This is a genomic window from Tenacibaculum sp. AWR4_210 (genome assembly GCF_056160945.1).
This window is the reverse complement of the sequence record NZ_JBSWYF010000009.1, coordinates 1-57671: the sequence shown is the minus strand read 5'-3', so window position 1 is coordinate 57671 and position 57671 is coordinate 1. Positions and strand designations below refer to the sequence as shown.

The window sequence follows — 57671 nt, the reverse complement described above, 5'->3', positions numbered from 1 at the left end:
AAGTTATGACAAGATGACAGAAATTAATTCGTAAATTCAGCTCGTTTTGGATTAAATAAATGTAAAATTTTAGAAGACGAGGTCTAATAAAAAAAAAGTGGCTACTTTTGCAAACTATAAAAGTTTACATATAATAAGGTGTAGCTTAGATTAAGAGTAAGAATTATGGCAAAGAATTTAGTAATAGTTGAGTCACCAGCAAAGGCGAAGACTATTGAAAAGTTTTTAGGAAAAGACTATCAGGTAGAATCGAGTTTCGGACATATAGCGGATTTACCGTCGAAAGAATTAGGAGTAAATGTCGAAGGAGATTTTAAACCCAAATACATCGTATCTACAGACAAGAAGTCGGTTGTTAAAAAACTTAAGGATTTAGCCAAGAAAGCAGAAACGGTTTGGTTAGCATCCGATGAAGACCGCGAGGGAGAGGCCATTGCTTGGCACTTAGCGGAACAATTGAAGTTGAAAGAGGAAGGAACGAAACGTATCGTTTTTCACGAGATCACCAAAAAGGCCATATTGCACGCCGTTGAAAACCCTAGAACCATTAATTACAACTTGGTAAACGCCCAACAAGCACGACGCGTATTGGACCGTTTGGTAGGGTACGAATTGTCACCAGTACTTTGGAGAAAAGTAAAAGGAGGACTGTCTGCAGGACGTGTACAATCGGTAGCGGTTCGTTTGATTGTAGAACGCGAACGCCAGATTGAAGACTTTGTTCCCGTAGCGTCATACCGCGTTGATGCGGAGTTTGTTAATGCGCAAGGAAAACGTTTTAAAGCCAAATTAGGAAAGAATTTTGAAACTAAAGAAGAGGCAGAAGCCTTTTTGAATAGCTGTTTAAATGCGGAATTTAGCATTGCTGATTTACAGAAAAAGCCTGCTAAGAAATCGCCAGCACCACCGTTTACCACATCGACCTTACAGCAGGAAGCCTCGAGGAAATTAGGATTTCCGGTTGCGAAGACCATGATGATGGCACAGCGTTTATACGAAGCCGGTTTGATTACCTATATGAGAACGGATAGTGTAAACTTATCGGACGATGCAAAAAGCGCAGCTAAGGAAGAAATATCTAATTATTACGGACCGGAATACAGCAAGCCGAGAAATTACTCGACCAAGGCCAAAGGAGCACAAGAGGCACACGAGGCCATCCGTCCTACAGATATGACCAAGCACGAAGTACATGTGGATTACGATCAGGACAGATTGTACAGCCTAATATGGAAAAGAACGCTTGCCTCTCAAATGAGTGATGCGCAATTGGAGCGTACCGCTGTGAAAATTCAAAATAATGCCAACGATAAGTTATTGGTAGCGAATGGAGAGGTGATAAAATTTGAAGGATTCCTAAAAGTATATTTAGAAGGAACCGATAATGAAGATGAAGAGCAAGCTGGAATGCTCCCTGCCTTACAGGTAGATGAGCGCGTAGAGAATACGTTTATCTCTGCAACCGAACGCTATACAAGACCTTCTGCAAGATATACGGAAGCCGCTTTGGTTAAGCGTCTGGAAGAACTCGGTATCGGACGTCCATCTACGTATGCGCCGACGATTTCAACTATTCAGCGACGTCAATATATCGAAAAAGGAACCGTAGAAGGTAAGGAGCGTGGATACGTGCAGTTAATGTTAAAAGACAACGCTGTTAAAGAGATGAACCTGACGGAAAAAGTTGGTTCTGACAAAGGTAAATTAGTACCTACGGACATTGGTAAAATTGTAAATGACTTCTTAGTTGAAAATTTTGAGTCTATCTTAGATTACGGATTTACGGCGAAAGTAGAGAACGAATTTGATGAAATAGCTTCAGGTAAAGAAGATTGGACGGAAATGATCCGTGATTTCTACAAAGGCTTTCACGTACGAGTAGAGGATGTTGCCGCAAATGCTGAGCGAGCGAGCGGACAACGTTTGTTAGGAATAGATCCAGACAGTGGAAAAAATGTGTACGTGCGTTTGGGACGCTTTGGAGCCATGGTCCAAATTGGAGAGGCGACCGATGAAGAGAAGCCGAGATTTGCCAGTTTACAAGGCGATCAAAATATGAGTACCATTACTTATGAAGAAGCGATGGATCTCTTTAAATTACCTAAGGTTTTAGGACTGTATGAAGAAAAAGAAGTCGAAGTAGCAAACGGGCGTTTTGGACCGTATGTGAAATTTGATTCAAAATACGTATCTTTAGAAAAAGATGACAACCCAATGTCGGTTACTTTAGAACGTGCTATAGAGCTTATTGAGCTCAAGCGTAAAGCAGATGCGCCCATAGCAGAATACGAAGGTATGCCAGTACAAAAGGGTGTGGGTAGATTTGGCCCGTATTTAAAATGGAATTCGATTTTTATCAACGTCAATAAAAAATACGACTTCGACAATTTGTCACAAGAAGACATCGAAACGTTGATTGAAGATAAAAAGAGAAAGGAAAGAGAAAAATTAATTCACAACTTCGAAGAAGTTGGAATTCGTGTGGAAAAAGCTCGATGGGGTAGATTCAATGTTATCAAAGGGAAAATTAAGGTAGAACTTCCTAAGACAACAGAGATAGAGAAACTTACTCAAGACGAGGCTGTTAAGATGATTGAGGCAAAAACACCTAAGAGGAAATCTGTGAAAAAAAAGAAATAAACTATTACTAGCAGAAGATAGTTTTTTTAGTATATTGCGATTCCTTTTAATCCCCTTAAATAGATGAATGTCGATTTTTTATCGCCGGTCAATAATACAGTAGTTGCCAATATTTTGGCACAATCCAACACCAGTCTTGGTGCTACTGTCCGTGTGTTTACGGAAAATGATGGCTTCCCTGATTTATCAGGGGTGCGTTTGGCTATTGTAGGGGTAGCTGAAGGTCGTGGGTCCGAACAGACTCACTGTGAAGAAGGACTTTACAGAATACGAAAGGCACTGTACGCTTTGTATCCAGGGAAATGGCATGCGCCAATCGCGGACATAGGTACAGTGAAACAAGGGAATACGGTAGAAGATACTTACTTTGCCGTACGTTCCATACTTACAGCATTGTTGAAAAGGAATATTATTCCAATCCTCATTGGCGGTAGCCAAGATTTAACCTATGCCAACTATCGCGCTTATGATAGTTTGGAGCAGACGGTAAATTTGGTGGCTGTAGATAGTCGTTTTGATTTAGGAAAGGGAGAGCAAGTGCGCTTATCACAATCTTTTCTCAGTAGGATTATCATGGAAGAACCGAACAATTTGTTTAACTATAGCAATATCGGTTACCAAACCTATTTTAACTCACAAGAAGAAATTAATTTATTAGACAAACTGTACTTTGATGCATACCGCCTAGGACAAGTGAAAGACATTACTTTGGTTGAGCCTATCATGCGTGATGCAGATATCGTCAGTTTTGATATTGGGAGCATTCGTCAAAGCGACGCTCCTGGAAATGCACAAGGGGCTCCCAATGGTTTTCACGGGGAAGAAGCTTGTGCTATAGCACGTTATGCAGGAATAAGTGACAAAGTTACTTCATTTGGTGTCTATGAATATAGTAGCGCTTTGGATCGCAATGACCAAACGGCGCAGTTGATAGCTCAAATGATATGGTACTTTATAGAAGGAGTGAATTACCGTGCCAATGATTACCCGTATGCTACCAAAGAAAGTTATGAGAAGTATACTGTGGTATTAGAAGACGATGACCCGATGAACTTTTATAAAAGTGATAAGAGCGGTCGTTGGTGGATGGAAATAAATTTAATATCGAATAATAAACACAAAAGACACGCGTTAATACCATGTAGCTATCGAGATTATGAGCAAGCGCTGAGTCATAAAATACCAGAAAGATGGTTTAAGGCGTTGCAAAAGCTTGCTTAAAAGTAAGTTAGCTGTAAAAGGTCTAAAATTTATAACTCGAAATTGTTTTTTAATAAAAAAAATAATAGGTTTACGCCTCTTTTTATAAGAAAGAATAAAGTATGAAGAAATTAGCAGTATTTGCATTATTAGTGTCTATCGTTTACGCCTGTGGTTCTAGTGGCGATAGAGGAGAGTTGGTAGGAGTTAAATCCAAGAGGAAGTGGTTTGCTGAAAAACCTTACGGAATGGCAAAAATTCCAGGAGGTTCTTTTACTATGGGTAAACAAGATGAAGATCCCCTAGGAGCCATGAACGCACCGACAAAAACAGTTACTGTTCAGCCTTTTTATATGGATGAAACTGAAGTAACCAATACCGAATACAAACAGTTTGTGTTTTGGGTACGTGACTCGATTACCAGAACTAAGTTAGCCATGCAAGCTGAGTTCGCAACTACCGGTGATGAGGAACAAGGTAAAGCTGAAGGAATTCAAAAATACGCCTTTGCTTCGAAAGATACGGTAAACGAATCTGCTTATGACAAGTACATGCGTGAAAACTATTACGAACTAGGTGAAGGATTGGATTCTTTGAAGCCGTTGAACTGGCAAGAAGAAATTATCTGGGAGCAACAAGAGTATCCAGATGCCGATTACGTTGAAGTAATGGATTCTTTATACATCAAGAAAGACGAAGCGTTAAATGGTATCCGTACCTTTAATACAAAGTTGTTGAACTATAGATACTACTGGTTTGATAACGAAAAAGCTGCCCGTTCTGGAAAAGATAGAAAAGATTTTATGAAAGACGAGGTAATTAACATCTATCCAGATACCACAGTTTGGATTAAAGACTTTAACTACTCTTACAACGACCCTATGCACCAAGAGTACTTTGCGCACAAAGCATACGAAAACTATCCGGTAGTAGGGGTGAACTGGAGACAAGCAAAAGCGTTTTGTCACTGGAGAACACAAAATAAAAACAGTTACCAACGTTCTAAAAAGAAGTTAGGATTAGTACCAGCGTTCCGTTTACCTACGGAAGCAGAATGGGAATACGCTGCGCGTGGTGGATTGAACTATGCGAAGTATCCTTGGGGTGGTCCTACAACAACAAGTGACCGCGGATGTTTCTTGGCAAACTTTAAGCCTGTTCGTGGTGACTATGCAGCCGACGGTGCCTTGTATACTGTAGAAGCACAGTCGTACAACCCGAATGAGTACGGATTGTACAATATGGCAGGAAACGTGGCAGAATGGACTGATACGGCATACAACCAAATGTCATACTACATGGGGTCAACAATGAACCCAAATGTTGAAAACCCTGAGAACAGAAGAAAAATTATCCGTGGAGGATCGTGGAAAGATGTCGCTTATTTCTTAGAAGTAAGTTCAAGAGACTGGGAGTACGCTGATACTGCAAGAAGTTATATCGGATTTAGAACTGTTCAAGATTACCTTGGAACAAACAAGAGTAAATAAAAGCAAGAACCCAAATAAATAATAAATAATAATCAAAATTAATTTCCCTTAAAAAGTAAAATTATGGCACAATCAAAAACAACTAAGAAATTATTTAACATGGCCTATGGTCTAGGTGCAGCTATCGTTATTGTAGGAGCTTTATTTAAAATTATGCACTTTAAATTCGGTTTTTTAACTGGAGGGTTGATGTTAACAATTGGTATGGCGGTTGAAGCATTAGTATTCGCACTTTCTGCTTTTGAACCAGTTGAAGAAGATTTAGATTGGACAAAAGTATATCCAGAATTGGCTGGAGGAACTTCATTAGGAGGTAGCAAGAAAAAAGAAGCTAGCCCAGACGAAGCACAATCTATGTTATCTCAAAAATTAGACAACATTTTAAAAGAAGCGAAATTAGATGCTACGTTAATCTCTAGCTTAGGAGATAGCATTAAGAATTTCCAAGGAGCTGCAGAAGGATTGACTTCTACTTCAGCAACTATTTCTTCTACTAACCAATACAACGAGCAAATGTCTATGGCAGCTGCTAAATTAGAATCGTTAAACAGCTTATACACTACGCAAGTAGAGAATGCTAGCAAGCAAGCTGATTTAAACTCTTCTTTAGTTGAAAATTCACAACGTTTACAAGAGCAAATGGATTCATTGGCATCTAACTTATCTTCGTTAAACGGAGTGTATGGTGGTATGTTATCTGCAATGTCTAACAAATAATTAGACCCTGATCTAATTATTAATTTTTAAAGAATAGAATCATATGGCAGGAGGAAAACTATCACCAAGGCAGAAGATGATTAACCTGATGTACCTAGTGTTCTTAGCGATGCTAGCAATGCAGATGGACAAAAAGGTATTATCATCTTTTGGATTTATGAAAGAAAAAATCGAGGATGCGAATATCATCGCAACTAGGAACAATACAAATGCGTTAAAAAGCCTTGAAACGAAAGCTTCAGAACAACGTGAAAAGTTTGGTCCAATTTATGACCAGGCCAAACGAGTAAATGAAGCTTCGAACGAGTTTTTTAGTTATTTAGCAGGATTGAAAGGGAAGATGTCTGAAGACATCGCTCCAGAAGACGAGAAAAATTACGAGTCTCAAAAAGGATCAAACAAAGTTGATGAATTGTTATTCGCTGGAGATAAATTTACACCAGAAGGTGATAAGTTTGTAGCGGAGATTAATAAGTACAACAAAGCATTAAAAGAAGTTTTAGGAGATAGTATTAGTACTACTTTATTGACAAACATCGATAAGCGTTTTAATACAAACCCCGACAAATCTGCGGAAGGTCAAGATATTCCTTGGTTAAAAAGTAGATATGAAGGAATGCCTTTGATTACATCAATCGCAAACGTAAGTCAAATTCAAGGAGACGTTCGTACTACGGAATCTGAAATTATCAACAGTTTAGTTGGAGGGCAATTAGAGGCAGAGGTTTCTATGAGCAAGTACAACGGTATCGTAGCCTTAGATAAGAATGCATTTTACCCAGGTGAAAAAGTTACTGGATCGGTAGTATTAGGTAGATACGATGCTACGTTAAAACCAACACGTGTTGAGTTTAATGAGAATAAAGATTACAAGAACTTTAAGGATGGTCACGTTGTAGTAGACATGCCAGCAGGTTCTGTAGGAGATAAGAAAATCAAAGGAACCATCTTCTTTACGGAAAAAGGAGAAGAAATTCCAGTTCCATTCGAAACTACTTACTCTGTAATCCCAAAACCTAACAGTGCAGTTATTTCAGCAGATAAAATGAATGTAGTATACCGTGGGTTAGCTAACCCAATGACTATTTCGATTCCAGGAATACCTGGTAACAAAGTATCTGCTATTGCCCCAGGACTTAAGCGTACAAGTGGAGACAACTACGTAATGCGTCCAAAGGGAGGTAACGAGGTAGCGATTCGCGTAAGCGGTAAATTGCCTGACGGTTCACCGGTGAGCTCTGTAAAGAAATTTAGAATTAAAGACATTCCACCAGCAGCAGGAACAATCCGTAACCAATACGGTACGGTAAAAATGCCTAAAGCGAGTGTGGCGAAGATTGTAGTAGGAGCTGGACTACCAGATTTCTTATTTGATTTACGTTTAAAAGTATCGAGCTTTAAAATTAAAATTCCAGGGCAGGTTACAATACCTGTGTCAGGAACGCGTTTAAATGCTAGAGCCAAGAAAGCTTTACAAAGAGCTAGAAGAGGTGATATCATTACTATCTTCGGTATTAACGCATCGGTTGTTGGATCGGGAGTTAAAATCAAGAAGGTATTCAACGTAAATATTGAAATTACAAATTAATAAGTAAAATTATAGAAGTATGAATTGGAAGCGTTTTTATTTGGTTGCATTAACACTTGTCGCTACAAGTTATGCAAGTGCCCAAGCAAACCTTTTAAATGCTAAAAAGGTAAGCCAAATTGGATTTAAGTCTGAAGCTCAAATAGCTTCTGAGGATGATAAACCGTTGCCCTATGGTCACATTAGTGACAGAGATGTGCTTTGGTCTAAAGTAGTATGGGAGTATATAGATTTGAACCAAAAAATTAACTTACCTTACTATTATCCAATTGATACCGTGAGTGCTGGTAACAACCGTAAGTCATTATACGATACCTTGTTAAAAGGTATTAAAGACGGTGAAATTACTGAAGTATACGACGATTCGTATTTTACGACTAAGATAGGAACTCAGGAAATTTCTGAAAAAACTATCGACAAGCGTGATGATGGATATGGAAATATCGATGAGTACGAAATTAAGTCAGAATTAGTAAAAGGATATACGATTAAAGGAATCTGGTATTTCGATAAGCGTCAAGGAGAATTGAAATACCGTTTATTAGGTATCGCTCCAATGGCACCGGATGTACAGGTTATTGGTCGTGATGAAATCGATGATAAAGACAATGTATACGCGTTGTTCTGGGTATTCTATCCAGATGCTCGTGAAACATTGCACAAGTCAAAGGTATTTAATCCATTGAATTCTGCGCGTCCTATATCGTATGATAACCTATTGAATGCGAGAAGATTTACTTCGACAATCGAAAAAGAGGAAAACCTTTACGGAGATAGAACTATTAAAGACTATGTACGTGGAAATTCACTATTCCAATTGTTAGAAGCAAACCGTATCAAAGAAGGTATTCGTGACCGTGAAATGGATATGTGGAACTACTAGTATTTCTATAAAACAATATTGAAAAGAGCTTGCAACTGCAAGCTCTTTTTGTTTTTGTATATTTGAGTTCACTGCATTAAAATGTTATGATAGAATTATTAAATCAATTATTTGAAATCGAAGCCAAAACGGCGCGCTTAGAGGGTGTTAGTTTAAGTAGAAATATCCGTAGAATGTATCACGAGTTGGATGCCTGTGGCTATGTCGCCAAGAATCCTATGGGTGAAAAGTTTACGGAACAACGTACCGATGTGGAGGCAAGTTTAACCTGTGATTACCACGATAAGATGAAAATTACGAGGGTATTGAAACCAATTGTGTACAAACGAGAAGGAGGAACGCTGGTACTCGTGCAGAAAGGAATTGTTATGGTCGCTTAATTAAGATATATGAAAACAGTAAATTTTGGAATAGACCTGGGTACAACCAATAGTATGATTGCCTGTTATCAAAATGGGAACTTAGAAGTGTTTAAAAATCCATTAGGCTTAAAGGCTACGTTAGCTTCGGCTGTAGCCTACAGAAAGAATAGAACGTTGATCGGTGATAAGGCACGGGAATTTTCGGAACGAGATCCCTTAAATGTGTTTACTTGTTTTAAGAGAAAAATGGGAACTTCTGACCGTTATTGGGTACCCAACAGAGAAGCGGAAGTTAGTCCTATTGATCTGTCTTCTCAAATCTTGATGGAACTCAAAAATTTTATTCACACAGGAGAGAAACCGTCAGAGGTGGTGGTGACCATACCTGCTTCTTTTGATACCATCCAGTCCAACGCAACTAAGTTAGCGGGAGAAAAGGCTGGATTTAAAGAAGTTCACCTGTTGCAAGAACCTATCGCTGCGAGTTTGGCCTTTGCAAACAGGCAGCAATTAGATTTGTCAGCGGAAAAGCGTTGGTTGGTTTATGATTTTGGAGGAGGAACTTTTGATGTGGCGCTCTTAAAAATAGACGACCGAGAAATAGACGTATTGGACAATGCTGGTGATAATTTTTTAGGAGGATTGGACATTGATAATACTCTGGTAGAACAGGTGTTGATTCCTGTATTAGAAAAGGCCTTAGGCGTTCCTAATTTATGGGAAGAATGTCGTAAAAAAGAAGGGAAGTATAAAACCTTGTACTACGAGCTGTTGTACAAAGCAGAAGAGGCTAAAAAGGAACTCAGTGTTTTCGATAAAGTGGAAATAGAGTTGGAATACGATGACGAAGATGTTTATGAAACGGTCGAGATTTCGAGAGATCAGTTCAACCAATTGATTCGACCATTAGTGCAGCGTACGCTTGAGTTTACCAAATCTTTGCTAATGACTAATGGCCTGACCGCAGATAGTATTGATCGCATTTTGTTGGTAGGAGGAACCACGATGATTCCCTATGTGAAAACCTGCTTAGAAAATGAGTTTGGCATTGCGTTAGGGACGGAAGTAGACCCAACCGAAGCCGTAGGTATAGGTGCCGCGTATTTTGCAGGAACCAAACCCAAAAAGCACACAGAAGACACAGAAGAGTCCCAACATGCAGCACTTGCAAAGGCGCAGGAGTTTGAGTTGGTATACGAACGAAGTTCTCGCGATGAGGAAGAACTGATTCACCTCACGGCTCAGGGTGATTTTAATGGGTTTTACCGCATTAAAAGAAGAGATGGAGGTTTCGATACCGGAAGTGTAGCATTTTCTAAAGAAGCCTTTGTATATGTCGATTTGCTACAAGGAGAGTTGAATACTTTTGAACTCCTCATTACCGATGCAGATCAACAAGAGGTATTTAAACACGGGGCCATCATCATTAATCAAGGGAAATATCAAGTAAAAGGTCAGGTATTGCCAATAGATATTTGCTTAGAAATTGACGATTTAACTCATGGAGTTACCCGTTTAGAACCCATATTTGCCAAGAATAGTCTGTTACCATTGAAACGAATGGTGTACAAAACACTTTCCAAATCAATTTTAAAAGACAGTGATGACAGTTTGCGAATTAACATAGTGGAAGGATCGAGTGTTGGACTTCCTAGTTCGGGGTTAACCATAGGTTTTGTTGAGATTTCAGGTAAGGCTTTAAAGGCGGATCTTATCAAAGGAACCGATATAGAACTTGAAATTACCTTGTCAGAATCGAGAGACTTAAAGGTCGATGTGTATCTCAATTTTACGGAGCAGGAGTTCAAAAATAACTTTACACCTTCGGAACGCTATCTCGAAAAATCAGAACTCGACAGAGATCTTGGGGCTTGTATCTACAAGTTAGAACAAGAGTTAAATGTGCATGAGGATGACTATGAGTTCCTGGCTAAAATTAAGCATATTAAAGACGAATTAATAGAGTTGCAAATTGCGTTAACACTTGCACCTGACGATGATGTTAGTGATACGAAATACAGTATTGATAATCAGAAGAGAAAATTGATGAACGATTTTGATCTACTGACAAGACAACGCGCACTTAACGATGATCTCACTGAATACAGATGGGTGAAGGCTTCCGTACAAGCAGAACTCAATGAGGAAGCCAATGAATCGTATCGTCATCAGTTCGAAAAAATTATCGCAGATGAAAAGACAGTTTTAAATTCGGGAAACAAGTATCTAATCAAGGCCAAAGTAAAAGAAATGGAATCGCTGTTAGGAACGCTGTTCAACGCAGATGACCGCAATTTTATCGATGTTTTTATCAATTATAAAATGAACAGTGAGCAATTTACCGATAGCATAAAGGCCGATCGTATGTTCGAAGAAGGTGATCGAGCATTGGAACAACAGGATTACCGCCGATTAAAATCGGTAGTATATCAGTTGTTTAGTTTGCTACCTCGTGAGGACAAAGATAAATCGACCTTGCGAAAAAGCGATCAGACAGGATTGCAATAAACTTATTTTATGATGGTAATTTTATCTTTGTAGAACCTGAAAAACATATAAGGTTTAAAAATTTTTTTCATAGGGTATGGCTTTTTAGCCAATACCCTATTTTTATCGGTAAGGTACACCAGGGTGTCTCCTTTTTTACTCCTCCAGAGCTGGGGAGTACTGTAAAAGTACAAGGTATCTTTTTGCGGCTTTACTTTTATGCGAACCTGCTTTCCTGGAACCACATAGGTAGCGTAGTTACGCTCTTCAGGAGTATTGCGGTTAAAAACAAGTAGGCCTTTTTGTTCATCGTTGTTTTTGACGATGATTTCTTGTCCTTCCAAGGTTTTGTGATCTTTGCCTTTGAATTGATTAGGATAGGGGTTGGCGCCGTTGCGCAATCGCAGTTTTCGCATGGTTCTTGGGCGAACAGACGACATTCGTAAAAGGCGTTTAAAAAAGGCGGTCTTAGGAGCGTTGATCACACTGAGATTTTCAGGCACGCGATACTTGGATAAATAGGTGTTTTTATAGCGGTCAAAAGAGATGTTATCGAACTGAACTCCTTTGTCGGTGATGCGTATTTTTGAAGAGTCATTGGCAATAAAAACTTTGTACTTATACTGAAGTGTAGCTAAGTCTTCTTTCGACATGCGTTTGTACGTACTTTCTGAGGCATCGGCATAAGAGAGCTGAGTATATTCATAACCTGTGTAAAAATAGTAATCCGTTTCTGTGCGGTGATGTATCTGGAGAGAATCACCAGGGGCGATGTACGAATTGAAAAATACCGGTTGTTTTTTGTGCGTGCTAAACACAAAAGCTTGGTGATCACTGTCGTTGCGTATCCAAATAGGGTGCCCGTTTTTAATTTTAGTTAGCGAATTGAAATAATTTTGTATCGATTGCCCTGTTTTAAAATTTGTAGAGATACTGTCGTAATAAACTTCATTGAGTATATAGGTCCGTCCAAATAGTTTTTTCATGTACCGCGTTTGGAAGTCTGAAAAGACATTTGACACTTGTTGATTGTAAACACTCGTTTCTTTGTATTGTACATCTCTACTCGGCACATACGAATTTTGGGCTCGGTTCATTTTTGCCACAAATACGATAACGCCGATAATGATAGCAAATATTTGTCCGGCGTAGCTCTTACTTTCTTTGTTCTGAGCTGTAGTTTGATACCCGGGTTCTTCGTAGCCCAATCGCGCTAAAACACTCAGGTGATCTTGTAGGTTGGGATCGTCAATTTCAATTGCGCTAAACAAGCGATAGGCATACTTCATATGCTCGTATTCACGGTTGGCTGTTTTGGTTTTATTATAGTATTCTACCAGGGCGTTGATATAATCGATTTTGACGCTTTTCACCTGTCCTATTGGAATTGCGTTGAGCAGTTTGATATGACTTTTATAAGTGACCTCAGGATGCGTTAGATACATCCTTCTAGCGGTAACCTCATGCATGGACTTTGCCAGTAACTCTGTTTGCTGAATTATATAATCGTATATAAATTGTAAGGTACTTACGGTAAACAGATAATCAGCACTGAGTGCTTGATTGATGATGTCGAAATTTTTGTTTCGATACGAGTTTTTTAATATCGGAATAAACAAGGCCTCCATATACGGGGCTAGAAACGAGGCTAGGGAAGCAGGAATTTCCTCAGAGACACTATCAAAGTTAAATACCTTGGGAGCTGTGCACTCTCCGTTTTTTAAAAAGGTCTTGAAATGAGGGTGGCGTTCTACGAATAAAATACAGGCTCTGGTATCTTCTTGCTTCAGTTGATCTAGGAGTTCGAATTGCAGATCTTTATTATAGGCGGTATTGTTTTGTTGTCGGTGAATAAGACGCAAACGTTTTTCGAGCCTGATAATGGCTTTAGCATCTAAATTTTCGAGTTCAGAGATACTAATTTGTAGTAGATCAACAGGTGATTGATACATGGCAATTTTTATTGAGATAGCACGGCCTAAAATAGGAAAAAAAGAACAAGTTTCACGGAACGATCGTGATTTTTTCGAGCGAATGTTCGTATTTTTGACCTATGAAAATCGATTATATTATAGTAGGTTTAGGCTTGGCAGGAATGGCCTTTGCAGAGGAAGCTTTGAGTAATGGTAAAACCGTTATGGTATTTGAAAATGCATCGCAAACCTCTTCGTTAATTGCAGGAGGGGTGTACAATCCGGTTATTTTAAAGCGATTTACTCCAGCTTGGAACGCGCATGAGCAGTTGCAGTACGCACTGCCGTTTTACCATGCCTTGGCCACTAAATTAGCGGTAGATGTCGATACGAAATTTGCTACGAAAAAGATGTTTACTTCAGTAGCAGATGAAAATAATTGGTTCGTTGCTTTGGACAAACCGAATTTAGGGGAGTATATGAATACGACCATAGAGCGATCGGAAATTCCAGGAGTGTTAGGAACTATGGGCTTCGGAACCTTGAGCGGAACCGGGCGGTTGAAAACAAAAGAGCTCGTGGCTGCCTACCAGCAGTTTCTCGAAAGTAAGCAGAGTATTCGAAGAGAAAATTTCGACTACAATCAACTAGAAATAGGTGAAGAGCAAGTGTCATACAAGGATTTAGAAGCTGGACATATCGTTTTTTGCGAAGGCTATGGAATCAAAGAAAACCCCTTTTTTAATCACTTGCCATTGATGGGAACCAAAGGAGAAATCATGGATATCCACGCTCCGGACCTAAAAATTGATTTTTTATTAAAAGCAGCAGTTTTTGTCATGCCATTAGGGAATGATCATTACAAAGTAGGGGCGACCTTTAACTGGACGGATAAAACTTCTGAACCAACGGAGGAGGGACGTTCCGAGTTGGTTGAAAAGCTCGATAAAGTAATTTCTGTTCCCTATACGATTGTAAAACAATCCGCAGGGATTCGTCCTACAGTAAAAGACAGAAGGCCTTTGGTAGGAACACATCCTGACCACCAGCGACTCGCAGTGCTCAATGGGTTGGGTACACGGGGGGTATTGATAGCACCAACGGTTGCCAAAGAACTTTTTTCACACATAGAACACAAAACGGCACTCGACAGTGAAATAGCCATCTCGCGTTTTGCCTAACTACTTTTCAGTTTGTAGCTCTTTAGCTTTTTTATCGTAAGCGACAAAAATATTAATCCAGATGATGCGCGATAGGCGTAAACTCACCGGGGTTAGCAATGTTGATACGACAACAACGGCAATAAAGCTGTGCAGGATGCTCATGCCTAAAAATACTTTAGAAATGATGAAAATTGCGACAAACAAGGCAACTGCAATTGCGTAATTTACATACATGGCACCAAAGAAAAAAGAAGGTTCCATCATGTATTTTAAATTACAACTCGGACAGTTATCGTGGAGTTTCGTAATTTTTTTTGGGTTAATTGTCAAGGGGTATTTAAAAAACTCTCCTTCGTGACAACGCGGGCATTTATTTCTAAAGATACTGTATAATTTGTAACCTTTTCCAAACATATCTCAGGGTATAAGTGTAATAACTATTTCGTTTTTGTAAGTTTGTGCAAATTTCTGGAAAAACCAAATTATTTGTTGTAACACGAGTTACAAAATCACGTTAATTGATCAAAATATATGCTAAACGTTCATAACTTAACTGTTTCGTTTATGGGAACTGATTTGTTCTCAGGAATCACGTTTAAATTAAATAAAGGAGATAGAATTGGACTTATTGGAAAAAATGGAGCGGGAAAATCTACCTTGTTAAAGGTGCTTTCTAAAGATATTGAAAGTAGTGGAGGAACCATGGCATTTGACAAAGACGTGTCGATTGGTTTTTTGCGTCAAGATATCGATTTTGTGCAAGGACGCACCATTTTGGAAGAAGCGTATCAGGCATTTACTGAAATCAAAGCTATTGAGCTCGATTTGGAAGAAATCAACGCCCAACTAGCAGAACGCACCGACTATGAAAGTGAAGGCTACAACCAACTGATGATCGATTTAAACGAAAAGTCAGAACGCTATGAATTGTTAGGAGGGTATAATTACCAAGGAGAAACAGAGCGTATACTTCAGGGATTAGGGTTCCAACGAGAAGACTTTGACAAGTTGACTGATACCTTTTCAGGAGGGTGGCGCATGCGTATAGAGCTGGCAAAACTCCTGTTGCAGAACAACGATATTTTATTGCTGGATGAGCCTACCAACCACTTGGATATAGAGTCGATTATATGGTTGGAGAATTTTTTGAAAAATTATTCGGGAGCCATCGTGCTAGTATCGCATGATAAAATGTTTTTGGACAACGTGACAAATCGCACCATTGAAATTTCTCTGGGGCAAATTTACGACTATAAAAAGCCGTATTCTGAATTTTTGAAATTGCGCAATGAAATCAAAGAAAAACAGTTACAGGCGCAAAAAAATCAAGAAAAGGAAATAGAACATACACAAAAATTAATCGAAAAGTTTAGAGCCAAAGCCAATAAGGCTGCAATGGCCCAATCGCTGATTAAGAAATTGGATAAGGTAGAACGCATTGAGGTCGACCAGGACGATAATGCAGTGATGAATGTGCGTTTTGAAATTTCTAAAGAACCCGGAAAAATTATTGTTGAGGCAGAAAATTTGTCTAAAAATTACGGAGAGAAGCAGGTGCTATCCGGAGTAGATTTACTGATTGAACGCAATAGTAAAATTGCGTTTGTCGGACAAAACGGACAAGGAAAATCTACCTTGGCAAAAATGATGGTGGGAGAAATACCGTTTGACGGTAGTTTGAAATTAGGACATAATGTGGAGGTAGGATATTTTGCTCAAAATCAGTCAGAACACCTACCGCCAGAGAAAACCGTTTTGGAAATTATGGAGGATGCCGCCAATGATACCAATCGAATTAAGGTACGCGATATGTTAGGGGCATTTCTCTTTGGTGGAGAAGCGGTAGACAAAAAAGCAAAAGTGCTATCTGGGGGAGAGCGAAACAGGTTGGCGTTGTGTAAGTTGCTGTTGTCACCGTTTAATGTACTCATCATGGATGAGCCTACCAACCACCTTGATATAGCCTCGAAAAACGTGCTAAAGCAAGCGCTTAAAAACTTTGATGGAACGCTTATCATCGTATCGCACGATCGTGACTTTTTACAAGGCTTAACAACCACTGTTTACGGCTTTAAAGACAAGGTCGTAAAAGAATACTTGGGAGATATTGATTATTTCTTGGAGCAGCATCAAATGGAAAGTTTGCGCGATGCGGAACTGCGTACGGTGGTGAAAGAAACGAAAGATCCAAGTAAGAAAGAAGCTTACAAACTGTCAAAGGAACAGGCGAAGGAGGTAAAAAAGATGAAAAATCGTATCGGTAAAATTGAAAAGCTCATTGCCGATTTGGAGGAAGAAATTACAAAAATAGACCTAGCTCTTGCCGAGAATTATGACGAAGTAGCCTCACAAGAGAACTTCTTTGAAAACTACAAGGCTAAAAAGGCAGAAGTAGACCAATTGATGGAAGAGTGGGAAGAAATAGAAGAAAAATTAAGCGATTTTGAATAAGCTGTTCTCAGGAAAAACGAGTTCTAGAAATCAGTCTATTACCCATCCACTGCTACAGGCAAAGGGGATCCATTTGGTGATAAAAAGAGAAGATGAGTTACATCCAATAGTATCGGGAAATAAATTCAGAAAGCTAAAGTACAATGTATTAGAGGCGCTGAAGCAGCAAAAGAAGGTTCTTTTGACTTTTGGAGGAGCCTATTCGAACCATATTGCGGCGGCGGCAACTGCAGGGAAGTATTACGGAATACCCACTGTAGGCGTGATTCGCGGGGAGGAATTGGCCGCAAAAATGCCTGAACTTCTCCAGCAGAATTCCACGTTAGCACACGCAGTATCGGAAGGTATGCATTTAAAGTTCGTTTCTCGCGAAGCCTATCGAAGTAAAACAACCCCTGAGTTTTTAGCAGCACTTGAAGAAGAGTTTGGGAGTTATTACCTAGTTCCAGAAGGCGGTACAAATACCTTGGCTGTGAAGGGATGTGAGGAAATCCTTAGCGAAGAGGATAAAAAATTCCATTATATTTGTGCTGCAGTTGGTACAGGGGGAACCCTGTCAGGAATTATCAATGCTGCAGAAGCTACCCAACACATATTGGGGTTTCCTGCATTAAAAGGTGATTTCCTGCAAGCGGAGTTGAAGCAATTCGTTTTAGATAACACGAAACAATACCGATTAATTTCCGAGTATCACTTTGGAGGTTACGCGAAGTGGAATGACGCATTAATTTCTTTTATCAATGCGTTTAAATTGGCTACCTCAATTCCGTTGGAGCCTATTTATACCGGAAAAATGCTCTTTGGCCTGTTTGATATGATTGCCAAAGATCAATTTAAACCAGGTACGCGCATACTGGTAGTGCACACGGGAGGCTTACAAGGGATTGCAGGAATCAATCAACAATTAAAAAAGAAAAATAAGAACCTAATCGTATAAAGAGGGATAGAAATGAGTACAAGGAATACATCGTACCTGTTACTGCTAGTGATGGCAAGCGTATTAGCGAGTTGTGGATCGAGCAAACGCGTGGTGAGTAAGCAACGACCTGTGATAATTGAAGAACGAGAAGAAGTACCTGAAATACCACAGCTAGAACAAATTCAAAAGAAAACGAAGACAACCACCAACCATACGGTTGCTTATATTGAAAAGTTCGCACCTATTGCTGTCAAAAAAATGCATCAGTACAACATTCCTGCAAGTATTACTTTAGCCCAAGGAGTTCTGGAGTCAGGAAGCGGACGCAGCCCTCTAGCTATCCGATCAAACAACCACTTTGGAATTAAATGTCACCGAGGTTGGCAAGGAAAAAGTGTGACCCATGATGACGATGAAAAGGGCGAGTGTTTTAGAAAGTACAAATACCCAGAATCTTCATATGAAGATCACTCAAAGTTTTTACTGACGCGAAAGCGCTATGCGAGTCTTTTCCGTTTAAAGCACACCGATTATAAAGGATGGGCATACGGATTGCGAAGAGCGGGTTATGCGACTGATAAACGCTACCCACAAAAGCTAATAGGGATTATCAAAAAGTATAATTTGGCGAAATACGATCGTATAAAACCTGGGAAAATGAAAAAAGTGACTACTCCGTCTTACAGTATCGGAAAATATTACAAAGTAAAACAAGGAGATACGCTGTATTCAATAGCCAAGCGATTTAATTTGAGTGTTGATCAGCTTAAAAAAGTCAACGGGTTAAAAAATAACAACCTGAGTATCGGACAACACTTGTTGGTACAATAAACAAAAAGCGAAGTAGTTTACTACTTCGCTTTTTTCAACCAATCAACTAGGCTACCACGAAAAGCCTTTTTTCGTGGCCTGCTTTTTTATACTTGTGATCACAGCATTTTCCAACTCGTCGGCGTTGTTTTTCTCTTTCTGATGTTTGGCTATATAAGCGTTTCTTTTTTTGTTTAATATGCGTATTTGACGTTGCAAATCGCTGCGCTGTTTCGCCTTGTTGTTGATGATTGTTTTAAGTTCTTCTTCGGTTTTGTTTTGTAATTGTTTGGGGAGGTCAGACGATTTTAACTCGTTCAAATCGAATTTTTTGTCTTTTGAGGCATCTACCAAATCCCAGTCGCCATTGCTGTATAAATATCCAGTTTTACTTACCGCGCGTTTTACGAGCACTTCTTGGTGTACGGTGAGTGCATTGTAATCCTGAACACTCTGATTTTTACTTTTTTTCCTGCCCGAACTTCCGTAGTACAGATAGGTGGTATTCAGTGTTTGGTTGAGCTGTAAAATCTCCTGATCATAGGGCGTTTCAACAGCGACAATATTCTTGTTGTGCTCGATCGTTAAATAATCGCCTTTTCCTAACATTGCTGCCGTTTTCCAACTTCCTTGAACTCCTAGCTGATAGTCGCCGCAAAAAATAGTATTTACTGTGATATCTTTTTCGTCGGCATCGGCTAAGGCCGATTTATAATGTACAGGACCTTGCGTAAAAGGTTCATTTCCTGCAATAAAAATCATACGTAAACCGGCTGTTTTTTGCGTCCAATCTAATCGAGACACCGCTGTTTGTAGCACTTGACCACAAAATTCGTCGCCTCCGTTGGTCGTTAAGGAAAACAATCCTTTAGAAATTTCGTCTAAATTGCTGGTAAAGGGTAATACTTGTCGCAAATACCCTTGACTCGATGACAAGCTGCTATTTCCGTATTCGTACAAGGCAATTTGTAAGCGCGGATTTTTTCCGTTCTTTTTTGCATACGAAAGTTGGTTGACAATTTCCCAAAGTTGAGCCTTGGCTTGATTAATTAAGCCGTCCATGCTATTACTGGTATCTAGTAAAAGTGCGACCTGTATTACGGGAGAGGCTGCAGTGGTATGGGGCTTTGCGCTGGCAATACTAGTCACGCAAAACATAAGACAAGTGATGAAGGTCTTTTTTAACATAGGTTGATTCATACAATTCGTGTTTGTGTTGGTACTCTTTTGCGTTTGCTAGTTGATTGGGATGGGATAAAACTACTGTGAAGCTTTGGTAATGAAAAGCCAGAATGAGTGACCGCCCTAAATAGGCTAGTTAAAAAGGAAAACAAATGAGTAAAAGCGGTATTTTTACAAGTGTATTCTCGAGTTTCTTGAAAAGGCGATTTTTTTTATCGATTTTTTGATGATAAGTTTACGCTCGGAATACAACTGCTTTTATAATGTACAAACCTATGTGGAAGAAAATTTGTCTTATTGCCATGCTCCTGAGTTTTCAGGGGATATTAGCGCAACAATCGGAGTCTACGGATGCATCTGAAGGAACACAGTTTGTAGTAGAAGTTAAGATTCTTGACAAGGAAAACGACAAGCTTATAAGTACTGCGGATGTCAGTGTTAATGGTGCGATTTTTTCGTATGATATGATTTGGGAAGGGTATTTGATCCGAGCCAGAATTAATGATGAGCTGGTAGTACGACATCCAGATTTTAAAACGGTATATCACACGATAAAATCAAAGGAGAAGATTAAAATTTACGTAGTGCCAGAACCGTTAAAACGCGGACGAAAGAAAAGTAAACGCAAAAAGTGGTACAGCTTAGTAAAATCAAAAGGGAGTGCTTCTAATGTACTCTTCCAAAATTTTTTGGATTCAGCACGTTATTACAAAAAAAGAAGTATCGATAAGAGTTTATCGTATGTCGAGCTCATGCTCAAGGAAGATTTGAGCCCGGCCAGAAAGGCGAAGTCACTTGAAGTATTAGGTCAAATTTACAGTTATTGGAAACAGTACGATTTGGCTATAGAGAACTTTGAGGCTTCCCTGCGTGAAAAGGAGGATATTGAAGTTCGTTTGTTATTGGCGAGGACTCAGTTTTTGCACGGTGATTTCGAGGCGAGTGAGAAATCGTATCGAGTGCTGTTCAGGGTAAATAAGAGTCAGTACAACACGGTATTGATGTACGAAGGTTTAGGTGATGTAGCCATGGCTAAAGAAGATTATGCTGCAGCGGTAATCAATTTTGAAAAGGCCTTGATTACAGCGAACGAAAATTTAATCAGGCCCAAAATTACGGACCTCAATTCTAAATTGGCAGAAGTATATGCCAAACAAGGTCGCATAACTGAGGCAGATTCGCTATTTCAAAATTCCTTAGAACTCGCCCACAAAGAAAACCTAAAGCGCTCATTGGAGGAAGAAGAAAAAGTAGCTAATTTTTTTAATATCTCTCAGCGTTACGACGATGAAATAGAATTGCGAAAAAACAGTTTAAAAAAGACCGAAGGTGTTTCGATGAACGTAGAAGATAAGGAATCGCTGGTCGACTCCATTACTTCGCAAAAAATCAACTATAAAATTGGAAATGCGTATTTATTGAAAGACGAATACGGCAAAGCGATTCCGTTTTTTGAAAAGAGTATCGTAGAAGCGGACAAGAGTGAAGATTTGATAGTACAAAAGGATGCGACACGTAAACTGTCGGAGGTATATGAATCGGTTGGTGCCTATTCCAAAGCCTTTAAAGTGTACCGAGAATACGTAGAATTAGTAGATTCGTTATATGTTAAAAAAGAGCAGGAACTGCAACAGATTAAACGTTTTAACAAGCGAATAGCAGCGAAGCAAAATCGCATTGCCAGCTTGGAAAAAGATCGAGAACTCTCGGAAAGTAAAATAAATCTGGCCTATAAAGATCAACAATTGACCAACGAAAGTAATAGGAAACAGCAAGTTATCATTTATTCACTCATTGGAATGATGCTGCTTATTAGCTTTTTGGTGTATTTTTTATTTCGCTACATCCGCCAACAAAAATTGGCCAACAACTTACTCGCGTTAAAGTCCATGCGTTCACAAATGAATCCGCATTTTATATTTAACGCACTGAACTCTGTGAACAGTTTTATCGCGGTGAATGATGAGCGCAGTGCCAATAGGTATTTGTCAGAGTTTTCGATTTTGATGCGATCGGTACTGGAAAATTCAGAAGAAGATTTTATTCCCCTTTCCAAAGAGATTGAACTCTTACAATTGTACGTAAAACTAGAACACAATAGGTTCCAAGATAAGTTTGATTACGAAGTGCGTATCGAAGAGGATATACCACAAGACTCGTTTTCCATACCTCCTATGCTATTGCAACCCTATATAGAGAATGCTATTTGGCACGGTTTGCGATACAAAAAGGATAAAGGACAATTGTCGATATATATGGAGTTAGCAGCAAACGATGTGTTGCGCATCCGAATTGAAGACGATGGTGTAGGCAGACAGAAGTCGATGGAAATGAAAACTAAAAATCAATTAAAACAAAAATCTAAGGGGATGAGTACCATTAAAAATCGCATTGATATTATGAATGATATGTACTCAGACATCATTGACGTACGTATTATGGATGCGGAAGCCGATGGATCGGGAACCGTAGTTTTGTTAGAACTTAAAAAAATGACACTGTGAAAATTTCAGCAATTATTATTGAAGACGAAAAAATAAGTAGGGATATCTTAAAGAATTACCTGAAAAAATACTGTCCAAATGTCGATTGTATGGGGGAGGCAGATAATATTCAAGATGGAAAAGAACTGATTGAAAGTACCCAACCAGACCTGGTGTTTTTAGATGTTGAAATGCCCTACGGAACGGGTTTCGATTTATTGGAACAATTGCCGGAGCGCAGTTTTGAAACGATTTTTGTAACAGCTTATGATCATTATGCAATTGAAGCGCTGAACAATCGCGCTTCTTATTATTTGTTAAAGCCTATTTCGATTGACGATTTAATCAAGGCCGTGGCGAGCATTGTGGAAGTAAAGGAGCGCGAAGTAGCTCTTGAAAATACGGTGTTAACAGCAAATACGAGCTTTACAAAAGGAAAAATTACCTTGCCACAGCAAGATGGGTTTGAAGTAATCGATGTCAATGATATTGTGTACTGTAAGGCAGATGATAATTATACAGAGGTACATTTGACATCGGGAAAACGTTTGGTTAGTAAAACCTTAAAGTATTTTGAAACCCTTTTACAAGAGTATCCGTTTGTTCGAGTTCACAAGTCGTATTTGGTAAACATCAATACCATTGTAAAGTACCGCAAAGGAAAAGGAGGGAGTGTTTTGTTGGAAAACGGACAAGAAATTATGGTTTCGGCAACGAAAAAAGCAAACTTATTATCGTATTTTAAATAAATGAAAATTATAAAAGCAGTACGAGGGAAATCCCCTCAAATTCCTGATGATTGCTACGTAGCTGAAAATGCTACCATCGTAGGAGATGTACAAATGGGAGCGGAATGTAGCGTTTGGTTTAATGCCGTTATTCGCGGTGATGTACATTTTATCAAAATGGGCAATAAAGTAAACGTTCAGGACGGAGCAGTAATCCATGCTACCTTTGAAAAATCACCGACAACCATTGGAAATAACGTGTCTATAGGCCATAATGCTATCGTACACGGTTGTACCATCCACGACAATGTTTTGGTAGGTATGGGAAGTATTATCATGGACGATTGTGTAGTAGAATCGAATTCTATTATAGCGGCAGGTGCCGTAGTGACAAAGAATACTCGTGTAGAAAGAGGAAGTGTTTATGCCGGTGTTCCAGCGGTGAAGGTTAAAGATATTTCAGAGGAGTTACTATCCGGTGAAATTGACAGAATAGCCAACAATTACGTCAAGTACGCCAGTTGGTTTCAAGAATAAATAAAAAGGGACGGGTGTCCCTTTTTTTACAATGCTTCGAGGGTTCCATCACTAAAGGCTCGAAAAAACTTTCCGTCTTTAATGAGCAAGCCCTCTGAGGATTTAGAAGGCCAATTAGACTGATAGTCCTTAGGATGCTTTACGTCGATAGCATAGACTTGTCCGTCGTATAGTTTTTGTACACGTCGTTGAATGGTATGCCCGACAACGATTTGTTTCGCCTGATATTTTTGTAGCATTGGGCCTAACTTTTCGGGTTGAAAGTCACTTTTAAAATAACCGCGATACCAAGAGATTCCCGTTTTGGTCGAATTGATAAAATCCGATGCTCCTTTGGTTGTTTGGGGGTAATAGCCTTGGAAATAGTTGTCTCTTGCGATGTTGTTGATGGTGGAGAGTTCAAGGTTGTAGGTCGTAATGTCAGGATGCATACCTCCGTGAGTAAACAGGGTTCCATTGATGCGTTCGATACTGTTTTTGGTGGCGAGCCACTGTCCTAAAAAGCTGTTCTTACCCCACAGTAATCCGGGATTGATTTTTAAAATGGTCGCGACACCCAAGTATTTTTTTGAGGCAGCTAGGTAGTTTCCAGCGAGGTTTTTAAGTTCGTGATTACCGAGAATAAAGTGAACTTGACCTCCCAATTTTTGGGCTTCTTGTTCTAGTTTATATATAAACCAAAGTACTTGCGTTGCGGAATTTCCGCGATCCATAAAATCACCGACCAATACCAAATGTCCTTTTCCAAAAGTCCATTGCAATTGCTTGTTAATAACACCATGAGCAATCAGAAAGTCTCTAAAGGTTTGGAATCCACTTTCTATATCTGAAATAGCGAGTATGGGCTCTTGGTCTGTATAGCTAGCAGGTGAAACTGCCGGGAGATTTTCCAGTGTGAAATTAAAAGTAGAAGATTCTAAGGCAAAGTAACAAGACAGCGCTTGTCTATCTTTTAAGGCTACCCGTTGAGTGCTGCAACGGAAGCCGTCCGTTTTATTTCCCTTTAGGTAATTGATAAGTGCCGTACTGTCGTTTTCTAAAAAGACATAAGGTCCTTCGTTATGAAGTTCTTTTGCTTTACTGTCTAAACTTCCTCCAATACTTCCGTTTAGGCTAAGTAGTACTAGTAAGCCGATGACCAACAGAGAGATAAAGGTTCCTATGACGTGCTTTAAGTAGGTAATAATACGTGTTTTCATAAGTAATATTTGTTTTTTAGCAAACCTAAAGGCCGTGTGCTTCACATTAAAATTCATGGGCTATACAGCAGAAAATTTTACCGAAACAACGGTTGAGCGATGCGTTTTGTTACAGGGTGGTCTATGACTGTTGTTGGTAACGAAATCGGGTTGTTTGTCCCAACTTTTATATCTTGTCCTTTTGGGAAGTTACTTTTGAACTATGAAAAAATGGAAATTACGACAGCGTATGCTCAGCTGGAAAGGAATTGTCTTGGTGAGTTTATTGGGGCCTTTAATTGGCTTGTTTTATCAATTGGTTATCTTAGGTAAAGATTCTATAGTCTTGTTTGCTGACACGCCGATAGTGTTAAGTCTATTAATTATAGGCTATTACTGCCTGCTATTTGTTTTCGGAATTGTGTGGTTCTTTAAACAGTTACAATCCTATTTTGCGATAAAAGAAGCCTTAAAGCAAAGCCAGCTGAACTACTTGAAATCACAGGTAAATCCACATTTTTTGTTCAACGTGTTAAACAAGCTTTACGGTGAAATAGATAAGGATACGAATCAAGCAAAAGAGGTGGTACTGCAATTGTCAGAGCTGCTGCGCTACGGAGTATATAAAGCACAGGCAGCGCGTGTTTCGTTACGGGAAGAAATTTCGTATTGCGAGAGTTTTATAGCACTTCAGCGCATGCGTTACCACCGGTCTGTTACCGTAAACTTTGAAGTAAATATCGATAGTGATTCCTATGAAATTATGCCCTTGGTATTTATCAATTTGTTAGAAAATGCCTTTAAACACGGTGTTGAAAAGCTGCGTAAAGAGGCGTATATAACGATAGTGTTGACAGCTAGTAAAGGACAAGTGCGATTTTTGATAAAAAATAATGTACCTGAAGAAACTGGGGTTTATACAACCGGAGTGGGACTGGACAACTTGGAAAAACGCCTAGCATTGGTATATCCGGATAGGCATGAATTTAAAATTTGTACCTTGGAAAACGAATTTATTGCAGAGCTAATACTGAAGGTATGACACGTTACTTAATTATTGATGATGAAGCCATAGCCCATGAAATCATTCGAGGGTATTGTGATAAAATCCCTGATTTTCAACTGGCGAAAAGTTGTTACGATGCGGTGGAGGCGTTGGCTTTTTTAGGAAGTAATACTGTTGACCTCATTTTTTTAGACTTAAATATGCCGATGCTAAAAGGCTTTGACTTTTTAAGAACCTTATCACATACGCCAAAAGTGATAGTTACGACAGCGTATGCAGAACATGCTTTGGAAGGATTTGAAATGAACGTCGTTGATTATTTATTAAAACCTTTTGGTTTTGAGCGTTTTTTAAAGGCGGTAAACAAGGTAATGACAGTGGTCCCAGAGCGTGTGCCAACTACTGAAAGCTCGGAAGAACCGCTATTTTTCAAAGTAAAAGGGAAACACGTTCAATTGCGTCCTCGTGAAATTTGCTATGTAGAATCGGTAGGGAACTATTGCAAAATAGTCACCCTGTCTGGAGAATTTTCGTTGCGAACCAGTTTGACTGATTTACTACAGTTACTGTCAGGTAAGGGGCTTCTTCAGGTACACAAATCTTTTGCGGTCTCACTGGAGAAAGTAGATGTTATTCAAGGGAATCGCATGTGCATCGGGAGCACCACTATTCCAGTGGGTAGGACGTATAAACTGCGAGTTCAGGATGTATTAAAAAAACAAAAAAGGCTCGATTTTTAATCGAGCCTTTACAAAACTAATCTACTAGCTAATTAACGTCGGGTGTCAATTAAGCCATCACTAACAAAGTGATTCTATTCATCGCGGTGGTCGCGATCCCTTCTGAGTTTTCGGTTGCGTTTGTGTTTTTCTTTTTTAATGCGTTTCGTCATTTTCATTTTTTTACGCATCATGGTCTTTTCAAAACGTTCAAATTGTTTTTCATCTAAAATGTTCATCATGGCGCGTTTGAATTCAATTTGCTTGTCTAAACGAGCATTCATAGCGTTAAAACGTTGATCAGCCGTTGGTTTTGCCTTCTTTTTCTTTAAGGCTTTACGCTGTTCTTTCATAGCTCTTCTATCGGCAATCTGAGCTTCTAACAAAGGTTGAATTTTGCGTTGTTGTGCGTTGTTTAAGTTTAATCGCAGTGTCATTTTTTTGACTGCGATGGTGGCTTGTTGTGCTACGGTCATCGGATTTCTTTCCTCATCCATTCCGCGTTCACCACGCTGTGCCTGAACGGCAGTTGAATAACTTAATACGAATATTAAAAAACCAATTACTTTTTTCATCTTTACTATTAATTTTAATTACACCTCTATGACTACCCTAAAGTAAAAAGGTTTAAATTTGAGGGAGATTATTAACAATTTTTTAGTAATCGCAATGTTCAATTAAGTAGTTATAATTAATCTAATACAAGTTTCCAATGAAACGTTTTTTATCTTATTTAGTCGGTCTTCTCGTGATGTTATTATTGATTTCAACAGTGTTTTTTTATTGGGCATCTTCGTCCACACTCGATAGTGCATCCTATGCTAGTTTGCGCCAAAATTCGTTTGAAACAGCTGTCGATACCGATTCGGTTTACAGTATTGTTACCTATAATATTGGCTATTTGAGTGGGATGACGAACAACAAAGCTGTAGAAAAACCAAAATCTTTATTTGACACGCATTTAAAACGAGTTTTAGGAGCATTGGAAAAAGTGAATCCAGATATTATCGCCCTGCAAGAAATCGATTACGATGCTGAACGATCGCATCAAGTAAACCAAGAAGAGGCTATTGAAAAACTCGGGTATAAATACATTGCGAAAGGAGTAAATTGGGACGAACGTTATTTGCCATTTCCCTATTGGCCACCGAGCATGCATTTTGGAAAAGTGGTTTCAGGTCAGTCGATTTTGAGTAAGTATCCTCTTAAAGATTATGAACGCATCGTATTGCCTCGCGTCGAGGATAGCCCATTTTATAGAGATGCTTTTTATTTGGAACGTTTGTTACAAGTGGTAAAAGTGACGATAGAGAATCGCGATGTGGTTTTGTTGAATGTCCATTTAGAGGCTTTCGATAAAAAAACACGTGCAATTCAGTTAGCAGCAGTAATGAAGGAATTTAAAAAATACAGCGCTTCCTATCCAACAATTTTATTGGGTGATTTCAATAGTGATCCGAAATATACCGATCCAGTAGTTCAAGAATTATTTGATGCTCCGGGGATAGGAAATGCTGCTTTTTCAAAAGATAATTACGATTTAACTTTTGATACAGCGAAGCCTTTTGAGCGATTAGATTATATTTTCTTTACAGAAAAAACCTTGCTTGAAGTGGAGGGTAAAGTACTTAAAGAATTTGGTCAAGCCTCTGATCACTTGCCTGTTGAGTTGCGTTTTAAATTCGTGAAATAGCAAGGACTCAAGGAAACATTTTGAAAAAAAATAAAATAATGTTTGGATTTTAATTTTTTATTTTGAAATCTTTGTACTCGTAAAAGTTCAAACACTTATTGACGATGTTATCAAGAAAGGTGGAGGGATTAGACCCTTTGAAGCCTTAGCAACCCTTTGCGCAATGCAAAGAAGGTGCTAAATTCTACCAGTTGTCACAGACAATTAGGATAGATAACACAAGAAGTTTCCTTTTTATTCTACAGGGAACTCTATGTAATTTCTTAATAACATTTTTCTAGTAAGCAACACCTTAGGGTGTGTTTTGGCTTTTGGTTTAATTTTTAATTAACTCAAAAAACAAGAAAAATGAGTACACAACAATTCGCAACCCAAGCGTTGCACGCAGGACATGACGTAACAAGTACAAGTGGAACAAGAGCCGTTCCAATTTATCAAACAACTTCGTATGTTTTTGACAACGCAGATCATGCGGCAAATTTATTTTCGTTAAAAGAACTAGGGTTTATCTATACCCGATTGAACAATCCGACGAATCAAATCTTACAAGACAGGCTGGCGGCTTTAGAAGGAGGGGTCGGAGCGGTAGTATTCGCCTCAGGGACAGCGGCCATCGCAACGGGCTTGCTCACGTTACTAAAAAGCGGCGATCATATTGTTGCTTCGAGTAGCCTGTACGGAGGTACGTATAACTTGCTCAATGTAACCTTACCTCGTTTGGGGATAACTACCACTTTTGTCGATCCAAGTGATCCAGAGAATTTTGAGAAGGCGGTGCAAGCAAATACGAGAGCTGTTTTCGTAGAATCACTCGGAAACCCGAAGCTAGACGTGTTGGACTTGAAAGCCATAGCTGCCGTAGCCAAAACAGCAGGAATTCCTTTTATAGTAGATAATACCGTTGCCACTCCAGCCTTGTTAAACCCGATAGAACACGGCGCTAATATCGTAATTCATTCACTGACGAAATATATTGGAGGGCAAGGGAATTCTCTAGGTGGGGTAATTATTGATGCCGGGAATTTTGATTGGTCTAACGGGAACTTTCCTGAATTTACAGAGCCTTCAAAAGGGTATCACGGTTTGGTATACCACGAAACGTTGGGGGCAGCTGCGTTTACGTTTAAATTAATTTTAGAAGGATTACGAGATTTTGGAGGCGCACTTAGCCCTACCAATGCCTTTAATATTTTACAAGGACTGGAAACGTTAGATATAAGAATTCAACAACACAGTAAAAATGCGCTAGCACTAGCAACTTGGTTGGAACAGCAAGAAGAAGTAGCGTGGGTGAATTATCCGGGCTTGGCTTCGAGCTCGTACAAAGAATTAGCCGATCAGTATTTGCCAAAAGGACAAAGTGGTATCGTTACCTTTGGTGCAAAAGGAGGTTTTGAGGCAGCGAAAACCATTGCCAATACAACAAAACTCTTTTCACTACTGGCAAACATAGGAGATACCAAATCACTGATCATTCATCCGGCAAGTACAACACATCAACAGTTAGATACGGCATCACAAGAAAGTACTGGGGTTACACCCGATTTGATACGTCTTTCGGTTGGATTGGAAAATCTAGAAGATTTAAAATCTGATTTAAAAGCAGCGTTCAGCGAACTAAAAAAAACAGTACTCGTTTAAAAAACAGGTCTCGTAATGGCAGTAAAGCAAGATTTACACAGTATTGAATTACTCAAATATACCGCAGAAAGCGGTGCCCAATTCCATCATTTACCGTTAAGTTATCAGTTGTTTGGTAAGCCTTTGGGTACTGCTCCTGTGGTTCTGATCAATCATGCTTTGACAGGAAACAGTGAGGTGGCAGGAGCATCAGGTTGGTGGAGTGCTTTGGTGTGTCCGAAGGGGGTTATTGATACAGAAAGGTTTTCTGTACTCTGTTTTAACATTCCAGGTAATGGATATGACGGTTTTATCATCGAAAACTACAAAGATTTAGTAGCTCGAGATATAGCAAAAATTTTTCTGAAAGGCTTGGAGCACCTCGGTATCGAGTCGTTGTACGCACTGATAGGTGGGTCCTTAGGAGGAGGTATTGCATGGGAAATGGCGGTGTTGCAACCGAAAATTACCCAACACTTGATTCCGATCGCAACGGATTGGAAATCCACAGATTGGCTCATCGCAAACTGTCAAATTCAAGAGCAAATTTTAACCAACTCAAAAGAACCAGTGCACGATGCGCGTATGCATGCCATGCTCTGCTATCGAACACCAGCCTCTTTTAAAAATAGGTTCCAACGTTCGGTCAACGAGGAGCTAGCAGTATTTAATGTTGAGAGCTGGCTTTTGCATCACGGAAAAAAATTACAAGAGCGTTACCAGTTAGCCTCTTACAAATTGATGAATCAGTTGTTAAAAACGATTGATGTAACGAGAGGGCGCAGTTCGCGCGAAGTACTGGAGTCTATCCAAGCAGAGATTCATCTTATAGGTGTGGATTCTGACCTGTTTTTTACTGCAGAAGAGAATCGAGAAACACAACGAGATTTAGCAGCAGTACACCCACATATTACGTACAATGAAATTAATTCGCTTCACGGACACGATGCGTTTTTAATAGAGTACAAACAATTAAAAAAAATCATTTCAAAAATAATTGACGATACGTCAAATTCACGAAAAATGAAAGTATTAAAATTTGGAGGAAAGTCACTTTCGAATGAAGGTGTTGCAAAGGTTGTCGATATCATAGAAAAGAAAGTTCATGGAGGAGAGCGAATTGCAGTCATTGTATCTGCAAGAGGGAATGCGACAGACATTCTTGAGCAACTCCTTGAAAAAGCAGCAAAAAACGAAATATATCAAGATCAGCTAGAGGCTTTTAAATACGAGCAATCGAAATTAACGCCTTTGTTAGATTATACCCAAGAGTTCGGAAGAATAGAGCAATTGCTAGCAGGAGTAGGACTTTTAGGAGATTATTCGTCAAAAATTAAGGATGAAATCCTAGCACAAGGAGAATTGTTATCCATAAAAACGGTGACAGAATTGTTGGAGCAAAAAGGAATTCCAGCTGTAGCTACAGATGCCAGACACCTGTTAAAAACGGATGGGAATTTTGGAAATGCACAACCATTACTCGATGTTTCAAAACAAAATGTGGAGCAATTTTTCGAAGTTAAGGCCGTGGAGAAAATTCCTGTAATTTCAGGTTTTATCGCTTCTACTTTGGAAGATGAAACCACTACCTTAGGAAGAAATGGAAGTAATTATACGGCGTCGTTGATCGCTAATTATTTAAATGCCGAAGAGCTTCAAAATTACACCCATGTAGACGGTATTTTTACAGCAAATCCTGACCTCGTTGCCGATGCTCAAAAGATTGAAGAGTTGAGCTATTCTGAAGCCAATGAGCTGGCAAATTTTGGTGCTAATATTTTACATGCAAAAACGATCATTCCGCTGTTGGAGAAAAACATCAACCTTCGTATCGTAAATACATTTAACCCAGCAGACAAAGGAACTTTGATCACCTCTAAATCCAATGCAAAAGGGATTAAATCAATCTCAGTTCTCGAACAAGTGGCTTTATTGAACTTTGAAGGAAGGGGCTTATTGGGAAAAGTAGGAGTTGACGCCCGTATTTTTAAGGCTTTGAGTAATAGAGGAATTAGTGTGAGTATTATTTCACAGGGTTCGTCAGAAAGAGGAATCGGCTTAGTAGTTGACAAGCAACAAGCAGAGGAGGCAGTAAAGGCATTGGAATTTGAGTTCGAACACGAACTGTATACCAAAGATGTGAGCAAAGTTTCCATCCTTGAAGATGTAGCTGTCATATCGATTATCGGGCAGGATTTAAGTGAGTTTCATCAGCCTTATAATGCCTTGATAAAGAATCAAGTGGTTCCGTTGTTGTTTAACAATACCATAACGGGGAAAAACGTATGTATGGTAGTGCGCAAAGCAGAGCTGACCAAAGCCTTGAATGTAATTCACGGTCAGGTATTTGGTGTAGCAAGAAAGATTAACATCGCAATTTTTGGAAAAGGACTGGTGGGAGGCGCTCTTATAGAACAGATTTTAGCCCAAACCGAAACAGTATTAAAGAGAAGAAAGGTGCAGCTGTCTATTGTAGCGATTGCAAATTCAAAGCAGGTAGTACTTGATAAGAATGGAATTTCGGGAAATTGGGAACAGCAGTTAGCAGCCTCGCCAACGGTGGAGTCTGGAGTTGCAGAGGTAATTTCGTATGCTCGCGAACACCATTTAGAGAATTTAATTGCGGTGGATAATACAGCGAGTGAGTCGTTTGTAAAAAACTATTTCCAATTGATACAAGCTGGTTTTGATTTGGTATCCTCGAACAAAATTGCCAATACAGTTTCGTACGACTTTTATAAAAATTTACGCGGTCAGTTGGATAAGTACAAAAAGCAGTATTTATATGAAACCAATGTAGGAGCAGGATTGCCACTGATTGATACCATTAAGTTACTGCACGATTCAGGTGAAAACATCACCCGTATACGCGGCGTGTTTTCCGGTTCGTTGAGCTACTTGTTTAACAGGTTCTCAAAAGAAGATGTTTCCTTTTCAGAAGTGCTGGAAGCAGCCATCGAAAAAGGGTATACAGAACCAGATCCTAGAGAAGATTTGAGCGGAAACGACGTGGCCAGAAAACTCTTGATTTTAGCCAGAGAACTCGATTTAGAAAATGAATTTAGTGATATACGCATAGAAAATTTAATTCCAAAAGATTTAGCCGATATATCAGTTGATGGGTTTTTAGATAATCTAAAAGTATTAAATAGCGGTTTTGATCAACTGAAGAAAGCGCAGCAACCAGGGCATGTGCTGCGCTACATCGGCGACCTGTACGGTGATTTACAACAAGCCAAAGGCGAACTGGAAGTATCCTTAGTTTCGGTACCGGAAAGCTCTCCCTTGGGAAGCTTACAAGGATCGGATGCGATATTCGAAATATATACCGATTCGTATGGAACCCAGCCTATTGTGATTCAGGGAGCTGGTGCAGGAGCACAAGTGACCGCACGTGGAGTATTTGGCGATATTTTACGATTGATAAACAACAACTAAACCTATTAAAAATAGTAACGATGAGTGATAAGTTCGAAACCTTAGCCGTGCGCACGCAAACTGAGAGAACCCAATTTGATGAACACGCAACACCGTTGTACCTCACTTCGAGTTTTGTCTTTCAAGATGCAGAAGATATGAGAGCTTCCTTTGCAGAGGAACGAGATAAGAATTTGTATAGCCGATTTTCAAACCCCAATACTACGGAGTTTGTGAATAAAATTGTCGCTATGGAAAAAGCGGAGGCAGGTTATGCTTTTGCAACCGGAATGGGAGCGGTATTCTCGACCTTTGCTGCGCTGTTAAATGCCGGAGATCACATTGTGTCTTCTCGATCGGTGTTCGGTTCTACCCACAGTTTGTTTACCAAGTATTTCCCGAAGTGGAATATTGAAACCAGCTACTTTAAAGTAGACGAACTCGATACCTTAGAGCAGCTAATTCAGCCGAATACAAAAATTCTCTATGCAGAGAGTCCTACCAATCCGGCCGTAGATGTGTTAGACTTGGAACTGTTGGGAAAACTGGCTAAGAAGCACAATTTATTGTTGGTGATTGATAATTGTTTTGCAACGCCGTACCTGCAAAATCCCATTGATTTTGGTGCAGATTTGGTCATTCATTCGGCTACTAAATTAATTGATGGACAAGGACGAGTACTAGGTGGCGTTACGGTAGGACGTGCCGATTTAATTCGAGAAATTTACCTGTTTGCCAGAAATACCGGACCTGCCTTGTCTCCTTTTAACGCTTGGGTATTGTCAAAGAGTTTGGAAACACTTTCACTACGCGTTGAGAAACACTGCCAAAATGCACTCGCAGTAGCGAAGTATTTAGAAGGGCATCCGGCGGTTAAGAAGGTTAAATATCCGTTTTTGCCAAGCCATCCAGCCTACGATATCGCCAAAAAGCAAATGCGCTTTGGGGGAAGTATCGTCGCCTTCGAAATTAAAGGAGGGATTGATGCAGGAAGGAAGTTTTTGAACAATATCAAAATGTGTTCGCTTTCAGCAAATTTAGGAGATACCAGAACCATCGTTACCCATCCGGCGTCCACAACACATAGCAAGTTGAGTGAAGCCGATCGCTTAGAGGTGGGGATTACTGACGGCCTCGTGCGTTGCTCTGTTGGTTTAGAGCACGTTGAAGATGTCATTGACGATTTAAAACAAGCACTCGATAGCTAGGATAAAAAAAAGTGTATTTTTGTAATATGCTTTCTAAGAAAACTAAATACGGAATAAAGGCATTGACATTCATTGCCAAACAAGAAATAGGGACCAAAGTACAAATTGCAACCATTTCGGAATCAGAGAATATTTCACATAAGTTTTTAGAGAGCATATTACTTACCTTACGAAAAGCTGGCGTTCTCGGAGCCAAAAAGGGAAAAGGAGGCGGTTATTATTTGTTGAAGTCCGCTGAAGCGATTAAAATGACCGAAGTTATCCGTACCCTAGAAGGTCCCATAGCCATGGTACCTTGTGTAAGCTTGAATTTTTATGAGAAATGTGACGATTGCCCGGACGAAGATGCCTGTGCAGTACACAAATTAATGATTCAAGTTCGCGACAATACACTGGAGGTTTTGAGAAATACAACCCTAGCAGACCTAGTGTAAACATGTTACATAATTGTTAATTTACTAAATAGTTCTTTCATATTTGAAAAGAGTCTTTATATTTGCCAATTCTAAAACCTACTATTCCGATAGGGTAAAGGTGTTTTAAAAATGATTGTAGACGAAATACTAGAAAATAAAACCGATTTTAATAGCGATAAGCAGTCGGAAAAGCCGATACGAAGCATCGTGAAATCAATTAGTTGGAGGGTGGTTGGTACCATCGATACCGTATTGATTTCTTGGATTATAACAGGACAAATGACCACTGCCTTTTCAATAGGAGCAGTAGAGTTGGTAACAAAAATGCTCTTGTACTTTTTTCATGAACGCGTTTGGAATAAGATTAAATGGGGTAAAAAATAAGTGTAAAAATTATGGATTTAAAACAGATAAACAACGAGTTAAGAAATCAAACACCAGAAGCGATTGTAGCCTGGGCTGTAGCTTTGAATAAGAAATCAGTAATCACTACAAATTTCCGCCCTTACGAGGGAGCTATTTTGCATTTGGTTACAAAGCAGCAGCCTGGCATTGATGTAATTTGGTGTGATACAGGTTACAATACACCTCAAACCTATGCACATGCAGAGGACCTCATTGAAAAATTGAGCCTGACGATTCGTTTGTTTGTACCGAAACAAACGGTTGCGCATAGAAATGCAGTCTTGGGGTTACCTACCGTAGATGATCCTAAACACGAAGCGTTTACGAAGCAAGTAAAGTTAGAGCCTTTCCAACGCGCAATGCAGCAATACCAACCAGAAGTTTGGTTTACCAATTTACGCAAAGGACAAACAGCGTTTAGAGATAGCATTGATATCGTTTCCGTAAGTAAGGATGGAGTGCTAAAAGTAAGTCCTTTTTACCATTGGTCAGACGAAGCTTTAGACGCCTATTTAGAAGAACACAAGCTACCCAATGAGTTTAAATATTTTGATCCAACGAAGGTAGAGAGTAATAGAGAATGTGGTTTACATATTTAAAAAATAGAATTATGAATACAAATAGTATACAAGTAGGAGCATTAGAAAGTGAGGCTATTTTTATTATAAGAGAGGTAGCCGCGCAATTTGAAAAACCCGTCTTGCTCTTTTCAGGTGGGAAAGACAGCATCACCTTAGTGCGATTGGCACAAAAGGCTTTCTATCCAGCTAAAATTCCGTTTCCGTTAATGCACATTGATACGGGGCATAACTTTCCTGAAACCATTGAGTTTAGAGATCGCTTGGTGAAAGAATTAGGCGTAGAGCTTATCGTACGAGAAGTACAGACCAATATTGATGCAGGAAAAGTTAAGGAGGAAACAGGAAAGTACGCAAGTAGAAATGCTCTTCAAACAGAAACATTACTAGATGCTATTGAAGAGTTTGGCTTTGATGCGTGTATCGGAGGAGCCCGAAGAGATGAAGAAAAGGCGCGTGCGAAAGAACGTATTTTTTCGGTACGTGACGATTTTGGACAGTGGGATGAGAAAAACCAACGACCTGAATTGTTCGATATGTTAAATGGACGCATCGATTTAGGACAAAATGTTCGTGTTTTTCCGATTTCAAATTGGACAGAATTGGATGTGTGGACCTACATACAACAAGAAAAAATAGAAATACCATCCATTTATTTCGCACACAAAAGAGCGACGTTTATTCGTGATGGTCTCATTTGGTCAGCCAATGATGAAGTAGTGTACAGAGAAGATGAGGAATTGGTAGAAGAACGCATGGTCCGTTTCAGAACGGTGGGAGATATGAGCTGTACTGCAGCAGTACTGTCAGAAGCCGTGGATATCGATACCATCGTACAAGAAATTAGAGTGTCTACTATTTCTGAGCGCGGAGCTCGTATTGATGATAAGCGATCCGAAGCAGCCATGGAGAAACGAAAGCAACAAGGATATTTTTAAAAAAACTACAACGACCTAAAAATAATAAAATGAACGTATTAAAAATAGCAACAGCAGGGAGCGTTGATGATGGGAAAAGTACTTTAATAGGTCGTATTTTATACGATACCCAATCATTAACAGATGATAAATTAGAAGCCATACGAGAGAAAAGTAAACAACGTGGATTTGATTATCTAGATTTTTCTTTGGCGACAGATGGGCTAGTTGCAGAACGTGAGCAGGGAATCACAATTGATGTGGCCCATATCTATTTTTCGACACCGAAGACCAGTTTTATCATTGCCGATACTCCAGGTCATATTGAGTATACGAGAAATATGGTAACAGGAGCATCGAATTCCGCCGCATCAATAGTTTTGGTAGATGCGCGAAACGGTGTTGTTGAACAAACCTATAGACATTTCTTTATCAATAATCTCTTACGCGTTCCGAATGTGATTATCGCTATCAATAAAATGGATCTCGTTGATTTTTCAGAGGATAAGTTTGAACAGATAAAAGGAGAAATAAGTTATTTGGCGGCTAAGAGTAATTTTAGTGAGCAACAGTTACACTTCATTCCAATTTCGGCATTGCACGGAGATAATGTGGTCGAGAAATCGGCTCGAATTGATTGGTATCATGGTCCGAGTTTGTTGGAGTACTTAGAAGAGGTAGCCGCTGCGAGTAAGGAGGAAGAAGCTGGAGTAGCGAGGTTTCCTGTACAAACGGTAATCAGACCAAAAACTGAAGAGTATCACGATTTTAGAGCCTATGCAGGAAAGTTATATGGAGGTGATATAGAGGTTGGTGATGAGGTATCTGTTTTACCTTCGGGAACCACCTCTAAAGTAAAGAGCATTCATTTCTTCGATCAGGAATACCAATGGGCACGTAAAGGGAGCTCCATTACGCTCACCTTGGAAGACGATGTCAATATCAGTAGAGGTGATTTGTTGGTGAAAAGCGAAACCCCACCGACCGTGACAAAATCCTTTGAGGCTACAGTATGTTGGATGGATAAAGCGGCCCTCACACCTGGAGCTAAATTTTATATCAAGCACGGGGTGACGGATGCTCAAGCAAAAATAACGAGTTTGGACAGTGTAATTCATACCGATTTTTCAGGAGCGACACCAACACCAACGGCATTGGAGTTAAACCAAATAGGAAAAGTGCAGATAAAGGTGAGTAAACCTCTGGCTGTAGATGCTTATGAACAGCATAAGGCCAATGGTGCTTTTATTTTAATTGATCCTAAAACCAACAATACTTCGGGGGTAGGATTTATTCAATAACCAGTAACACAAAGATAAACATGGCTATTATCATAACCGATGAATGCATCAACTGTGGTGCATGTGAACCAGAATGTCCCAACACGGCCATTTATGAAGGAGCCGTTGATTGGAATTACAGTGAAGGAACGAGTTTGGCAGGAGAAGTTACCTTGACCAGTGGTACTGTGGTAGACGCGAATGCTGAGCAAGCACCGATTTCAGACGAGTACTATTTTATTGTTCCTGATAAATGTACGGAGTGTAAAGGATTTCACGAAGAACCTCAATGTGCAGCCGTTTGCCCTGTTGATTGCTGTGTTCCGGATGAAGAAAATGTGGAAACGGAAGAAGAATTACTGAGCAAACAACAACTATTACATCAATAACAACACACTTGATAAAGTGAACTAAGTAACAAGGACATGCAAAGTTTTAGATCAGAAATAGAAAATCCCATCGTAGAAAAAGATATACTAGAATTAGAACGTAAAATACGTTTGTTTAAAGAAGGGAAAGTAGACGAAGAGCGTTTTCGAAGTCTTCGTTTAGCTCGAGGAGTATATGGACAACGTCAGTTAGGGGTTCAAATGATTAGAATCAAATTGCCCTACGGAAGAGTCAGCAGTGAACAATTGCACAGAATAGCAAATGTATCTGATGAGTATTCACGAGGAAGACTGCATATAACCACGCGTCAAGATATTCAAATTCACCACGTGAGTTTGGACAGAACTCCTGAGCTATGGGCTGAATTAGAAAAAGACGATATCACCTTGAGAGAAGCCTGTGGAAATGCCGTAAGAAATGTGACCGCCTCGGAAACGGCAGGGATTGACCCAGCAGAAGCATTTGATGTGACACCTTATGCACATGCGACGTTTCAGTTTTTCTTGAGAAATCCAATTTGTCAAGAGATGGGACGAAAGTTTAAAATGTCTTTCTCAGCAACAGAAGGAGATACTGCCTTGAGTTTTATCCACGATCTAGGATTTATTGCAAAAACGAAAGAGGTTAATGGTGAGCAGCTAAAAGGGTTTAAGGTGATGTTAGCCGGTGGGCTTGGGTCACAACCTCGTCAGGCAGATGTCATGTACGATTTTCTAGAAACGGATTTACTCATTCCGACTATTGAGGGAGTCTTACGTGTATTTGACCGTCATGGAGAACGTGCGAAACGAGCCAAAGCGCGATTGAAATTTTTGGTGAAAGGACTCGGATTAGATGCTTTTCTTTCTTTAGTAGAGCAGGAGCGTAAGGCTTTGGCATATCAGTCATACCCGATTGATACAACCGCTTTTGAAGGGGAGCCTCAATTTGAGGAACTTCAAGTGCCTGAAGTTCGAATTACCGATCAAGAACAATTTGAGACTTGGAAAAATACCAATGTTATTGCGCAAAAGCAAGCCGGACTTTTTGCTGTAGGGATTAAAGTACACCTGGGTGATTTTTATACTGATAAGGCGAGAAAGTTGGCAGACTTGATTAAGAAGTACGCTGCGAATGAGCTGCGTTTTACCCTGCGACAAAACATACTGATTCGTCATGTACGAGAGGCTTTATTGCCATTTTTCTATCAAGAGTTAGCAGCGTTAGGCTTTGCAGATCCTGGGTATAATAGTACAGCTGACATTACAGCTTGTCCAGGAACCGATACCTGTAATTTAGGTATCGCAAGTAGCACGGGTATCGCTGCCGAACTGGAGCGTGTATTGAAATCAGAATACCCAGCGTATGTAGGAAATGAAGACATCACCATTAAGATTAGTGGATGTATGAATGCCTGCGGACAGCACAATATGGCGCATATTGGCTTCCAGGGAATGTCAATTAAGGTAGGAAATTTACTAGCACCTGCTTTACAAGTTCTAGTAGGTGGTGGCGTGTTAGGTAATGGTAACGGGAAATTTGCTGATAAGTTGATTAAAATTCCTAGTAAAAAAGGGCCCGATGCCTTGAGAATTTTACTCGATGATTTTGAAGCACATCGCGATGAACATAACTTTTTGACTTATTACGAATCACGTGGTAAAACCTATTTCTACGAGTTGTTGAAGCATTTGTCTGATACCACAAACTTATCGGAAGACGACTATATTGACTGGGGGCATAACGAAAAGTACGTGAAAGCCATTGGAGTAGGAGAATGTGCGGGAGTGGTTATCGATTTGGTTGCCACCTTGCTCTTTGAAAGTGAAGAAAAGTTAGGAAATGCCAAAGAAGCTTTAGAAGCAGGATTGTGGTCGGATAGTATTTACCACGCTTATGCAGCAATGATTAATACAGCGAAGGCTTTATTGACTGGAGAAAGCGCTAAAACCAATACGCAAGCTAGTATCGTAAAGAGCTTTGATGAGGTATTTGTAGCCACCAAAAAAGTGGTGTTGCCAAATTCGTTCAGCGATTTGGTATTTCAAATTAATAAAAATGAACCAACAGCAGCATTTGCAAAGCAGTATCTATTAGATGCACAGTCGTTTTTTACTACGATTTCTGCTTATAGAAGCTTGGTGTTGGCAGAACAATAAATAAGATAAGGCTCATGAAGATAGATCCGAAATTAACCGTTGTAGGTGCAGGTCCGGGAGATCCGGAGTTGATCACCTTAAAAGCCATTAACGCTTTAAAAAGTGCAGCTGTCGTTTTGTATGATGCACTGGTAAATCCGACGTTGTTAGACTATGTGAACCCCAATGCCGAATTAATTTTCGTGGGGAAGCGCAGAGGCTGTTATCGTTATCAACAAGAACAAATTAACGAGTTGATTGTTGCCAGAGGTCATTCGCATGGACATGTTGTGCGTTTAAAAGGAGGAGACCCTTTCATTTTTGGAAGAGGGGCTGAAGAAATGGAATACGCTGCGTCACGTGGTTTAGCTGTTGCAATGGTGCCTGGAATATCGTCTTCATTAGCAGTACCGGCAAATCAAAACATTCCATTGACCAAACGAGGTAGTGCGGAGAGCTTTTGGGTGATCACAGGAACGACAAAAAAACACGAATTATCTGCAGATGTTCGATTGGCAGCCAAGTCAAATGCGACTGTAGTAATTTTAATGGGGATGGGAAAACTCAGTGAGATTCTTAGGTTGTTTAAGAAGGAAGGTAAAGGAAATTTACCCGTAGCCATCGTACAAAACGGAACAACGATTCACGAAAAAGTCGGAATTGGCACCGTTGATACCATGGAAGCGATAGTACAACGAGATAAGCTGAGTAATCCCGCCATTATTGTCTTAGGTGAAGTTGTGCGTCACCGTCAAGAGTTGGCATTAATTCAGCGTGAAATAACCTTAAAAGAAGTCGTGTAATGAGAGAAGAAAGAAACAACTTGTATCCCATATTTTTAAAGACAAGCGAACTTCAGGTTTTAATTGTCGGTGGTGGATTTGTGGCCGAAGAAAAGTTACATTTTTTATTAAAATCAAGCCCGGATGCCAAAGTCACGATGGTTGCTCCGATGTATAGAGAAGCAACGGTAGCCTTGGCCAATTCGGCAAATGTAGTTCAGATAGAAGCGGCGTACGATGCGCAGTTCCTAGAAGGTAAACATTTGGTAATCGCTACCACCGACATCCCTGAGGTTAACGAAGAAGTATACTGGGATTGTAAACAGCGAAACCTCTTAGTAAATGTGGCGGATAATCCACCGTATTGCGATTTTTATATGGGAGGAATTGTCACTAAAGGAAACGTAAAAGTAGCGATTTCAACTAATGGGAAATCACCAACAACGGCAAAGCGTTTACGTCAGTTTTTTGAAGCTATTTTGCCAGAAGATATTAACAAACTAGTGCAAAATTTGAATACGTATAGAAATACAATTCAAGGAAATTTTGCAAAAAAAGTACAAACACTAAATAAACTTACAGAGAGTTTAGCTAAAAATTAGAAAGCATGATCAAGACGGATATATTAATTATAGGAGCAGGACCGACAGGGTTGTTTACCGTATTTGAAGCAGGATTGTTAAAGTTGCGCTGTCATCTTATTGACGCCTTGGCACAGCCAGGTGGGCAGTGTTCAGAGATTTACCCGAAGAAGCCAATTTACGATATTCCTGCCTATCCAGAAATATTAGCCGGTGATTTGACCGATAGGCTCATGGAGCAAATAAAGCAGTTCGAGCCCGGTTTTACCTTAGGAGAACGCGCAGATACTATCGAAAAGCAAGACGATGGTTCTTTTATTGTCACGACGAATAAGGGAACAAAACACCACGCTCCCGTTGTAGCCATTGCGGGAGGATTAGGAAGTTTTGAACCGAGAAAACCGCAAATTGAAAACTTGGCAAACTTTGAAGATAATGGTGTAGAGTACATCATTAAAGAACCTGAACTTTATCGAGACAAAGACGTTGTGATTGCAGGAGGAGGTGACTCGGCATTGGACTGGTCTATATTTTTGAGTTATGTAGCTAAATCAGTGACGTTAATTCACAGGAGAAACGAGTTTAGAGGAGCATTGGACTCGGTTGAGAAAGTACAGGAGTTAAAAAACTTAGGGAAAATAAATCTAATTACTCCGGCAGAAGTTACAGGGATTTTAGGAAAAGAACACGTGACAGGCGTGGTAGTGAGTAAAAAAGGAGAAGAACCGTATATCGTAGATACGGATCACTTTATTCCGTTGTTTGGTTTAGCACCGAAACTAGGACCTATTGCAAATTGGGGCTTGGAAATAGAGAAAAATGCGATTAAAGTGAACAACTCCTTAGATTATCAAACCAACATTCCAGGTATTTATGCCATCGGCGATGTCAATACGTATCCAGGGAAATTAAAACTAATCCTTTGTGGGTTCCACGAGGCCACACTCATGTGTCAAAGTGCTTACCAACGCATTCATCCAGATAAAAAGTACGTGATGAAGTACACCACAGTTGGAGGAGTTACTGGATTTGATGGAACTAAAAAAGAAGCACCGAAAGCGGTAGTTAAAGCAATAGAATAATGAGTTTAGACATAACAGTACATATAACAGACAGAGAAGGAGAGGTACACAGTGTCCTCGCTCCGACTGATATGGCCATGAATTTAATGGAGCTGGTTCGTTCGTACGAGTTAGCTCCTGAGGGAACCATAGGAGTATGTGGCGGCATGGCGATGTGCGCTTCTTGTCAATGTTATGTAAATTCGGATCACGAGCTACCAGAGATGACTGATGACGAAGATGCCATGCTTGCAGAGGCATTCGACGTGAAAGCAAATAGTCGTCTCGGTTGTCAAATTCAACTCGCTCCGGAATTGGAAGGATTGAAAATTGTTTTAGCTCCCGAGAGTTAATTGTTTTTTTGTATATTAAGTAAAACTGTTATATGACTTTTACGCACTATGATTTATCGTTGAAAGACGATGTTGAGATTTTTACCAAACAGTTGTTTTACGCACTGTTTAACGATGTTTGTCAAGAGAAAGCAGCGCATCTAGAAAGCTTGTTTTTAAAAATAACTTCGGGATTAGCCATACCCGATGGATTGCAACTGTGGAGTACGTATCAACAACATTTTTGTTCCATTCGTGAGCAATTGGATCTTGATGCACTCGCATTTGAACAAACCGATCCCGCTTGTAAAAGTTTAGGTGAAGTGTACTTGGCCTATCCCGGTTTTCACGCTATTGCTATTTATCGTTTAAGCCATGAATTGTATTTGATGAATATCCCAATTTTACCGAGAATGATGAGCGAATACGCACACGGAATCACGGGTACGGACATTCATCCAGGGGCCGCTATTGGAGCGTCATTTTTTATAGATCATGCAACGGGAATTGTAATAGGAGAAACTACGGTGATCAAAGATCACGTAAAAATTTATCAAGGAGTAACACTGGGAGGAATCCAGGTAAAAAAGGAATTGGCGGAACAAAAAAGACATCCAACCATTGAAAATAATGTAACAATCTATGCCAACGCTACTATTTTAGGAGGAGAGGTTGTCATCGGTGAAAACAGTATCATAGGAGCCAATGTATGCATTACAAATTCTGTAAATCCCGGTTCCATTGTAACTTATGAATCAGAGAATAGAATTACGAAACGCAAATCGTATCTATCACAAAAAACGGATCAAACATGAAAACGAAAACGATAACAGATAGCATTGGGAATACTCCTCTGGTGGAAATTTCTCATTTAATAAATAAAGAAAATGTACGCGTACTACTAAAATTAGAAGGGAATAATCCGGGAGGTAGTGTAAAAGATAGAGCCGCCTATAATATGATTTCGGAAGCCATACGTCGACAAAATATTCGAAAAGGAGATGTTTTAGTAGAGGCGACCAGTGGAAATACAGGAATAGCATTGGCATTAATGGCGAAAGTATTGGGGGTGAAAATGGTACTGGTAATGCCCGAAAATGCAACTGAAGAGCGCGTAAAAACCATGAAAGCCTATGGTGCCGAGGTGATGTTAACACCCGCTGATAAAGGAATCGAAGGTTCACGAGATAAAGCACTAGAACTGCGCTATAAAAAGGGGTATTTTATGTTGAACCAGTTTGAGAACAACGATAATTGGAAAGCTCATTACAAAACGACAGGACCTGAAATTTGGCGAGATACTGAAGGTGAGGTCACCCATTTTGTGTCTGCTATGGGAACTACCGGAACCATCATGGGAGTATCGACCTATTTAAAGGAGCAAAACAAAGAGGTACAAATTGTCGGAGCGCAGCCAAAAGAAGGATCGAGAATTCCTGGAATTAGAAGATGGTCGCCTGAATACCTTCCAAAAATATTTGATCGCAGTAAAGTAGATCAGATTTACGAAGTTAGCCAGGAAGAGGCCACTGCGGCTACAAGACAGCTTGCCAATACTGAAGGTATTATGGCAGGAATGAGTAGTGGCGGAGCACTACACATAGCATTGCAGGTGGCGGAACGCATTGATAAAGGAGTGATAGTCGCGATTGTTTGTGATCGCGGAGACCGATATTTGTCTTCTCCTCTGTATTCGTAATACTAGTGGTTTTGGGACCTTTTTTTGCTTGTAGTGAGGTTGAAATCATAGATAACTTTACGAGGAGAGACATTTAAATGATCTATAAAATGGGATACAGCTTTTAGAAGTTGTATCCCATTTTTCAGAAATCGGGCTTAGTGACTTGATGATTAAGGAGGTATTCTTGTGCTCAATTAATAATCAACCCCCCCGAAAAAAATCATTTAAAATGAAAAAATTAAACTTCGTACAATTAGGTCTCGCACTGACCTTCTTGTTTAGCGCCGTCAGTACGGCAACTGCACAAGCACCCTACCGTATGGTAAATGAGAACTTTGAGAATTTGTATTCTGGAGGTTCTGGTTTTTTTACAGGTCTTCGATTAGGACCGAGTTGGCATGCACATAAAGGAAAACCGAGATTGAGCTCTAATGGAGGTAATAACGGATACACCTGTGGACCCTGTGGTAATGGAAGTCGCTTTTTAACGCTTGAAGCTAGCAATTCATCAGGACAAGCAGCAGGGAGTTCTGTGTTTTTATACTACCCGATGAAAGCGGGAGCTCAGTACTCTTTAGAGTTTGATTATCGCAAACGCAATACGGGAACACTGTATGTAATTGCTACCAACAGTGCCACTACCAATTACAATGATAACAGCCCTATCATGGAATCAATTGGAACCGTGAACGCGGCAGGAGTATACAGCGAATTACCAGCCAACGATCAGCAGTTGGTAAGGAAAGTTACGACAGCAACGCAGTCGGTAAATTGGACTGGTCACGGAAATCATGTTCCGAGCCCAAACTTCACATTTACACCGACCAAAGATTACAATCAGCTAGTGTTCCTTTTTGTGAGTTCGAGTTCAGTGTATTCACAAACCGTACACTTAGACGGTTTTGAATTTTCAGGTCCTTTAAATCCAACGCAAGGAAAGGTGTCGATGAAAGTAAATGGGGTGGATGCCGATGCACAAACACCGATTACTATCTGTAGTGGTGAACCTGTACTTTTAGATGGGAAAGGAACTACAGACCCAAGTTTTGATCACAGTGGACGTGTACAGTTTTTTACCGGAGTGTATCGCAAAGATGCCAATGGAAACTTTAGTGCAGGGAAGAATGCTTGGAACAATGGGGTTCCTTATGGAACGATGGATTTACAAAAGCAATTTCCATTGACTTCACCGCAGGGGGTAACTACAGAATATCAAGTAAAGTTGGCAATTTCAGGGAAATCGAATCTTTGGATTGAGAAAACGATGGTAGTCAGAGTTGTTGGGAAACCTGGGTTTTATATTTCTGGGAACTTTATTGCAGGGCCAGGACAAACGTTGCATTTAAAGGTTCAAGGGTTACCTACAGGAGGTAATTTTAGTTACAAATGGTTCAGAGTTGGAACTACCAATGTCTTAAATACCACACGAATCTTACCTGTTACCCACGGAGCCGTAGGAAACTACGAATACAGAGTGGAGGTAACTGATAACACTACAGGGTGTACGACTACCCGTAATATTATGACGCGTTACATGTCGATAATAACGATAGATCCACTGGATATTAAGAAAAAGAAATTTCCTCGTATGGCAGAAACTACAGCACTCACAGTGTATCCGAATCCGGCTCAAAACGAGATTGTAGCGACGGCAAAAGAAGACATTTCATCAGTAGCAGTTTATTCGTTACAAGGAGCAAAGCTCAAAGAGCAGCAAGGAGCCAAAGTGACGATTGCAGCTTTACCAAAAGGGGTGTATATACTCAAGGCGTTTAAGGGGAAAAGATTGCTAAACCAAGCAAAATTTGTCAAAGAGTAATCCCGATGCATACTTTCTAGCATGCGTACCCCACTTGATTGAAAAATTGAGTGGGGTTTTTTGTGAAAACAGAAAAAAACTTTTGTTATTTCAGCGGAATCCAATAGATTTGCACCATAGTTCATTAACTTTAATGGTGTTATCAAGAAAGGTGGAGGGAATAGACCCTTTGAAACCTTAGCAACCCTTTGTGCAAACAAAGAAGGTGCTAAATTCTACTGTAGAAACAGAGAGATAACGAAAAGACTTTACTTCTTCTTTTCCTGATAACCACAAGCATATTATCAGGAATGTCAAAAATTTATCAGGTTATACAACAGAGAATCCTAGTGCTCGATGGAGCCATGGGAACCATGCTACAGGAATATCAATTTTCTGAAGAAGATTTTCGCGGAGAGCGATTTAAAGAGTATCCAATACCTCTCAAAGGGAACAATGATTTATTGTCGATTACGCAACCCGAAGCTGTAAAGGAAGTACATAGGAAGTACTTTAAGGCTGGGGCCGATATCGTCGAAACGAATACTTTTTCAGGAACGACCATCGCCATGGCCGATTACCAAATGGAAGACCTTGTGTACGAGTTAAACTATCAGTCAGCAAAAATTGCTCGTGAAGTAGCCGACGAGTTTGCTGTATCAGAACCCGATAAACCTCGTTTTGTTGCCGGGTCTATAGGTCCTACGAATAGAACCGCAAGCATGTCACCAGATGTAAATGATCCGGGCTACAGAGCCGTAACTTTTGATGAATTGCGCATAGCCTACAAGCAACAAGTAGAGGCACTTTTGGATGGTGGCGCAGACATTTTATTGGTAGAAACGGTATTTGATACCTTGAATGCGAAGGCGGCACTCTTTGCTATTGAAGAGGTCAAAGCGGAACGCAATGAGCAAATTCCAGTGATGGTTTCAGGGACGATAACAGATGCTTCAGGGCGTACCTTATCCGGACAAACGGCAGAAGCATTTTTAATTTCTATTTCGCATATTCCACTGTTATCTGTTGGGTTTAATTGTGCGTTAGGTGCCAATTTACTACAGCCACATTTAGAGGCTATCGCTTCTAAAACACAATTTGCGGTTTCAGCCCACCCTAATGCAGGCTTACCAAATGCGTTTGGGGAATACGATGAAACTCCCGAAGAAACAGCAGCGCAAATAGAAGCTTATTTACAGAAGAATTTAATTAATATCATCGGAGGTTGTTGCGGAACCACCCCTGCACATATCAAAGCAATTGCTGAAGTGGCGGAGAAATACCAACCGAGAAAAATTATAAAAAGTTATGTTGGATAATACGGGAGCTCACGAAAATAGGCGTCCTATGAGATTGTCGGGCTTGGAGCCTTTAATAATTACGGCCGAGAGTAATTTTATTAATGTAGGTGAACGCACCAATGTAGCGGGTTCTCGCAAATTTCTGAGGCTAGTAAAAGAGGAAAAATTTGATGAGGCCTTGGCCATTGCAAGACATCAGGTAGAAGGAGGAGCACAGATCATCGATATTAATATGGATGATGGACTTATTGATGGAAAGGAGGCGATGATTCGATTTTTGAATTTGATTGCTGCGGAACCTGATATTGCCAGAGTACCGATCATGATTGACAGTTCTAAATGGGAAATCATTGAAGCAGGCTTACAGGTAGTTCAAGGGAAATCAGTAGTCAATTCAATATCCTTAAAAGAAGGTGAAGAAAAGTTCATTTGGGAGGCAACGCAAATTAAGCGTTATGGAGCCGCAGTTATCGTGATGGCTTTTGACGAGGTGGGGCAGGCCGATACCTATGAACGACGTATAGAAATTGCCAAGCGATCTTATGAAGTTTTAGTAGAAAAGGTGCATTTTCCGCCAGAAGATATCATTTTCGATTTGAATATTTTTCCTGTTGCGACCGGAATGGAAGAGCATCGTAAAAATGCCATTGACTTTATTGAAGCTACGCGTTGGGTACGTGAGAACCTTCCACATGTCAGTGTGAGTGGAGGAGTGAGCAATGTGTCGTTTTCCTTTCGAGGAAACAACGTAGTTCGCGAGGCAATGCACTCTGTTTTTCTCTACTATGCCATCCAAGCAGGAATGAATATGGGGATCGTAAATCCGGCACTTTTAGAAGTCTACGACGATATCCCGAAGGAATTGTTGGAGCATGTCGAAGACGTAATTCTGGATCGTAGAACCGATGCTACGGAGCGCTTATTAGAATTTGCAGAAACTGTAAAAGGGAAGAAAAAAGAAGACAGTACGCAGGCACTTGCATGGCGTTCTTTGAGCTTACAAGAGCGAATTACCCATTCCTTAGTGAAGGGAATTGATACTTTTATTATAGAAGATGCTGAAGAAGCTCGACAAAGTGTGACCAGACCTCTTGAGGTGATCGAAGGGCACTTGATGTCGGGAATGAACGTTGTTGGGGATCTTTTTGGTGAAGGAAAAATGTTCTTGCCTCAGGTAGTAAAATCGGCAAGGGTAATGAAAAAGGCAGTAGCCTACCTAAATCCATTTATAGAAGCGGAGAAAAGTGAAGAGCAGAAAGCCTTAGGGAAAATTTTGATGGCAACCGTAAAAGGAGATGTGCATGACATCGGTAAAAATATCGTCAGTGTTGTGTTGGGCTGTAACAACTATGAGATTGTAGATTTAGGAGTGATGGTTCCGCCAGAAAAAATTATAGAAACGGCAAAAAAAGAACAGGTAGATGCTATTGGTTTGAGTGGTTTAATCACCCCTTCTTTAGATGAAATGGTGTACTTGGCAAAGGAAATGGAACGACAAAATTTTGAAATTCCATTGCTCATCGGTGGAGCCACGACTTCAAAAGCTCATACAGCAGTGAAAATTGATACGGAATACAAAAATGCCGTAGTCCATGTAAATGATGCTTCGAGGGCTGTAACCGTGGTTGGTGATTTGTTGAATGCCAATACTAAAAATGCCTATGTAGCGAAGCTCAAAAAAGATTACGAATCGTTTCGAGAAAAGTTTTTAAACCGAAGTAAACAGAAACAATACGTAGCCTTAGGTACTGCTCGAAAGCAAAAATTTCAAATCGACTGGCAAAAATCGAATATTGTGAAACCCAGAGAAATGGGAATACAGAAACTAGAGCAACTGAGCTTAAAAGAGCTACTGCCGTTTTTCGATTGGAGTCCTTTTTTTAGGTCTTGGGATTTACACGGGAAGTATCCTGAAATCCTAACAGATCAGGTGGTAGGAGAGCAAGCCACTAGTTTGTTTGAGGATGCGCAGAAAATGCTTCGCACGATAATAGACAAGCAACAATTGAAGGCCAAGGGGATTTTCGGATTGTTTGCGGCCAACACCGTGAATGATGACGATATTTCGGTACGTAAAAAAGGAAAGGAAATTGCCGTTTTGAGAACCCTTAGACAACAACTCAAAAAGTCGCAGGGCAAACCAAATTTGGCCTTAGCTGATTTTATTGCACCGGAAGCTAGTGGACGCGAAGATTATATCGGTGTTTTTTGCACGGCTATTTTCGGTGCTGATGTACTGGCTAATAGCTTCAAGGAAGCACACGATGATTACAATGCTATTATGGTTCAGGCGCTAGCAGATAGATTTGCCGAAGCTTTTGCTGAGTATTTACACCTACAAATCAGAAGTAAACACTGGGGGTACGCTGCGGAAGAACAGTTGACTAATGAAGAATTAATTAAAGAAGCGTATAAAGGAATCAGACCCGCTCCTGGGTATCCTGCTTGCCCCGATCATTTGGAAAAGGAAACGATTTGGGAACTCTTACAGGTTGAGGAACAAATAGGAGTCAGCTTGACTGAGAGTTTAGCCATGTGGCCGGCAGCAGCTGTTTCTGGATATTACTTTGCCAATGAAGAAGCTAAGTATTTTGGACTGGGTAAAATCACAGACGACCAGGTTCAAGACTTTGCAACTCGTAAAGGGATTTCCTTAGCCAAAGCGCGAAAATGGTTACACCCTAATATTTCGAGTTAAGCCCTATACAACACCTTATTCATGCAGTAGATAAACATTATGAAAGTTACAGAACACATAAAAAAAGCAAAAGGAAAAACGCTTTTTTCTTTTGAAATAGTTCCACCACAGAAAGGACAAAATATTCAAGAATTATACAATAATATCGATCCTTTAATGGAATTTAAACCTCCATTTATCGATGTGACAACCTCTCGTGAAGAATATATTTATATTCCAAAAGAGCAAGGGTTATTAGAGAAAAAAGTAACGCGAATGCGCCCCGGAACGGTGGGTATTTGTGCCTCGTTAAAGTACAAATACGATGTAGATGCCATTCCTCATGTATTATGTGGGGGATTTACTAAGGAAGAAACGGAATACGTATTGGTAGATTGTCATTATTTAGGCTTAGATAATGTCATGGCTTTACGGGGTGATGCCCGAAAAGATGAGCAGTATTTCAAAGCATCTCAAGGAGGTAATCAGTACGCTTCTGATTTGGTAAAACAAATTAAAAACTTAAATGAAGGGAAGTACTTACACGAAATTATTGAAACCCCTCACAAAGCAAACTTTTGTATTGGGGTAGCGGGATACCCAGAAAAGCACTTAGAATCTCCTAGCTTGGCGAGTGATTTAAAACGCTTGAAAGAAAAGGTAGACGCAGGAGCTGATTACGTAGTTACCCAAATGTTTTTTGATAACAAAAAGTATTTTGAATTTGTAAAAGAGGCACGTGCGCTCGGAATTAAAGTGCCTATTATTCCAGGTATTAAACCCTTGGCAGTGAAGAGGCATTTACACATCTTACCGCAAATATTTCGTTTAGACTTACCACAAGAACTAGTAGAGGCTGTCGAGAACTGTAAGGATAATAAAGCAGTTAGAAAAGTAGGAATAGACTGGGCCATTCAGCAAAGTAAAGAATTGATACAAGCGGGGGTTCCCGTAGTGCATTATTACTCGATGGGGAAATCGAGTAATATCAAAGCAATAGCTAAGGAAATTTTCTAAGGTTATTCATTCAAGTAGTATGAACCTTCTATCAACGATAGGAGGTTTTTTTATTAATATAGGTTAAGTAATGCTGAAAAATGTGGAAGTTAGGGGGGATTTGTACGATTTCTACTTGTTTTTAGGATTAATGCAGTAATTTTGCATGAGAAGAATTCACTATGAGCCAAGAAAACCAATTATTTTCTTTATTCCTTTCCCAACGTAAATTTGTGGAACCTGAATTGATTGCCGCTTTAAAACAGCACAGTTGTGTCAAACGTCACGACAAAGATGTATTGTTGTTGGAGTCGGGAGAGTATATCACCGCCTTGACCATCTTGTTGGCAGGGAAAATGCGTGTATATCAGGAAAATAATGAAAAAGAAATTTTACTGTACCACTTACAACCTTTTGAAACCTGCCCACTTTCGTTATCGTCGTGTATTGAACTCTGTCAAAGTGAGGCAAATATAGTTACCAGTGAAGAAAGTATTATCTTGAGCATTCCAGCGCATCTGGCCAAAGAATGGAAGGATAAATATACCTCTTGGAGAGATTATATGTTTGAAGTATATAAGCAACAGTATACTTCATTGTTGGGGAATTATGCAAATTTGGCCTTTTTGACCTTGGAAGAGCGCCTGCTGAACTACTTGAAGCAACAGCAACGTAATCATATTGTCAATGAGTCTCACCAAGAAATTGCGAATCAGTTAGCAGCGTCACGTGTGGCGATTTCTAGATTGTTAAAGCGCTTTCAACACCGCGGAATAATCGAGATGAAATCGAAAGAAATAACTGTGTTGGTTTAAGCTTGCGACAAAGTGAGCATTTCTTCAAACAAGGCCTCTGGCGGCAGCCCTTTTACGAGTTTTTTGAGCTTCGCTTCTTCTTTTTGAAGCTCGCTAAACAAACTGTGTTTGAGTCCCATATCATGAATTCGTTTTATGTGGTATTCAATAGCGCTAATGTTTTGGAATCGCCTCCATTGATCAGCGTTTAATACCGGAACTCCCTTAGTTTTCAATACTGTGGAGAAATAGAGTAAGTATGAACTTGTGTATGCCATGATATAAGTATTAAAAACAGTCGAACTGCTAGGGTACGACTGTTACTGAATAGTGAATTCTGTATTGAATTTATACGGAAGTTACTACCTTGAATGTTAAAAAATGGCAATTTATAGATGACAGAAGGAAAGCTATCGATAAATGGTTTTACGTTTTTTGGCTCCTGTGAGATTGAACTTACTTGGAGGGGTTTGATTGTTAAAATTAGGCTCGGTAAAATCATCCTTTTGGGGAGTTGGGTAGGCCTTCATACCAAATAAAAATCGAACCAGAGGAAAGGGTTTGATTAGCATGAGGTAGATAAAACTAATAACACTAAAGGAACTGCTCAGCAAGAGTACGATTTTTACGGGGATTCCAGCAGGGATTTTTACGATATAGAAAGCGAATACAACAATGATGGTTTGATGTAACATATAAAAAGGGTAGACTGCTTCATTTAGATGTTTTAGGAACCTATTAGAATGAGAAAACCAAATTTGAGAGTATCCTACAATGGTTATCAACACTGACCATGAGACTAGGGATGATGTAAAGTACCATAGCTGCCAGCGTAGCGTTAAACTCATATAAGGGGCTATCCATTCACCGGGGACAAAGTAATAAGCATAAAACAAAATCGTGGCAATCAGTGCGAAACGCGCATTTTTCTTCCTTTTCGTAGCCGTTATTTTCCACAGTCCTGCGAGGTTTTCAAAAAGTATTCCAGCAATGAAAAAGAACGAGTAGTAAACAGTTGAAGAGAGGTTAAATATACTTTTAGAGGAACTAGGGAAAAAGAATTTACTGATCATCACCAAAATAGCTAATCCTACACCCCAACTAATCAATCCGGCATTGTTGGTAGCTGCTGAAATTCTTTCTTTTAATCTTTTGCTTTTGGGTGATCTTAGAAAAAGTAATATGGGAACACAGCATATAGAGAGGTAAAACAAGTTTTCAATAAACCAAAGGTGGTTTACCTTTAGGGCTGCTACGCATTGCAGGTAGCGTTCCCAAAAAGGTTCGTTAGTGGCGTACTCTTCAAAATAGCTCTGCGGAGGAACTAGCAGTATCACACCGACAGTAAGTGGAATGAACAAGCGTAAAAATCGCTTATATACAAATCCTTTCCACGATCTTTTTCTCAAGGTAAAACAGGTGCTTACTCCTGAAATAAAAAACAGCAGGGGCAGTCTAAATTGCTCAAAGTACACCATGAGGTCATCTAAAGTTTTACTGTGCTCAGCATTGGTGATATGAAACTCATCGCCGTTGAAAGGCATAAGAACATGATGAAGGAAAACTGCGAATACAGAGAAAATGCGCAACCAGTCTAAATGATATCTTCGGTGGGTCATAATACTACATTAAGTTGATGGCAAATGTAGGTTAGCGCGGAGCGTTTTATGACTGTAGTCAATGATTTGGGATGAATAGCAACAGATATGTTACCAGTAGCAAGCTAGGCGTTGAGCGCTTGTAGTTTTTTTTCAAAGCTCTCAATTTGATTTCTCGAAACAGGTACGGTTGTAGTGCTGTTTTTTAAGCTGAGTTGATAGCCTTGTGCGTTGCCGGTGATTGAAGAAATTGCTTTTAAGTTAACGAGGTAAGAACGATGTGTTTGCTGCATTTCTGGGAACTGAATGAGCTGCTCTTTAAAGCTTTTTAAACTGATACGCTTCAAGAGTTTTTGCTCAGGCAATTGAATTTCTAAATAATTTTTATCGGCTTTGGCATACAAGAAATCAGCGATCTTCAAGGTGAAATTATCTGATTGGACTTGAGTTTGTATCGTAACTACTTGGTTTGAGATCTCGTGAGTATTGAGTTCAGGGATGTGAATACAGGAACTTTTTACAACATGACTGACTTTGAGTTTTTCGAGGAGGGCAGTGGTTAGGACTAGTGCGAATAAGCCTCCAATGAGTACCGTATTCTTAACTTCTGTCAACAAATAGCGCCAAGACCAATTATTGGGGTTGTCGTAGATAAAGTCTCGAATTAAGAATTGACCAATTCCAATGCAGATGAGCACGGTAAAGATAAAAATTAACTCGTGCAGTAATGTCCAATGATAAGGGGCAGTTCTTACCAATGGCAATAATAACGTAAGTCCAAAAAATAAGATAAAAGAAACCAAACTGTGCACTAGAGCCGTTTCAGGGTAATTCAAGATGAGTTCTTTCTCATTAATTTCAAATGGCCGGAATAAAAACAAAAACAAAAAGGTAATTCCAAATAAAATAACGTTGATTATGAGTGCCGTACGGAAGTCGTAAAAAAAAGGATATGGAGTTCGTAAGGAAGAGCGGAACATGTTTTTTTGTGAAAAGTACAGAAAAAAAATGAGTCGAAGTAAAAGAGAATAGGAAGTGTTGTTGTTAAGTGTTTGTATTTGTGTGTTTTACTTGTTTTTGTCAATTTATTTTTGTATATTTAAGGAGTGGAAATACAGATTTCTCTACATAAATAAGAGTTTCCATTCTGTAAAAAATCATTTTAACACTGGAGAAGACCTAGGAATTGATTTTTTGGAAATTTTGGGCAACTTATGGCTCATACTCCAGTTTGTGGATTACTATTCGCAAACTGGAGTATGAGTTTTTTTGTACCGATTGTATTTGGGGGCAGATACCAATTTTTTATGTAGGCGGAAGTCTAAAAATGGATTTTATAGAATAACTAGAGCAATAGTTATTTAGGTGAAACTAGCTGCGTATTCCTTGAGATATGGGGGGACTTATTAAGAGGTATTGCAGTACGCAGTTAGGCCTTCGCCGACTACTTCAAGAAAATAAAAAATAAGTGAAATTTTGATGAGTACTTAAATAGCATGTAAACTAACGGTGCGCTCTGTTCGTATGAAGAAATTGGGATTAGGGAACACACCGTTAGTATTATTACCCCTGTAATCTATATAATCTATAAGATTGATGTAAAGTTACGCAGTTAAACTTAGTGTAAGTGCTAATAAAACGTTAAACACGAGGATGAAAACGTTAATATGAATATTAAAATTCCTACTGGAGTAGCACAGCCTAAATTAGTATGCAAAGCAAAAAATAGTGCTCCCCCCGGAACACTATTTTTTAAACTAACTAAAAACTACTATAACTAAAACTACAAGACAAAGATAGACGTCATTGTTCGGTAATTACGAGTAAATACGGTGAGTTACAGCGGGCTGCTGTTGAGTGAACTGATAGGTTCTATGAATTGTTAGTATCTTTATACTGTCCGTGAGGACATGTTTTTTGATTCCTACTAGTATTGAGTAGGGTTTATAGTTGTATTTAAAGTCTAGTAATATGAAAAAAATAGTGATTGTAATGTTTTGTACCTTATGTATTCTGAGTTGTACAAAGGTGAAAAGTAATGACCAAACCAAGGAGTTAACTCAATTACGAGCTGAGATTGATAGTTTAAAAAAGGCAAGTACATTACAAACAGCAAAAAAAGAAGGGCAGATTGCCACTTTTTTGACTTTTCAGAAGGAAGATGCTGAACGAGCCATGAATTTTTATGTCAGTTTGTTTGAGGATGCTAAAATTATTGATATTCAACGTTGGGGAAAAGCGAGTTCCAGTAAAGAAGGGACGATCATGTATGCCAGTTTTAAGCTAAAGGATCAGTTGTTTATGTGCAGTGATAGTCCCGCGATTCACAAATGGGGATTTACACCAGCGATTTCAATTTACCTAGAATGCAATGACGAAACTGAACAAAAGCGTCTCTTTACAAGTTTGTCAGAAAAAGGAACTGTTTTGATGCCTTTGAATAATTATGGTTTTAGTAAACAATTCGGGTTTGTCCAAGATCAATTTGGAGTGTCATGGCAACTTAATCTTCAGTAAGTATTATTAAATAGAGATAAAAAAGAAGCGCTCCCCCCGGAACGCTTCTTTTGTATTAACTAATAACTACTATAACTAAAACTACAAGTCAAAGATAGTAGGGAACTGAGGTGTATGGGGTTGAAATGCGATGATGGGCAGTGAACTGTAGCTGGATGGTAGGAATCGCAAAACGATAGGTGTTTTAAGTACGATAGGAATACGGGCTTGCTAATGAAATAAAAAAAAGAAGCGATCCCCCCGGAACACTTCCTTTAAACTAACTAATAACTACTATAACTAAAACTACAAGTCAAAGATAGTAGGGAACCGAGGTGTATTGGGTTGAAATACGATGATGAGTAACTAACTGTAGCTGGATGGTTGGAATTGTAAAACGACAGGTGTTTTAAATGCGATAGAACTGCAATCTTCTAGATGACGAGATAAAAAAAAGAAGCGCTCCCCCCGGAACGCTTCTTTTAAACTAACTAATAACTACTATAACTAAAACTACAAGTCAAAGATAATCGTGAATAGAGGTGTGTTGGGTTGAAATCCGATGATGGGCAATGAACTGTAGCTGGATGGTTGGAATCGCAAAACGATAGGTATTTTAAATGCGATAGAACTGCAATCTTCTAGATGACGAGATAAAAAAAAGAAGCGCTCCCCCCGGAACACTTCTTTTAAACTAACTAATAACTACTATAACTAAAACTACAAGTCAAAGATAGTAGGGAACCGAGGTGTATTGGGTTGAAATACGATGATGGGTAATGAATTGTAGATGGATGGTTGGAATTGTAAAACGACAGGTATTTTAAGTACGACAGGAATGCTGGCTTGCTAATGAGATAAAAAAAAGAAGCGATCCCCCCGGAACACTTCTTTTAAACTAACTAATAACTACTATAACTAAAACTACAATTCAAAGATAGTAGGGAACTGAGGTGTGTTGGGTTGAAATACGATGATGAGTAACTAACTGTAGCTGGATGGTTGGAATTGCAAAACGAGAGGCATTTTAAGTACGAAGTGACTTCCGGTCTTGGTGACGAGATAAAAGAAAAGAAG

The 57671-nt window shown here is 39.5% G+C and carries 48 protein-coding genes and 2 riboswitches; of the genes, 40 read left to right on the top strand and 8 right to left on the bottom strand.

Annotation, left to right across the window (positions count from 1 at the left end):
• The first annotated feature begins 165 nt into the window (after positions 1-165).
• The 8 genes from topA to ACXAG7_RS15960 all read left to right on the top strand — a co-directional run bounded on the left by topA (position 166) and on the right by ACXAG7_RS15960 (position 11388).
• Positions 166-2640, top strand: a complete 2475-nt coding sequence (gene topA, locus ACXAG7_RS15995) for a type I DNA topoisomerase (RefSeq protein ID WP_476667439.1) — start codon at positions 166-168, stop codon at positions 2638-2640.
• Positions 2641-2703: 63 nt separating this feature from the next.
• On the top strand, positions 2704-3861 hold the full coding sequence (locus ACXAG7_RS15990) for a formimidoylglutamase (RefSeq protein ID WP_476667438.1): 1158 nt from the start codon (positions 2704-2706) through the stop codon (positions 3859-3861).
• 101 nt (positions 3862-3962) lie between these two features.
• Positions 3963-5330 carry a T9SS ring complex lipoprotein PorK/GldK gene (gene porK / locus ACXAG7_RS15985; protein ID WP_408042794.1) on the top strand — a complete coding sequence of 456 codons (1368 nt, stop codon included), beginning with the start codon at positions 3963-3965 and terminating at the stop codon, positions 5328-5330.
• Between the two features lie 63 nt (positions 5331-5393).
• A complete protein-coding gene (porL, locus tag ACXAG7_RS15980) occupies positions 5394-6047 on the top strand; it encodes a type IX secretion system motor protein PorL/GldL (RefSeq protein ID WP_408042795.1) in 654 nt (217 codons plus the stop codon).
• 43 nt (positions 6048-6090) lie between these two features.
• Entirely contained in the window at positions 6091-7635 is a 1545-nt protein-coding gene (porM, locus tag ACXAG7_RS15975; RefSeq protein ID WP_476667437.1) for a type IX secretion system motor protein PorM/GldM, read from the top strand.
• Between the two features lie 19 nt (positions 7636-7654).
• The gene (porN, locus tag ACXAG7_RS15970; RefSeq protein ID WP_408042797.1) at positions 7655-8518 is read left to right on the top strand and encodes a type IX secretion system ring subunit PorN/GldN; all 864 of its coding nucleotides are present in this window, start codon (positions 7655-7657) and stop codon (positions 8516-8518) included.
• An 86-nt stretch (positions 8519-8604) separates the two neighbouring features.
• Positions 8605-8898: a hypothetical protein gene (locus tag ACXAG7_RS15965; RefSeq protein WP_476667436.1), complete on the top strand. Its 294-nt coding sequence runs from the start codon at positions 8605-8607 to the stop codon at positions 8896-8898.
• A 9-nt stretch (positions 8899-8907) separates the two neighbouring features.
• Entirely contained in the window at positions 8908-11388 is a 2481-nt protein-coding gene (locus ACXAG7_RS15960; RefSeq protein WP_476667435.1) for an Hsp70 family protein, read from the top strand.
• A gap of 2 nt (positions 11389-11390) precedes the next feature.
• On the opposite strand, the gene ACXAG7_RS15955 is transcribed toward ACXAG7_RS15960, so the two are convergent.
• Positions 11391-13319: a hypothetical protein gene (locus ACXAG7_RS15955; protein ID WP_476667434.1), complete on the bottom strand. Its 1929-nt coding sequence runs from the start codon at positions 13317-13319 to the stop codon at positions 11391-11393.
• 101 nt (positions 13320-13420) lie between these two features.
• Between ACXAG7_RS15955 and ACXAG7_RS15950 the strand changes: the two genes are divergently transcribed.
• Positions 13421-14461, top strand: coding sequence for an NAD(P)/FAD-dependent oxidoreductase (locus ACXAG7_RS15950; RefSeq protein ID WP_476667433.1), 1041 nt, complete (start codon positions 13421-13423; stop codon positions 14459-14461).
• Here ACXAG7_RS15950 and ACXAG7_RS15945 read toward each other — a convergent pair whose 3' ends face one another.
• The gene (locus tag ACXAG7_RS15945; protein WP_408042802.1) at positions 14462-14857 is read right to left on the bottom strand and encodes a DUF983 domain-containing protein; all 396 of its coding nucleotides are present in this window, start codon (positions 14855-14857) and stop codon (positions 14462-14464) included.
• 117 nt (positions 14858-14974) lie between these two features.
• Here ACXAG7_RS15945 and ACXAG7_RS15940 point away from each other — a divergent pair, with 117 nt between their 5' ends.
• The 3 genes from ACXAG7_RS15940 to ACXAG7_RS15930 are packed head-to-tail and all read left to right on the top strand — an operon-like array spanning position 14975 to position 18644.
• Positions 14975-16894 carry an ABC-F family ATP-binding cassette domain-containing protein gene (locus tag ACXAG7_RS15940; RefSeq protein WP_408042803.1) on the top strand — a complete coding sequence of 640 codons (1920 nt, stop codon included), beginning with the start codon at positions 14975-14977 and terminating at the stop codon, positions 16892-16894.
• A complete protein-coding gene (locus tag ACXAG7_RS15935) occupies positions 16887-17831 on the top strand; it encodes a 1-aminocyclopropane-1-carboxylate deaminase/D-cysteine desulfhydrase (RefSeq protein WP_476667432.1) in 945 nt (314 codons plus the stop codon). Before ACXAG7_RS15940 ends, ACXAG7_RS15935 begins: the two co-directional genes overlap by 8 nt.
• Positions 17832-17843: 12 nt before the next feature.
• Positions 17844-18644 carry a glucosaminidase domain-containing protein gene (locus tag ACXAG7_RS15930; protein WP_408042805.1) on the top strand — a complete coding sequence of 267 codons (801 nt, stop codon included), beginning with the start codon at positions 17844-17846 and terminating at the stop codon, positions 18642-18644.
• Between the two features lie 51 nt (positions 18645-18695).
• Here the strand turns inward: ACXAG7_RS15930 and ACXAG7_RS15925 are convergent, their stop codons facing one another.
• Entirely contained in the window at positions 18696-19823 is a 1128-nt protein-coding gene (locus ACXAG7_RS15925) for a vWA domain-containing protein (protein ID WP_408042806.1), read from the bottom strand.
• 257 nt (positions 19824-20080) lie between these two features.
• Here ACXAG7_RS15925 and ACXAG7_RS15920 point away from each other — a divergent pair, with 257 nt between their 5' ends.
• The 3 genes from ACXAG7_RS15920 to ACXAG7_RS15910 are packed head-to-tail and all read left to right on the top strand — an operon-like array spanning position 20081 to position 23553.
• Entirely contained in the window at positions 20081-22309 is a 2229-nt protein-coding gene (locus ACXAG7_RS15920; RefSeq protein WP_476667431.1) for a tetratricopeptide repeat-containing sensor histidine kinase, read from the top strand.
• On the top strand, positions 22306-23037 hold the full coding sequence (locus tag ACXAG7_RS15915) for a LytR/AlgR family response regulator transcription factor (protein ID WP_408042808.1): 732 nt from the start codon (positions 22306-22308) through the stop codon (positions 23035-23037). Before ACXAG7_RS15920 ends, ACXAG7_RS15915 begins: the two co-directional genes overlap by 4 nt.
• On the top strand, positions 23038-23553 hold the full coding sequence (locus tag ACXAG7_RS15910) for a gamma carbonic anhydrase family protein (RefSeq protein ID WP_408042809.1): 516 nt from the start codon (positions 23038-23040) through the stop codon (positions 23551-23553).
• Between the two features lie 26 nt (positions 23554-23579).
• On the opposite strand, the gene ACXAG7_RS15905 is transcribed toward ACXAG7_RS15910, so the two are convergent.
• Positions 23580-24752: a metallophosphoesterase gene (locus tag ACXAG7_RS15905; protein WP_476667430.1), complete on the bottom strand. Its 1173-nt coding sequence runs from the start codon at positions 24750-24752 to the stop codon at positions 23580-23582.
• Between the two features lie 202 nt (positions 24753-24954).
• Here ACXAG7_RS15905 and ACXAG7_RS15900 point away from each other — a divergent pair, with 202 nt between their 5' ends.
• Complete coding sequence (locus ACXAG7_RS15900; protein ID WP_476667429.1) at positions 24955-25773, top strand: sensor histidine kinase; 819 nt, start codon at positions 24955-24957, stop codon at positions 25771-25773.
• Positions 25770-26477: a LytR/AlgR family response regulator transcription factor gene (locus ACXAG7_RS15895; protein ID WP_476667428.1), complete on the top strand. Its 708-nt coding sequence runs from the start codon at positions 25770-25772 to the stop codon at positions 26475-26477. Before ACXAG7_RS15900 ends, ACXAG7_RS15895 begins: the two co-directional genes overlap by 4 nt.
• 74 nt (positions 26478-26551) lie before the next feature.
• Here the strand turns inward: ACXAG7_RS15895 and ACXAG7_RS15890 are convergent, their stop codons facing one another.
• On the bottom strand, positions 26552-27031 hold the full coding sequence (locus ACXAG7_RS15890; protein ID WP_476667427.1) for a hypothetical protein: 480 nt from the start codon (positions 27029-27031) through the stop codon (positions 26552-26554).
• Positions 27032-27168: 137 nt separating this feature from the next.
• Between ACXAG7_RS15890 and ACXAG7_RS15885 the strand changes: the two genes are divergently transcribed.
• From ACXAG7_RS15885 to ACXAG7_RS15780, 22 genes are all read left to right on the top strand, one after another.
• The gene (locus tag ACXAG7_RS15885) at positions 27169-28149 is read left to right on the top strand and encodes an endonuclease/exonuclease/phosphatase family protein (RefSeq protein ID WP_408042814.1); all 981 of its coding nucleotides are present in this window, start codon (positions 27169-27171) and stop codon (positions 28147-28149) included.
• 104 nt (positions 28150-28253) lie between these two features.
• Positions 28254-28369, top strand: a riboswitch (SAM riboswitch).
• A gap of 128 nt (positions 28370-28497) precedes the next feature.
• Positions 28498-29790 (top strand): O-acetylhomoserine aminocarboxypropyltransferase/cysteine synthase family protein, encoded by a 1293-nt coding sequence (locus tag ACXAG7_RS15880; protein WP_476667426.1) that lies wholly within the window; start codon positions 28498-28500, stop codon positions 29788-29790.
• Between the two features lie 15 nt (positions 29791-29805).
• A complete protein-coding gene (gene thrA / locus ACXAG7_RS15875; RefSeq protein WP_476667425.1) occupies positions 29806-33207 on the top strand; it encodes a bifunctional aspartate kinase/homoserine dehydrogenase I in 3402 nt (1133 codons plus the stop codon).
• A 20-nt stretch (positions 33208-33227) separates the two neighbouring features.
• Positions 33228-34394 carry a trans-sulfuration enzyme family protein gene (locus ACXAG7_RS15870; protein ID WP_476667424.1) on the top strand — a complete coding sequence of 389 codons (1167 nt, stop codon included), beginning with the start codon at positions 33228-33230 and terminating at the stop codon, positions 34392-34394.
• A 26-nt stretch (positions 34395-34420) separates the two neighbouring features.
• Positions 34421-34828 carry an RrF2 family transcriptional regulator gene (locus ACXAG7_RS15865; protein WP_408042818.1) on the top strand — a complete coding sequence of 136 codons (408 nt, stop codon included), beginning with the start codon at positions 34421-34423 and terminating at the stop codon, positions 34826-34828.
• Positions 34829-34939: 111 nt separating this feature from the next.
• Complete coding sequence (locus ACXAG7_RS15860; protein ID WP_408042819.1) at positions 34940-35194, top strand: DUF2061 domain-containing protein; 255 nt, start codon at positions 34940-34942, stop codon at positions 35192-35194.
• 11 nt (positions 35195-35205) lie between these two features.
• Positions 35206-35814, top strand: coding sequence for a phosphoadenosine phosphosulfate reductase domain-containing protein (locus ACXAG7_RS15855; protein WP_408042820.1), 609 nt, complete (start codon positions 35206-35208; stop codon positions 35812-35814).
• 11 nt (positions 35815-35825) lie between these two features.
• Positions 35826-36731 carry a sulfate adenylyltransferase subunit CysD gene (cysD, locus tag ACXAG7_RS15850; RefSeq protein WP_408042821.1) on the top strand — a complete coding sequence of 302 codons (906 nt, stop codon included), beginning with the start codon at positions 35826-35828 and terminating at the stop codon, positions 36729-36731.
• A gap of 29 nt (positions 36732-36760) precedes the next feature.
• Positions 36761-38011, top strand: coding sequence for a sulfate adenylyltransferase subunit 1 (locus ACXAG7_RS15845; protein ID WP_476667423.1), 1251 nt, complete (start codon positions 36761-36763; stop codon positions 38009-38011).
• A gap of 20 nt (positions 38012-38031) precedes the next feature.
• Positions 38032-38379 (top strand): 4Fe-4S dicluster domain-containing protein, encoded by a 348-nt coding sequence (locus tag ACXAG7_RS15840; protein WP_408042823.1) that lies wholly within the window; start codon positions 38032-38034, stop codon positions 38377-38379.
• Positions 38380-38415: 36 nt separating this feature from the next.
• Positions 38416-40518: a HEPN domain-containing protein gene (locus ACXAG7_RS15835; protein WP_476667422.1), complete on the top strand. Its 2103-nt coding sequence runs from the start codon at positions 38416-38418 to the stop codon at positions 40516-40518.
• A 14-nt stretch (positions 40519-40532) separates the two neighbouring features.
• On the top strand, positions 40533-41300 hold the full coding sequence (cobA, locus tag ACXAG7_RS15830) for a uroporphyrinogen-III C-methyltransferase (protein WP_476667421.1): 768 nt from the start codon (positions 40533-40535) through the stop codon (positions 41298-41300).
• On the top strand, positions 41300-41881 hold the full coding sequence (locus ACXAG7_RS15825) for a precorrin-2 dehydrogenase/sirohydrochlorin ferrochelatase family protein (protein ID WP_408042826.1): 582 nt from the start codon (positions 41300-41302) through the stop codon (positions 41879-41881). Before cobA ends, ACXAG7_RS15825 begins: the two co-directional genes overlap by 1 nt.
• 5 nt (positions 41882-41886) lie before the next feature.
• Positions 41887-42942, top strand: a complete 1056-nt coding sequence (locus ACXAG7_RS15820; RefSeq protein WP_476667420.1) for an NAD(P)/FAD-dependent oxidoreductase — start codon at positions 41887-41889, stop codon at positions 42940-42942.
• A complete protein-coding gene (locus ACXAG7_RS15815) occupies positions 42942-43274 on the top strand; it encodes a 2Fe-2S iron-sulfur cluster-binding family protein (RefSeq protein WP_408042828.1) in 333 nt (110 codons plus the stop codon). Before ACXAG7_RS15820 ends, ACXAG7_RS15815 begins: the two co-directional genes overlap by 1 nt.
• Before the next feature lie 32 nt (positions 43275-43306).
• Positions 43307-44068, top strand: coding sequence for a serine O-acetyltransferase EpsC (gene epsC / locus ACXAG7_RS15810; RefSeq protein WP_408042829.1), 762 nt, complete (start codon positions 43307-43309; stop codon positions 44066-44068).
• A complete protein-coding gene (cysM, locus tag ACXAG7_RS15805; protein WP_408042830.1) occupies positions 44065-44952 on the top strand; it encodes a cysteine synthase CysM in 888 nt (295 codons plus the stop codon). Before epsC ends, cysM begins: the two co-directional genes overlap by 4 nt.
• A gap of 211 nt (positions 44953-45163) precedes the next feature.
• The gene (locus ACXAG7_RS15800; RefSeq protein ID WP_476667419.1) at positions 45164-46753 is read left to right on the top strand and encodes a T9SS type A sorting domain-containing protein; all 1590 of its coding nucleotides are present in this window, start codon (positions 45164-45166) and stop codon (positions 46751-46753) included.
• A 136-nt stretch (positions 46754-46889) separates the two neighbouring features.
• Positions 46890-46994: riboswitch (SAM riboswitch) on the top strand.
• A 49-nt stretch (positions 46995-47043) separates the two neighbouring features.
• Positions 47044-48051, top strand: coding sequence for a homocysteine S-methyltransferase family protein (locus ACXAG7_RS15795; protein WP_408042832.1), 1008 nt, complete (start codon positions 47044-47046; stop codon positions 48049-48051).
• The gene (gene metH / locus ACXAG7_RS15790) at positions 48041-50731 is read left to right on the top strand and encodes a methionine synthase (protein ID WP_408042833.1); all 2691 of its coding nucleotides are present in this window, start codon (positions 48041-48043) and stop codon (positions 50729-50731) included. The genes ACXAG7_RS15795 and metH overlap by 11 nt, the downstream gene beginning before the upstream one ends.
• 39 nt (positions 50732-50770) lie before the next feature.
• Entirely contained in the window at positions 50771-51727 is a 957-nt protein-coding gene (gene metF / locus ACXAG7_RS15785; RefSeq protein WP_408042834.1) for a methylenetetrahydrofolate reductase [NAD(P)H], read from the top strand.
• A 161-nt stretch (positions 51728-51888) separates the two neighbouring features.
• Positions 51889-52521 carry a Crp/Fnr family transcriptional regulator gene (locus ACXAG7_RS15780; RefSeq protein WP_408042835.1) on the top strand — a complete coding sequence of 211 codons (633 nt, stop codon included), beginning with the start codon at positions 51889-51891 and terminating at the stop codon, positions 52519-52521.
• Here ACXAG7_RS15780 and ACXAG7_RS15775 read toward each other — a convergent pair.
• From ACXAG7_RS15775 to ACXAG7_RS15765, 3 genes are all read right to left on the bottom strand, one after another.
• The gene (locus ACXAG7_RS15775; protein ID WP_408042836.1) at positions 52518-52778 is read right to left on the bottom strand and encodes a hypothetical protein; all 261 of its coding nucleotides are present in this window, start codon (positions 52776-52778) and stop codon (positions 52518-52520) included. The two genes, ACXAG7_RS15780 and ACXAG7_RS15775, sit on opposite strands and share 4 nt — an antisense overlap.
• Positions 52779-52910: 132 nt before the next feature.
• Positions 52911-54119 carry an acyltransferase family protein gene (locus ACXAG7_RS15770; protein WP_476667418.1) on the bottom strand — a complete coding sequence of 403 codons (1209 nt, stop codon included), beginning with the start codon at positions 54117-54119 and terminating at the stop codon, positions 52911-52913.
• A gap of 104 nt (positions 54120-54223) precedes the next feature.
• Positions 54224-55078 carry a LytR/AlgR family response regulator transcription factor gene (locus tag ACXAG7_RS15765; RefSeq protein ID WP_476667417.1) on the bottom strand — a complete coding sequence of 285 codons (855 nt, stop codon included), beginning with the start codon at positions 55076-55078 and terminating at the stop codon, positions 54224-54226.
• 991 nt (positions 55079-56069) lie between these two features.
• Between ACXAG7_RS15765 and ACXAG7_RS15760 the strand changes: the two genes are divergently transcribed.
• The gene (locus ACXAG7_RS15760; protein WP_476667416.1) at positions 56070-56615 is read left to right on the top strand and encodes a VOC family protein; all 546 of its coding nucleotides are present in this window, start codon (positions 56070-56072) and stop codon (positions 56613-56615) included.
• The last annotated feature ends 1056 nt before the right edge of the window (positions 56616-57671 follow it).

Coding starts and splice junctions, on each gene's coding strand:
- topA (WP_476667439.1), top strand. CDS start 166: ATGGCAAAGAATTTAGTAATAGTTGAGTCACCAGCAAAGGCGAAGACT.
- ACXAG7_RS15990 (WP_476667438.1), top strand. CDS start 2,704: ATGAATGTCGATTTTTTATCGCCGGTCAATAATACAGTAGTTGCCAAT.
- porK (WP_408042794.1), top strand. CDS start 3,963: ATGAAGAAATTAGCAGTATTTGCATTATTAGTGTCTATCGTTTACGCC.
- porL (WP_408042795.1), top strand. CDS start 5,394: ATGGCACAATCAAAAACAACTAAGAAATTATTTAACATGGCCTATGGT.
- porM (WP_476667437.1), top strand. CDS start 6,091: ATGGCAGGAGGAAAACTATCACCAAGGCAGAAGATGATTAACCTGATG.
- porN (WP_408042797.1), top strand. CDS start 7,655: ATGAATTGGAAGCGTTTTTATTTGGTTGCATTAACACTTGTCGCTACA.
- ACXAG7_RS15965 (WP_476667436.1), top strand. CDS start 8,605: ATGATAGAATTATTAAATCAATTATTTGAAATCGAAGCCAAAACGGCG.
- ACXAG7_RS15960 (WP_476667435.1), top strand. CDS start 8,908: ATGAAAACAGTAAATTTTGGAATAGACCTGGGTACAACCAATAGTATG.
- ACXAG7_RS15955 (WP_476667434.1), bottom strand. CDS start 13,319: ATGTATCAATCACCTGTTGATCTACTACAAATTAGTATCTCTGAACTC.
- ACXAG7_RS15950 (WP_476667433.1), top strand. CDS start 13,421: ATGAAAATCGATTATATTATAGTAGGTTTAGGCTTGGCAGGAATGGCC.
- ACXAG7_RS15945 (WP_408042802.1), bottom strand. CDS start 14,857: ATGTTTGGAAAAGGTTACAAATTATACAGTATCTTTAGAAATAAATGC.
- ACXAG7_RS15940 (WP_408042803.1), top strand. CDS start 14,975: ATGCTAAACGTTCATAACTTAACTGTTTCGTTTATGGGAACTGATTTG.
- ACXAG7_RS15930 (WP_408042805.1), top strand. CDS start 17,844: ATGAGTACAAGGAATACATCGTACCTGTTACTGCTAGTGATGGCAAGC.
- ACXAG7_RS15925 (WP_408042806.1), bottom strand. CDS start 19,823: ATGAATCAACCTATGTTAAAAAAGACCTTCATCACTTGTCTTATGTTT.
- ACXAG7_RS15920 (WP_476667431.1), top strand. CDS start 20,081: ATGTGGAAGAAAATTTGTCTTATTGCCATGCTCCTGAGTTTTCAGGGG.
- ACXAG7_RS15910 (WP_408042809.1), top strand. CDS start 23,038: ATGAAAATTATAAAAGCAGTACGAGGGAAATCCCCTCAAATTCCTGAT.
- ACXAG7_RS15905 (WP_476667430.1), bottom strand. CDS start 24,752: ATGAAAACACGTATTATTACCTACTTAAAGCACGTCATAGGAACCTTT.
- ACXAG7_RS15900 (WP_476667429.1), top strand. CDS start 24,955: ATGAAAAAATGGAAATTACGACAGCGTATGCTCAGCTGGAAAGGAATT.
- ACXAG7_RS15895 (WP_476667428.1), top strand. CDS start 25,770: ATGACACGTTACTTAATTATTGATGATGAAGCCATAGCCCATGAAATC.
- ACXAG7_RS15890 (WP_476667427.1), bottom strand. CDS start 27,031: ATGAAAAAAGTAATTGGTTTTTTAATATTCGTATTAAGTTATTCAACT.
- ACXAG7_RS15885 (WP_408042814.1), top strand. CDS start 27,169: ATGAAACGTTTTTTATCTTATTTAGTCGGTCTTCTCGTGATGTTATTA.
- ACXAG7_RS15880 (WP_476667426.1), top strand. CDS start 28,498: ATGAGTACACAACAATTCGCAACCCAAGCGTTGCACGCAGGACATGAC.
- thrA (WP_476667425.1), top strand. CDS start 29,806: ATGGCAGTAAAGCAAGATTTACACAGTATTGAATTACTCAAATATACC.
- ACXAG7_RS15870 (WP_476667424.1), top strand. CDS start 33,228: ATGAGTGATAAGTTCGAAACCTTAGCCGTGCGCACGCAAACTGAGAGA.
- ACXAG7_RS15865 (WP_408042818.1), top strand. CDS start 34,421: ATGCTTTCTAAGAAAACTAAATACGGAATAAAGGCATTGACATTCATT.
- ACXAG7_RS15860 (WP_408042819.1), top strand. CDS start 34,940: ATGATTGTAGACGAAATACTAGAAAATAAAACCGATTTTAATAGCGAT.
- ACXAG7_RS15855 (WP_408042820.1), top strand. CDS start 35,206: ATGGATTTAAAACAGATAAACAACGAGTTAAGAAATCAAACACCAGAA.
- cysD (WP_408042821.1), top strand. CDS start 35,826: ATGAATACAAATAGTATACAAGTAGGAGCATTAGAAAGTGAGGCTATT.
- ACXAG7_RS15845 (WP_476667423.1), top strand. CDS start 36,761: ATGAACGTATTAAAAATAGCAACAGCAGGGAGCGTTGATGATGGGAAA.
- ACXAG7_RS15840 (WP_408042823.1), top strand. CDS start 38,032: ATGGCTATTATCATAACCGATGAATGCATCAACTGTGGTGCATGTGAA.
- ACXAG7_RS15835 (WP_476667422.1), top strand. CDS start 38,416: ATGCAAAGTTTTAGATCAGAAATAGAAAATCCCATCGTAGAAAAAGAT.
- cobA (WP_476667421.1), top strand. CDS start 40,533: ATGAAGATAGATCCGAAATTAACCGTTGTAGGTGCAGGTCCGGGAGAT.
- ACXAG7_RS15825 (WP_408042826.1), top strand. CDS start 41,300: ATGAGAGAAGAAAGAAACAACTTGTATCCCATATTTTTAAAGACAAGC.
- ACXAG7_RS15820 (WP_476667420.1), top strand. CDS start 41,887: ATGATCAAGACGGATATATTAATTATAGGAGCAGGACCGACAGGGTTG.
- ACXAG7_RS15815 (WP_408042828.1), top strand. CDS start 42,942: ATGAGTTTAGACATAACAGTACATATAACAGACAGAGAAGGAGAGGTA.
- epsC (WP_408042829.1), top strand. CDS start 43,307: ATGACTTTTACGCACTATGATTTATCGTTGAAAGACGATGTTGAGATT.
- cysM (WP_408042830.1), top strand. CDS start 44,065: ATGAAAACGAAAACGATAACAGATAGCATTGGGAATACTCCTCTGGTG.
- ACXAG7_RS15800 (WP_476667419.1), top strand. CDS start 45,164: ATGAAAAAATTAAACTTCGTACAATTAGGTCTCGCACTGACCTTCTTG.
- ACXAG7_RS15795 (WP_408042832.1), top strand. CDS start 47,044: ATGTCAAAAATTTATCAGGTTATACAACAGAGAATCCTAGTGCTCGAT.
- metH (WP_408042833.1), top strand. CDS start 48,041: ATGTTGGATAATACGGGAGCTCACGAAAATAGGCGTCCTATGAGATTG.
- metF (WP_408042834.1), top strand. CDS start 50,771: ATGAAAGTTACAGAACACATAAAAAAAGCAAAAGGAAAAACGCTTTTT.
- ACXAG7_RS15780 (WP_408042835.1), top strand. CDS start 51,889: ATGAGCCAAGAAAACCAATTATTTTCTTTATTCCTTTCCCAACGTAAA.
- ACXAG7_RS15775 (WP_408042836.1), bottom strand. CDS start 52,778: ATGGCATACACAAGTTCATACTTACTCTATTTCTCCACAGTATTGAAA.
- ACXAG7_RS15770 (WP_476667418.1), bottom strand. CDS start 54,119: ATGACCCACCGAAGATATCATTTAGACTGGTTGCGCATTTTCTCTGTA.
- ACXAG7_RS15765 (WP_476667417.1), bottom strand. CDS start 55,078: ATGTTCCGCTCTTCCTTACGAACTCCATATCCTTTTTTTTACGACTTC.
- ACXAG7_RS15760 (WP_476667416.1), top strand. CDS start 56,070: ATGAAAAAAATAGTGATTGTAATGTTTTGTACCTTATGTATTCTGAGT.